The 56,998-nt window shown below is 65.8% G+C and carries 48 protein-coding genes (2 of these 48 only partly in view); 29 read left to right on the top strand and 19 right to left on the bottom strand.

Annotated elements, in window-relative coordinates:
• The 6 genes in view from C1O66_RS14635 to C1O66_RS14610 are tightly spaced (at most 32 nt apart) and all read left to right on the top strand, a layout consistent with a single transcriptional unit that may run on beyond the window.
• Window positions 1–297: the 3' portion of a hypothetical protein gene (locus C1O66_RS14635; protein WP_102768557.1), read on the top strand. The gene continues 276 nt to the left of window position 1, outside the view; 297 of the gene's 573 nt are visible here — the last part of the coding sequence; its start codon lies off the left edge, out of view; it ends in the stop codon at window positions 295–297.
• Complete coding sequence (locus tag C1O66_RS14630; RefSeq protein ID WP_102768556.1) at window positions 294–884, top strand: hypothetical protein; 591 nt, start codon at window positions 294–296, stop codon at window positions 882–884. The genes C1O66_RS14635 and C1O66_RS14630 overlap by 4 nt, the downstream gene beginning before the upstream one ends.
• Window positions 881–3,127 carry a secretin N-terminal domain-containing protein gene (locus C1O66_RS14625; protein ID WP_102768555.1) on the top strand — a complete coding sequence of 749 codons (2,247 nt, stop codon included), beginning with the start codon at window positions 881–883 and terminating at the stop codon, window positions 3,125–3,127. Before C1O66_RS14630 ends, C1O66_RS14625 begins: the two co-directional genes overlap by 4 nt.
• A gap of 32 nt (window positions 3,128–3,159) precedes the next feature.
• Window positions 3,160–3,648 carry a type II secretion system protein gene (locus C1O66_RS14620; protein ID WP_271007970.1) on the top strand — a complete coding sequence of 163 codons (489 nt, stop codon included), beginning with the start codon at window positions 3,160–3,162 and terminating at the stop codon, window positions 3,646–3,648.
• A gap of 12 nt (window positions 3,649–3,660) precedes the next feature.
• Entirely contained in the window at window positions 3,661–4,068 is a 408-nt protein-coding gene (locus C1O66_RS14615) for a type II secretion system protein (RefSeq protein ID WP_102768553.1), read from the top strand.
• Window positions 4,069–4,099: 31 nt separating this feature from the next.
• The gene (locus C1O66_RS14610) at window positions 4,100–4,636 is read left to right on the top strand and encodes a type II secretion system protein (RefSeq protein WP_207795956.1); all 537 of its coding nucleotides are present in this window, start codon (window positions 4,100–4,102) and stop codon (window positions 4,634–4,636) included.
• Between the two features lie 25 nt (window positions 4,637–4,661).
• Here C1O66_RS14610 and C1O66_RS14605 read toward each other — a convergent pair whose 3' ends face one another.
• A complete protein-coding gene (locus tag C1O66_RS14605) occupies window positions 4,662–5,114 on the bottom strand; it encodes a hypothetical protein (protein WP_223696687.1) in 453 nt (150 codons plus the stop codon).
• 75 nt (window positions 5,115–5,189) lie between these two features.
• Between C1O66_RS14605 and C1O66_RS14600 the strand changes: the two genes are divergently transcribed.
• Complete coding sequence (locus tag C1O66_RS14600) at window positions 5,190–5,756, top strand: CAP domain-containing protein (RefSeq protein ID WP_165794621.1); 567 nt, start codon at window positions 5,190–5,192, stop codon at window positions 5,754–5,756.
• 16 nt (window positions 5,757–5,772) lie between these two features.
• Here C1O66_RS14600 and C1O66_RS14595 read toward each other — a convergent pair whose 3' ends face one another.
• The 3 genes from C1O66_RS14595 to mnmA form a co-directional block, all read right to left on the bottom strand.
• Window positions 5,773–6,492: a response regulator gene (locus C1O66_RS14595; protein WP_102768551.1), complete on the bottom strand. Its 720-nt coding sequence runs from the start codon at window positions 6,490–6,492 to the stop codon at window positions 5,773–5,775.
• Window positions 6,489–7,799, bottom strand: coding sequence for a sensor histidine kinase (locus C1O66_RS14590; RefSeq protein ID WP_102768550.1), 1,311 nt, complete (start codon window positions 7,797–7,799; stop codon window positions 6,489–6,491). The genes C1O66_RS14595 and C1O66_RS14590 overlap by 4 nt, the downstream gene beginning before the upstream one ends.
• A gap of 113 nt (window positions 7,800–7,912) precedes the next feature.
• Window positions 7,913–9,040 (bottom strand): tRNA 2-thiouridine(34) synthase MnmA, encoded by a 1,128-nt coding sequence (gene mnmA / locus C1O66_RS14585; RefSeq protein ID WP_102768549.1) that lies wholly within the window; start codon window positions 9,038–9,040, stop codon window positions 7,913–7,915.
• Between the two features lie 189 nt (window positions 9,041–9,229).
• Here mnmA and C1O66_RS14580 point away from each other — a divergent pair, with 189 nt between their 5' ends.
• A complete protein-coding gene (locus C1O66_RS14580; protein ID WP_165794620.1) occupies window positions 9,230–10,105 on the top strand; it encodes a DUF535 family protein in 876 nt (291 codons plus the stop codon).
• A gap of 35 nt (window positions 10,106–10,140) precedes the next feature.
• Here C1O66_RS14580 and C1O66_RS14575 read toward each other — a convergent pair whose 3' ends face one another.
• The gene (locus C1O66_RS14575) at window positions 10,141–10,545 is read right to left on the bottom strand and encodes a hypothetical protein (protein WP_102768547.1); all 405 of its coding nucleotides are present in this window, start codon (window positions 10,543–10,545) and stop codon (window positions 10,141–10,143) included.
• A gap of 16 nt (window positions 10,546–10,561) precedes the next feature.
• Window positions 10,562–11,059: an NUDIX hydrolase gene (locus C1O66_RS14570; RefSeq protein WP_102768546.1), complete on the bottom strand. Its 498-nt coding sequence runs from the start codon at window positions 11,057–11,059 to the stop codon at window positions 10,562–10,564.
• A gap of 115 nt (window positions 11,060–11,174) precedes the next feature.
• Here C1O66_RS14570 and C1O66_RS14565 point away from each other — a divergent pair, with 115 nt between their 5' ends.
• The 16 genes from C1O66_RS14565 (at window position 11,175) to C1O66_RS14490 (ending at window position 35,073) form a co-directional block, all read left to right on the top strand.
• Complete coding sequence (locus tag C1O66_RS14565) at window positions 11,175–12,305, top strand: Re/Si-specific NAD(P)(+) transhydrogenase subunit alpha (protein ID WP_102768545.1); 1,131 nt, start codon at window positions 11,175–11,177, stop codon at window positions 12,303–12,305.
• Window positions 12,306–12,584: 279 nt separating this feature from the next.
• Window positions 12,585–12,920 carry an NAD(P) transhydrogenase subunit alpha part 2 gene (locus C1O66_RS14560; protein WP_102768544.1) on the top strand — a complete coding sequence of 112 codons (336 nt, stop codon included), beginning with the start codon at window positions 12,585–12,587 and terminating at the stop codon, window positions 12,918–12,920.
• Window positions 12,917–14,341, top strand: a complete 1,425-nt coding sequence (locus tag C1O66_RS14555; RefSeq protein WP_102768543.1) for an NAD(P)(+) transhydrogenase (Re/Si-specific) subunit beta — start codon at window positions 12,917–12,919, stop codon at window positions 14,339–14,341. Before C1O66_RS14560 ends, C1O66_RS14555 begins: the two co-directional genes overlap by 4 nt.
• A 300-nt stretch (window positions 14,342–14,641) precedes the next feature.
• Complete coding sequence (locus C1O66_RS14550; RefSeq protein ID WP_133155231.1) at window positions 14,642–15,232, top strand: PEP-CTERM sorting domain-containing protein; 591 nt, start codon at window positions 14,642–14,644, stop codon at window positions 15,230–15,232.
• 24 nt (window positions 15,233–15,256) lie between these two features.
• Window positions 15,257–19,327 (top strand): PKD domain-containing protein, encoded by a 4,071-nt coding sequence (locus C1O66_RS14545; RefSeq protein ID WP_102768541.1) that lies wholly within the window; start codon window positions 15,257–15,259, stop codon window positions 19,325–19,327.
• 15 nt (window positions 19,328–19,342) lie between these two features.
• Complete coding sequence (locus C1O66_RS14540) at window positions 19,343–19,816, top strand: hypothetical protein (RefSeq protein ID WP_165794619.1); 474 nt, start codon at window positions 19,343–19,345, stop codon at window positions 19,814–19,816.
• Window positions 19,813–20,373 carry a hypothetical protein gene (locus tag C1O66_RS14535; protein WP_102768539.1) on the top strand — a complete coding sequence of 187 codons (561 nt, stop codon included), beginning with the start codon at window positions 19,813–19,815 and terminating at the stop codon, window positions 20,371–20,373. The genes C1O66_RS14540 and C1O66_RS14535 overlap by 4 nt, the downstream gene beginning before the upstream one ends.
• A gap of 61 nt (window positions 20,374–20,434) precedes the next feature.
• Window positions 20,435–26,110 carry a carboxypeptidase-like regulatory domain-containing protein gene (locus C1O66_RS14530; RefSeq protein ID WP_133155230.1) on the top strand — a complete coding sequence of 1,892 codons (5,676 nt, stop codon included), beginning with the start codon at window positions 20,435–20,437 and terminating at the stop codon, window positions 26,108–26,110.
• A 2-nt stretch (window positions 26,111–26,112) separates the two neighbouring features.
• A complete protein-coding gene (locus C1O66_RS14525) occupies window positions 26,113–26,640 on the top strand; it encodes a hypothetical protein (RefSeq protein WP_102768537.1) in 528 nt (175 codons plus the stop codon).
• A 116-nt stretch (window positions 26,641–26,756) separates the two neighbouring features.
• Complete coding sequence (locus tag C1O66_RS14520; RefSeq protein WP_165794618.1) at window positions 26,757–27,224, top strand: ankyrin repeat domain-containing protein; 468 nt, start codon at window positions 26,757–26,759, stop codon at window positions 27,222–27,224.
• Entirely contained in the window at window positions 27,221–28,528 is a 1,308-nt protein-coding gene (locus tag C1O66_RS14515; protein WP_102768535.1) for a vanadium-dependent haloperoxidase, read from the top strand. The genes C1O66_RS14520 and C1O66_RS14515 overlap by 4 nt, the downstream gene beginning before the upstream one ends.
• 109 nt (window positions 28,529–28,637) lie before the next feature.
• Entirely contained in the window at window positions 28,638–30,320 is a 1,683-nt protein-coding gene (locus C1O66_RS14510) for a long-chain-fatty-acid--CoA ligase (protein WP_102769658.1), read from the top strand.
• A 75-nt stretch (window positions 30,321–30,395) separates the two neighbouring features.
• Complete coding sequence (locus C1O66_RS14505; RefSeq protein ID WP_394341030.1) at window positions 30,396–30,869, top strand: hypothetical protein; 474 nt, start codon at window positions 30,396–30,398, stop codon at window positions 30,867–30,869.
• 155 nt (window positions 30,870–31,024) lie between these two features.
• Window positions 31,025–33,355 (top strand): M1 family metallopeptidase, encoded by a 2,331-nt coding sequence (locus C1O66_RS14500; protein WP_207795955.1) that lies wholly within the window; start codon window positions 31,025–31,027, stop codon window positions 33,353–33,355.
• A complete protein-coding gene (locus C1O66_RS14495; RefSeq protein WP_102768532.1) occupies window positions 33,352–34,233 on the top strand; it encodes a hypothetical protein in 882 nt (293 codons plus the stop codon). Before C1O66_RS14500 ends, C1O66_RS14495 begins: the two co-directional genes overlap by 4 nt.
• Window positions 34,234–34,302: 69 nt before the next feature.
• Window positions 34,303–35,073, top strand: a complete 771-nt coding sequence (locus C1O66_RS14490) for a 16S rRNA (uracil(1498)-N(3))-methyltransferase (RefSeq protein ID WP_102768531.1) — start codon at window positions 34,303–34,305, stop codon at window positions 35,071–35,073.
• A 31-nt stretch (window positions 35,074–35,104) separates the two neighbouring features.
• On the opposite strand, the gene C1O66_RS14485 is transcribed toward C1O66_RS14490, so the two are convergent.
• Both C1O66_RS14485 and C1O66_RS14480 read right to left on the bottom strand, forming a co-directional pair.
• Window positions 35,105–36,628, bottom strand: coding sequence for a hypothetical protein (locus C1O66_RS14485; RefSeq protein WP_133155229.1), 1,524 nt, complete (start codon window positions 36,626–36,628; stop codon window positions 35,105–35,107).
• A complete protein-coding gene (locus C1O66_RS14480; RefSeq protein WP_133155228.1) occupies window positions 36,625–37,128 on the bottom strand; it encodes a hypothetical protein in 504 nt (167 codons plus the stop codon). The genes C1O66_RS14485 and C1O66_RS14480 overlap by 4 nt, the downstream gene beginning before the upstream one ends.
• A gap of 161 nt (window positions 37,129–37,289) precedes the next feature.
• Here C1O66_RS14480 and C1O66_RS14475 point away from each other — a divergent pair, with 161 nt between their 5' ends.
• On the top strand, window positions 37,290–38,423 hold the full coding sequence (locus C1O66_RS14475) for a helix-turn-helix domain-containing protein (protein WP_133155227.1): 1,134 nt from the start codon (window positions 37,290–37,292) through the stop codon (window positions 38,421–38,423).
• Here C1O66_RS14475 and C1O66_RS14470 read toward each other — a convergent pair whose 3' ends face one another.
• On the bottom strand, window positions 38,424–39,707 hold the full coding sequence (locus C1O66_RS14470; RefSeq protein ID WP_102768527.1) for a THUMP domain-containing class I SAM-dependent RNA methyltransferase: 1,284 nt from the start codon (window positions 39,705–39,707) through the stop codon (window positions 38,424–38,426).
• A gap of 393 nt (window positions 39,708–40,100) precedes the next feature.
• On the opposite strand from C1O66_RS14470, the gene C1O66_RS14465 reads away from it, so the two are divergent.
• Window positions 40,101–41,177: a pre-peptidase C-terminal domain-containing protein gene (locus C1O66_RS14465; protein WP_165794617.1), complete on the top strand. Its 1,077-nt coding sequence runs from the start codon at window positions 40,101–40,103 to the stop codon at window positions 41,175–41,177.
• A 62-nt stretch (window positions 41,178–41,239) separates the two neighbouring features.
• Here the strand turns inward: C1O66_RS14465 and C1O66_RS14460 are convergent, their stop codons facing one another.
• The 8 genes from C1O66_RS14460 to argS all read right to left on the bottom strand — a co-directional run bounded on the left by C1O66_RS14460 (window position 41,240) and on the right by argS (window position 49,664).
• Window positions 41,240–42,253: an SGNH/GDSL hydrolase family protein gene (locus tag C1O66_RS14460; RefSeq protein ID WP_102768525.1), complete on the bottom strand. Its 1,014-nt coding sequence runs from the start codon at window positions 42,251–42,253 to the stop codon at window positions 41,240–41,242.
• Between the two features lie 203 nt (window positions 42,254–42,456).
• On the bottom strand, window positions 42,457–43,986 hold the full coding sequence (locus tag C1O66_RS14455) for an RNA polymerase factor sigma-54 (protein ID WP_102768524.1): 1,530 nt from the start codon (window positions 43,984–43,986) through the stop codon (window positions 42,457–42,459).
• 98 nt (window positions 43,987–44,084) lie between these two features.
• Window positions 44,085–44,894 (bottom strand): LPS export ABC transporter ATP-binding protein, encoded by an 810-nt coding sequence (gene lptB, locus C1O66_RS14450; protein ID WP_102768523.1) that lies wholly within the window; start codon window positions 44,892–44,894, stop codon window positions 44,085–44,087.
• Complete coding sequence (lptA, locus tag C1O66_RS14445) at window positions 44,891–45,529, bottom strand: lipopolysaccharide transport periplasmic protein LptA (protein ID WP_102768522.1); 639 nt, start codon at window positions 45,527–45,529, stop codon at window positions 44,891–44,893. Before lptA ends, lptB begins: the two co-directional genes overlap by 4 nt.
• A 188-nt stretch (window positions 45,530–45,717) precedes the next feature.
• Complete coding sequence (locus C1O66_RS14440) at window positions 45,718–46,392, bottom strand: thiol:disulfide interchange protein DsbA/DsbL (protein ID WP_243392804.1); 675 nt, start codon at window positions 46,390–46,392, stop codon at window positions 45,718–45,720.
• Window positions 46,393–46,457: 65 nt separating this feature from the next.
• Complete coding sequence (locus tag C1O66_RS14435) at window positions 46,458–47,141, bottom strand: thiol:disulfide interchange protein DsbA/DsbL (RefSeq protein ID WP_243392803.1); 684 nt, start codon at window positions 47,139–47,141, stop codon at window positions 46,458–46,460.
• Window positions 47,142–47,202: 61 nt separating this feature from the next.
• Window positions 47,203–47,949 (bottom strand): SPOR domain-containing protein, encoded by a 747-nt coding sequence (locus C1O66_RS14430; RefSeq protein ID WP_102768521.1) that lies wholly within the window; start codon window positions 47,947–47,949, stop codon window positions 47,203–47,205.
• On the bottom strand, window positions 47,946–49,664 hold the full coding sequence (gene argS, locus C1O66_RS14425) for an arginine--tRNA ligase (protein ID WP_102768520.1): 1,719 nt from the start codon (window positions 49,662–49,664) through the stop codon (window positions 47,946–47,948). Before argS ends, C1O66_RS14430 begins: the two co-directional genes overlap by 4 nt.
• Window positions 49,665–49,704: 40 nt before the next feature.
• Here argS and C1O66_RS14420 point away from each other — a divergent pair, with 40 nt between their 5' ends.
• Together C1O66_RS14420 and C1O66_RS14415 are read left to right on the top strand one after the other, a co-directional pair.
• Entirely contained in the window at window positions 49,705–51,066 is a 1,362-nt protein-coding gene (locus C1O66_RS14420; RefSeq protein WP_102769655.1) for a serine/threonine-protein kinase, read from the top strand.
• Between the two features lie 114 nt (window positions 51,067–51,180).
• A complete protein-coding gene (locus C1O66_RS14415) occupies window positions 51,181–51,582 on the top strand; it encodes a hypothetical protein (protein ID WP_165794616.1) in 402 nt (133 codons plus the stop codon).
• A gap of 85 nt (window positions 51,583–51,667) precedes the next feature.
• Here C1O66_RS14415 and C1O66_RS14410 read toward each other — a convergent pair whose 3' ends face one another.
• Window positions 51,668–52,579 carry a LysR family transcriptional regulator gene (locus C1O66_RS14410; RefSeq protein WP_102768519.1) on the bottom strand — a complete coding sequence of 304 codons (912 nt, stop codon included), beginning with the start codon at window positions 52,577–52,579 and terminating at the stop codon, window positions 51,668–51,670.
• A 190-nt stretch (window positions 52,580–52,769) separates the two neighbouring features.
• Between C1O66_RS14410 and C1O66_RS14405 the strand changes: the two genes are divergently transcribed.
• Window positions 52,770–54,983, top strand: coding sequence for a malate synthase G (locus tag C1O66_RS14405; RefSeq protein ID WP_102768518.1), 2,214 nt, complete (start codon window positions 52,770–52,772; stop codon window positions 54,981–54,983).
• A gap of 434 nt (window positions 54,984–55,417) precedes the next feature.
• On the opposite strand, the gene C1O66_RS14400 is transcribed toward C1O66_RS14405, so the two are convergent.
• Window positions 55,418–56,998 carry the 3' portion of a TonB-dependent receptor gene (locus C1O66_RS14400; RefSeq protein WP_165794615.1) on the bottom strand. The gene runs 1,386 nt beyond the window's last position, so the window shows 1,581 of its 2,967 coding nt (coding positions 1,387–2,967); its start codon lies off the right edge, out of view; the stop codon is at window positions 55,418–55,420.

Below are 56,998 nucleotides of genomic sequence, written 5' to 3'. Positions count from 1 at the left end.
CTGGCCGATCTGCTGGAGATGGGTTTGCGCCTGGGCCTGGTCAGCACCCGCACCGAGCACCGCCTGACGGTGGACGCGGCCAGCGGCCTGGAGCGCCTGCGCATCACCATGCCCTTGAGCGGCGGCTATGCCCAGCTGCGCCAGTACATCGAAGCGGCGCTGCGCCACGACCCGGCGCTGAGCCTGGACAGCCTCAAGCTGCGCCGCGCCAACTCGCAAGCGGCCGAGCTGGAGGCGGAACTGCAGTGGTCGCTGCACGGCCGTATGGAAACCAGCCCGGGAGGGGCCACCCGATGAGCCGCAGCCCTGTTGTCAGCGCAGCCAGCAAACCGGCGCTGAGCCCGCGCCACTATGTCCTGGCCGCGGGCCTGGCGCTGAGCATCGCGGCCGCCCTCTGGGCCGCACAGATCGAGCCCGAAGGGGGCGATCTGGCCCAGCCGGTGGCGTCGCAGCGCCGCGCGCCCGTCGCCTTGGGTACGGTCGCCTCGGCCGCCAAGCCGGGCATGGCTGCTGCGCCGCTGCCTGCGCCTCTCCCCGTCCCCAACTGGGCCCCGGCCGAACGCGGGGCCTGGGCCCCGGCGGTCGAGAGCCAGTTCGCCGCCTGGGCGCCGCCCGCCCCGCCGCCTCCACCGCCCGCGCCGCCGCCATCGCCCCCGGCCGAGCCGGTGGCGCCACCGTTTCCTTACCAATTGATTGGCCGCCTGGTCGAGGCCGAGGGCGCCGTGGCCCTGCTGTCCAGCCCGGCCAAGACCCTGGCCGTCAAGACCGGCGAGGTGATCGATGGCCAGTGGCGCGTCGATCAAATCCATGAACGCGGGCTGAACCTGACCTGGCTGCCCGCCAAGCTCACGCAGAGCGTCAACTTCCGAGCCGCAACCCCATGAAGCTGCAAGTCTCCACCTCTTCTCTGCCGTTCACGCGCCGCGCGTGGCCGCAGCCGGCGCTCCTGGCCTTGGGCGTGGCCCTGCTGCTCGCGGGCTGCGCCCACCCGGCTCTGCGCGAGGCCGATGAGCTCAGCCGCGCCAACCAGCTGACCCAGGCTTATGCCGTGCTCGACGCCGCCGCGCAGAAGGAGCCGAGGGACCACGCCCTGCGTGCGGCCCAGATCCGCGTCCGTACCCAGCTGAGCAACCGGCTGCTGATGCAGATCGAGGGCCTGCGTGCCAGCAGCCGCTGGGCCGAGGCGCAGACGGCCATGCAGAGCCTGCGCGAGATCGACCCCAAGCACCCGCGTCTGGCCTTTTTCGAAAGCGAGCTGCAACGCGGCCAGAAGCAGGAAGCCACCTTGCTGACCGCGCGCAGCCTGCTGCGCGAGGGCAAGCTGGAGCGGGTGGAAGCGATGGCGCGCGAGATCCTGTCTGAATCACCCCAGCACCCCGGCGCTCGCCTGCTGCTCAGCCAGGTCGCGCAGGCGCGGCCGCTGGAGCAGGGCAGCCTGGAACTGGGGCCGGGCTTTCAGAAGCCCGTCACGCTGGAGTTCCGCGATGCGCCCCTGCGCCAGGTCTTCGAAGCGCTGTCGCGCAGCTCCAATATCAATTTCGTGTTCGACAAGGATGTGCGCTCGGACAGCCGCATCACCATCTTCCTGCGCAATGTGACCCTGGACGAGGCCATGCGCGTGGTGCTCAACACCCAGCAGCTGGATCGCAAGCTGCTCAACGACAGTTCGGTGCTGATCTTCCCCAACACCAGCGCCAAGCAGCGTGAGCACCAGGAGCTGATCACCCGCACGCTCTACCTCGCGAACGCCGATGTCAAGCAGGTGCAGGCCATGGTGCGCACCATCGCCAAGGTGCGTGATATCCATGTCGACGAGCGCCTGAACCTGATGGTGGTGCGTGACACGCCCGAGGTGTTGCGCCTGGTGGAGCGACTGATTGCCTCGGTCGATCTGCCCGAGCCCGAGGTCATGCTCGATGTCGAGGTGATGGAACTGGCCACCGACCGTGTCGATGAGCTGGGCCTCAAATGGCCCGAGCAGCTCAGCTTCGGCCTGCCGGGCGCGACCGGCGGCCTGGCCACCGGCCAGGTGCCGATCGGCCAGCACAACGAGTTCCGCGGCTTCGTCGCCAACCCCGGCGTGGTGGCCAATCTGCGCGGCAGCAGCGGCAATGTGAACCTGCTGGCCAATCCGAAGATCCGTGTGCGCAACCGCGAGAAGGCCAAGGTCCACATCGGCCAGAAGCTGCCGGTCTTCACCACCACCACCAACTTCACCGGACAGACCTCGGTGGCGGCCTCGGTGTCCTATCTGGACATCGGCCTGAAGCTGGATGTCGAGCCCACCATCCAGCTCGACAACGATGTGGTCATCAAGGTCGGCCTGGAGGTCAGCAACTTGATCCGTCAGGTCACCGGCCCGGGTGGCACCACGGCCTACGAGATCGGCCAGCGCACCACCTCCACCACCTTGCGCCTGAACGATGGCGAGACCCAGGTGCTGGCCGGTCTGATCAATGACGAAGACCGGCGCACGGCCAGCGGCATTCCGGGTCTTTCGGGCATCCCGGTGCTGGGCAGCCTGTTCGGCTCGCGCAATGACACACGTGCCAAGACCGAGGTCGTGCTCCTGATCACGCCGCGCATCGTGCGCAATCTGGCCCTGCCCGAGGCCAGCCTGACCCGCACGCCCGGCGGCACCGATGCCTCGCCGGGTGCCTTCAGCGGCCTGTTGCGCTCCAGCGCCAAGGTCGGGGTCGGCCCCAGCGGTGGTGGCGGTGCCGCGCCCGCCTTGGCCGCACCGCGCGATGTCCAGGCCGCGGCAGCGGCGCCGGCGGCAGCTCCTTCGGCCGAAGCCACGGTGCGACTGGAGGTCACGCCCCAGGTCACGCCCGGCGGCACCATCTCGGTGACGCTGCGCAATGAGTCGGGCTTCAGCATCCGTGGCGAGATCGAGTACGACGCCAATCTGCTGCAGTCCATGCAGGGTGGCATGACGCCGGGTCGGGTGCCGGTGGAGCTGCCCGCGCGCGGCGACAAGGTGCTGGTGATGCGCGCGCTGCCCGCCTCGACCGGCAAGGTCGTCTCCATCGAACTGGGCAGCGTGCAAGCCACCGGCCCGAATGGCGAGAGCAGCTCGGTGCGCCTGGAAGGCTCGGGCCTGGTGACGGTGGAGGCCGCGCGCTGAGCGTGCGAGCCTCGTTGACTCGAGTCCCTGCGGTGAACACTTTGCGCACATGCCCAAACGCTCGCGGCTTCACGCTGATCGAGATGCTGGTGGTGCTGGCCATGCTGGCCGTGCTGGCCACGGCGGCGCGGCCTCTGCTGGAGATGTCGGTGCAGCGCGCACGCGAGCATGAGTTGCGTTCCGGCCTGCGCCAGCTGCGCGGCGCGCTCGATGCCTACAAGAAGGCAGTCGAAGGCGGGCAGATCCGCAGCAGCCCTGAGGACAGCGGCTATCCGCCTGACCTGGAGTCCTTGGTCAAGGGCGTGGTGGATGTCAAAACCCCGGACAGCCGCAAGCTCTACTTTTTGCGCCGTCTGCCGCGTGATCCCTTTGCCGACCCAGCCCTGCCTGCCGCCGACACCTGGGGCTTGCGCGCCGCCGACAGCCCGCCCGACGAACCGCGCTCGGGCAAGGATGTGTTCGATGTCTATTCCCGCTCCGACCGTCGCGCACTCGACGGCACGCGCTTGCGTGATTGGTGAGGAGCCGCCGAGATGAACGCCCCCCGTCACACCTCCGCCCGAGGCCGCCCCCGTGGCTTCACCCTGATCGAGCTGATCGTGGTCATGGCCATCGTCGCCCTGCTGGCTTCCATCGCAGCACCGCGTTACTTCAACAGCTTGCAGAAGTCGCGCGAGACGGCGCTGCGCAGCTCGCTCCATGTGATGCGCGATGCCATCGACCAGTTTGCCGCCGACAAAGGGCGTTATCCCGATTCGCTGGAAGAGCTGGCCACGGCCCGCTACATCCGCGAGATCCCCGAAGACCCGCTGACCGGCAGCCGCGATGCCTGGGTCACCCTGCCGCCGCCCGGCGATATGCAGGCCAATGGCCAACTCTACGATGTGCGCAGCGGTGCCGCCGGCCGAGCCAGCGATGGCCGGCTGTTTGCGGATTGGTGAACCGGGTGGCTGGCTGGGAAGGATCTTGCTGATGCGTCGCCTCGCTCGCCTGCGCGCTTCGTGCGGCTTCACCTACCTGGGGCTGCTGTTCTTTGTTGCTCTGACAGCGGCGGCCCTGGCCGCTTTGGGTCAGGCCTGGAGCACGGCGGCACAGCGCGAACGCGAGCGCGAGCTTCAGTTCCGCGGCGAGGAGATTGCGCGCGCCATCCAGAGCTACCTCAAGGTCACGGGCGGCAACTCGCCGCAGTACCCGCGCACGATCGAGGATCTGCTGGTCGACCGGCGCGGCGTCAAACCTCTCCATCATCTGCGTCGCGCCTATGCGGACCCCTTCACCGGCAAGCCCGATTGGGTGCTGGTGCCCGAGCCCAGCCAGCCCGAGCGCTTCCATGCGGTGCACAGCCGTTCGGAGCGCGCCTTGTTGAAGGAGAGTCGGCCCGACGGCATGCCTCTGGACAAGGCCAGCGATTGGCTCTTTGTGGGGCGCCCACAAGGGGCGGCAGCGTCCAGTCCGGATCCGGCGGCCAGCGAGCCCCCGGTGGATCGCAACGGCCTGCCTTTGCGCTGACTGCCTGCGGGCCGGCCGGGTGCGTTTACCGGGCGCTTGCTCCGGCCGCCGCGCGCGGGCGCAGGGTGCAGCGCCCGGCCTGGCAGCGCGCGCCCGGGTCAGCTTCGAGGGCGCAGTTGGACATCATGCCGCTCTGACTTTGTTCGGCCCGGCGCGCCGCGGCCTGTTGATCGGCCAGGGCCTGGAGCTTCTTGCCGTCGCCGCTGTGCTGGCTGGACCAGGCGAGGTAGCCCTCGGGCCCGCCGCAGGCCTTGGCGCCCACGGCCAGGCTGTGGCATTGGGCATCGCTGCTGCAGCGCGCCTCGCCGATCTCGGCCTCCAGCGATTTCAGCAGGCGCTGGCTTTCAGGCGTGTTGCTGGCGGGCGCGCTGCTGCAGGCGCCGGCCAGCAGCGCCAGGGGCAGGGCGATCAGCAGGGCCAGCGGCCGGGCGCGCGGCCAGCTGGGGGTGAGGGGGGCGAACGACCGAGGGTGTTTCATCGCGGGCTCCGAGCTGAGGAGCTTCCAGCTTAGTCCTTCGAGGCGGCCCTGGGATTGGGTAGGATGCGCTCGCCCATGAAACGCCCGCATTTTTTCTTTTCCCGCGCACGCAGCGCCTGGCGCTTGCTGGGGCGATGGAGCTTGGTCTTGCCAATGGCAGGCCTGGGCTTGGCCTTGGCCCAGGCGGCCGAAGCGGGGGCGGCGAAATCCTGCCCCAGCGAGGCCGAGCTTCGCGCCGAGCTGGCGCGGCTCAATGCCTTCCGTGCCCTGCCTCAGTCTTGCGGCGCCCACCGCCTGCCGGCTGCGCCGGCCCTGCGTTGGGATGCCCGGCTGGAGGCTTCGGCCCTGGCCTTTGCCAGCGAGCTCTCGCACGGCGACCAGATCAGCCATCGCGGGCTCAAGGGCAGCAGCCTGCGCCAGCGCTTTCATCAAAGCGGTTATGTGATGCGCCGCGCCGGTGAAAACCTGGCCGCCGGCCAGGAAAGCTTGGACGAGGTGCTGGCCACCTGGACCCTGAGCGCCAGCCACTGCGAGAACCTGATGCAGGCCGAGTTCATTGACGCCGGCCTGGCCTGTGTGGTCGGCCCGGGGCGGTATGACCGCTACTGGGTCCTCCATCTCGGCCGGCCTGTCGAGCCTTAGCGGCAGGCCCGGCGCTTCAGATCCAACCCAGGTCGATCGCCCGCAACACCGCCTGCGTGCGGTCGCGCACGCCCATCTTGGAGAAGATGGCCGAGCAGTGGTTCTTGATCACGCCCTCGCTATTGCCCAGCAGGGCGGCGATCTCGGTGTTGCTGCGGCCGCTGGCGACCAGGCGCAGCACCTGCAGCTCCTTGGGCGAGAGCGGGTCGGGCTGTTCGGTGGCCAGGAAGGCGCGTTCGGCCGTGCTGGCCGGGCGCTCCATGCGGGTGGTCAGCGAGGGGCGCAGGGCGGTGCCGCCTTCGGCCACATCGCGCAGGGCCTGCACCAGGGTGTCGGTGCTGATGGCCTTGAGCAGAAAACCGCGGGCGCCGGCGCGCACGGCCTCGTCGAACACGGCCGCGTCGTCAAAAGTGGTGAGCAACACCACGGGGATGCTGAGCGCCCGCGCGGCCAGGGCGCGGATCAGGCCCAGGCCGTCCAGGCGCGGCATGCGCATGTCGGAGAGGATCAGGTCCGGCGGCTCGCCGCCCAGGCGGGCGATCTGTTCCAAGGCATCGGCGCCGTCGTTGGCTTCACCGACGATCTGGATGTCCTCATGCAGGGCCAGCAGGCCTTTGAGGCCATCGCGCACCAGTTGCTGGTCTTCCACCAGCAAGAGGCGAATGCTGCCCTTGGCCGCGGCTTGGGCGGCGCTGCTGGGCTTGAGTTGAGGAAGAGGGGGGATGGGGTTGTTCATGCTGTCCTTGGACACCGCAATTCAATTCGGAAACCGGGCTGGCTGCGCTGCACCTCCATGCGCCCGCCCAGCTCGCTCATGCGCTCGGCCATGCCTTGCAGACCGTTGCCCGGCTTGAGGTGGGTGGCACCCAGGCCGTTGTCGTCAATGCTGACGCGGACTTCACCTTGTGGCAAGACGTCCGTGCCAAGACTCGTTTCGTGGGACTCAATGGCCACTTCGATGCTCACCCGCGAGGCGCGGGCGTGACGAACACTGTTGGTCACCGCCTCCTGCACGCAGCGCAGCAGGGCATGGGCCACGCGCGGGCTCAGGTCGCGAGCGGTGGGGGCGATGGTCAGTTCGATATGGGTACTGGCAATGCCGTCGACCAGAGCCTGCAAGGCGGTGCTGAGGTCGATGCGCTGCGAGCTGCGCTGCTGGCTGACGGCCTGGCGCACATCGGCCAGCAGATTGGCCGCACTCTGCCTCGCCTTGTCCACGGCCAGGGCTGCGCCTTCGCCATCGGCGCGCTGCAGCAGGGCGCTGCTCAGCTGCAGCTGCAGGTTCAGCGCGGTCAGGTGGTGGCCGACCACATCGTGCAGCTCGCGTGCCATCAGGGTGCGCTCGTTGTAGCGCAGCTGCTCGGCCTGCAACTGCTCGGCACTCAGGCGCTCGGCCAGCATGGCTTGCAGCCAGCGGCGTTTCTCGGATTCGGCGGCGGCCATGCGGCCCAGCCCGAAGGCCATGCCATGCAGGGCCACCATGGCCATCAGCAAGCCCATATTGTCCAGCCAGTTGGGCACGCCGCTGCTGCCCGGCGTCACCACCTCGGCCAGGGGCAGCAGCCAGTTCATGGCCAGGTTGATGCCGATCTGGGCCAGAGCGAAGAGGAAGGCGGTGCGCGCGCGCAGCAAGACAGCGGCCAGGGCCGTGACCAAAAAGGGCAGGCCCGGCGTCACGGCGATGGCCAGCAGATCGATCAGCACCAGGCGCAGCAGGGTGTTCGGGGGCGGCTGGTCGGCGCGGCCTTCACGGGCCAATCGCCAATAACCCCAGGCGAACAGCAGCACCAGGCTGAAGCAGCCGATCAGGAGGATGGGGTCGTTGCTGCTGCCGCCCCAACGCAGGTAGAGGGCCGGCACGGCGCCGTCGTAGGCGTCGGTGCGGTAGCCCAGCAGGCCGGCGATGGCCGCAGCCAGCTCCAGCAGGCAGATCGACAGGGCGGCCACCCGCAGCACCACATTGGGTTGCGCCACGCGGGCCAGGATGCGGTCCAGTTGCTGGTCCAGCAAGCGCAGCGGAGAGGTGTTCAGCGGATTCTGCAAGGGGGCACTTTGTTCAGCGAGTCGGCAGGGTGCCACAGCGGGGTCGCTTCTGGCATGTGTGTTTGGTCATGCAGCCGCCCCCGGGCACCGAAGCAGGGGGCGGGAGGGGCGGCTCAGCCTGCGGCCGGCGCGGCGATGGCCTCGGCAATCACGCCGCCGCCCAGGCAGACCTCGCCGTCGTAGAGCACCAGGCTCTGGCCCGGGGTGACGGCCCATTGCGGCTGGGCAAAGTCCACGCGGCAGTGGCCTGCGGCCGGCGTATCGGGGTGGAAGGCGCAGGCGGCATCAGCCTGCCGATAGCGGGTCTTGGCGCCGAAGCCGCCAAAAGCGGGCTGGGTATCGGTCCAGGACAGGTCGTCGGCGACCAGGGCCTGGCTTAGCAGCAGCGGGTGCTGGTGGCCTTGAACGACGATCAAGGTGTTCTTCTCCATGTCCTTGCGCGCCACGAACCAGGGCTCGTGTTCGCCGCCGCCGCGCGGCGTCCCTTTTTCCTTCACGCCGCCGATGCCCAGGCCCTGGCGCTGGCCCAGGGTGTAGAAGGACAGGCCGACATGCTCGCCCAGCTTGCGGCCGCGCTCGTCCTTGATCGGGCCGGGCTGGTGCGCCAGATAGCGGTTCAGGAACTCACGGAAGGGCCGTTCGCCGATGAAGCAGATGCCGGTCGAATCCTTCTTCTTGGCGTTCGGCAGGCCGATTTCCTCGGCGATGCGGCGCACCTCGGTCTTGTGCAGCTCGCCGACCGGGAACAGGGTCTTGGCCAGCTGGGCCTGGTTCAGGCGGTGCAGGAAGTAGCTCTGGTCCTTGCTGTTGTCCACGCCCTTGAGCAATTCCGTCCGGCCGTCGCGTTGGCGCACGCGAGCGTAATGGCCGGTGGCGATTTTCTCGGCGCCCAGGCGCATGGCGTGGTCGAGAAAGGCCTTGAACTTGATCTCGGCATTGCACAGCACATCGGGGTTGGGCGTGCGGCCGGCCTGGTACTCGCGCAGGAAGGCGGCGAAGACGCGATCCTTGTAGTCGGCGGCGAAGTTGACATGCTCGATCTCGATGCCGATCACATCGGCCACCGCGGCCGCGTCGACGAAGTCGATGTTGGAGGAACAGTACTCGCTGTCGTCATCGTCCTCCCAGTTCTTCATGAAGATGCCCACGACTTCGTGGCCGGCTTTTTTCAGCAGGTAGGCGGTGACGGCGGAATCGACGCCGCCGGACAGGCCGACGACGATGCGTTGCTTGGAGTTCATGGCCGCGATTGTCCCGCAAGGTCCGCGCACCCCGCCCCGGTGCCGGCTTTCGCACCGGCTTGGGGCGGTGCTTGACACCCGCAAATGCGGGGCAAATCGTCATTAACAGAACTTTACAATCCGCGCCGATCTGTGGTCTCCCTGTTTTTCCTTGAATCGGCGGCGTTCTGCGCCCCGCGAGCGCCGGCCATGAAGCTGCATCCTTTTCGAATCACCCCTCATTGCGAACGCATCAGCGCCAAAGATCGCTTCAAGATCTATCTGGGCGCTCTGCTGCATCCGACCCCGACCCAACGCTGGCTGAACTTTGTCAGCGCCCACCCGGTGCTGATGGGGGCAGTGCGCGAGCACCCCAAGCTGCTGAGCAAGATCTACCGCCCGTATTTTTCGCGTCGCCTCGGTTGCGCACGCCGGGTGGAGCTGCTGATGGATCACTACGGTTTCATGCTCGAGCAGGGCCTGGAGCCGGTTCTGGCCCGGGCGGCACGCGAGAACCTGGTGCTCTGTGAGCTGAGTGGCAAGTCGGGCGCGACCTTCCAGGTCGAGCTCTCGGCCGTTCACGAAGGCCATCGCGAAGGGGATCTCTGCCTGCGTCTGATGCTGGACGGCGAGATGGTGTTCAGCGCCTCCTTTGTCTTCATGCACCGCCAGGGCAAGCCTTGCGTGGCCATCGGCCGCCTGCAGGGCGGGCGCTGCGAGGGCTCGCGTGAGCTGGTGCGCCGCGCCACCAAGGACTTCTACGGCTGCCGCCCCGGCGTGGTGCTGGTGCAGGCGGTGCGGCAGATCGGCGCCTCGCTCGGCTGCGAGCGCCTGATCCTGATCAGCAACCGCGATCGTGTGGCGCTCAACCCCTGGCGCCGCCGCAAGATCAGCTCCAACTACGACGCCTTGTGGGGCGAGATCGGTGCGCGACCCAGCGAGTGCGGCAGTTTCGAGCTGCGCTGCGACGAGGTGCCTCAGCCGGCTCTGGAAGAGGTGCCTTCGCGCAAGCGTACCGAGGTCAAGCGCAAGTTCGCCATGCTGGATGCCATGTACGCGGGCTTGCGGCTGCAGCCGCCGGCCTGAGCTGGTACACCGCCTTGCTCGGAGCCGAAGGTCTCTCAGGCGAGGTTCAGTTGCTGGTGCAGCCAGGCGCGCGCCTCAGCGTCCTGTTTGTGCAAGGACAGCGGCAAGCCGGTGGAGGCGAACACACGGCGAAATTGCGCCTCCACGATCCACAGCGAGCTCGGGTCTGGCCCACTCAGGGCCAGAGCGCACAGGCCGCTTTGCAGCAGGCCCGGCGCAGCGGCCTGCAAGGCCAGCTCGGCCTCCGGCGTCATCAAGGCGTCGTCGCGAGCCAGTTGCACCAGGGCGGTCCAGGATCGGCCCTGGAGTGGGGCCACATGCCCGGCCAGTTCGCGCATCACCCGGTTGATCTCCTCGACATTGGCCGTGGCTTGCGGCGCAAAAACAAGCAAGCGGTCGTCGCGGCTGATGCGGGTGTCGCCGTGGGGCTTGAAGTGCATGGCGGAAGGGTCCAGCTCAGAGTTTCTGCAAGGGTGCAAACAGTGAGGCATCGTTGTACACCGCTTCCAGCGGCAGGCGCCGGCCCGCGGCATGGTCCTCGCAGCAGCGCAGCACCAGGGGGCTGCGGTGGCGCGCGGCGGTGGCGCGCAGCTCGTCCAGGCTGAGCCAGAGCGTGCGCACGATGCCCTGGTCGAGGGCGTGGCCCGCGATCTCTTCCCCGACGCTGCCACTGAAGGCCAGGCGCAGATAGGTGACATCCTCCTGCCGCGCCGGCCGCTGGAAGCGGGCCAGATAGCAGCCCAGGAAGGACTCGGGTGTGAAGGCTCGCGCCGTTTCCTCCAGGGCCTCGCGCACCACCGCCTGAAGCGGCGTCTCGCCTGGGTCGAGATGGCCGGCCGGGTTGTTCAGCATCAGGCCCTCGGGCGTCTCTTCCTCGACCAGCAGGTAGCGGCCATCGCGCTCAACCACGGCTGCGACCGTGACCGAAGGCTTCCAGCGTTCGTGATTTGTCATCTGTCGTTTGCTCCGCGCTTCCAGGGGTGTCTACGGGGGTGGAGTGTCACCTCGATTGTGTAAGCTCGACGCAAGCTGAACAGTCATATGGTTTGTTTGACCCGAGGAGGGACTCATGCAGATAGGTGTTCCGCGCGAGCGCGCGGCCGGAGAGACGCGGGTGGCTGCCACCCCGGAGACGGTCAAGAAGCTGAAGGCGCAAGGCCACAGCGTGCAGGTCGAGCGCGAGGCCGGCCTGGCCGCCAGCATCACCGATGAGGCTTACCTGGCCGCCGGCGCCGACATCGTCGAGCATGCCGCCGCTCTGGGCGCCGATCTGGTGCTCAAGGTGCGCCGGCCCGAGGCCGAGGAATTGGCCTTGATGAAATCGGGCGCCACCCTGGTCGGAATGCTGGACCCCTTCGACCGCGCCGGCCTGCAGGCCCTGGCCGCGGCCGGCCTGACCAGCTTTGCGCTGGAAGCCGCACCGCGCACCTCACGTGCCCAGAGCATGGACGTGCTCTCCAGCCAGGCCAATATCGCCGGCTACAAGGCGGTGATGATGGCGGCCGAGCGCTACCAGCGCTTCTTCCCCATGCTGATGACGGCGGCCGGCACGGTCAAGGCGGCGCGCGTGGTTATCCTCGGCGTCGGCGTGGCCGGCCTGCAGGCGATTGCCACGGCCAAGCGACTGGGCGCGGTGATCGAGGCCTCAGATGTGCGGCCTGCCGTCAAGGAACAGGTCGAGTCGCTCGGCGCCAAGTTCATCGACGTGCCCTACGAAACCCAGGAAGAGCGTGAAGCGGCCGAGGGCGTGGGCGGTTATGCCCGGCCCATGCCGCCGAGCTGGCTGGACCGCCAGCGCGCCGAGGTGGCCAAGCGCGTGGCCCAGGCCGATGTGGTGATCAGCACCGCCCTGATCCCGGGCCGCGCCGCGCCGCAGTTGATCAGCGAGGACATGGTGCGCAGCATGAAGCCGGGCTCGGTCATCGTCGACCTGGCCGCTGGCCGTGGCGCCGATGGCGTGGGCGGCAACTGCCCGCTGACCGAAGCCGGCCGCACGGTGGTCAAACATGGCGTCACCCTGGTTGGCGAAACCAATCTGCCGGCCCTGGTGGCGGCCGATGCCTCGGCCCTGTATGCCCGCAATGTGCTGGACTTCCTCAAGCTCGTCCTCGCCAAGGACGGCACGCTCAGCGTGCCCCTCGATGACGACATCGTCGCCGCCTGCCTGGTCAGCCAGGGTGGCGAGGTCAAGCGCAGCTAGGGCCTATTCACACTACGGATACCTGATGCGTTGCCTCACAAATCACCGTGCGCTAGGCGCAAAACGAAGCCGGGGTCACCCCCCGGCGAGGCTTTGCAACAACGTGCACGGTGATTTGTGCGGCAACCCTTCGGGAGAGGGGCAGAAAGGGCCCCATTCGTCGTTGAACTCCTCGCCCAGGCGGCTAGCCTGGGCTTCGTCGTCCGCCTAGCTTGGGGCCCTTTCTGCCCCTCTCGCACAAGTATCCGTAGTGTGAATAGGCCCTAACCCGAGATTGCCATGGAACTCGTCAGCCCCACCCTCACCAATCTGATCATCTTCGTGCTGGCCATCTACGTGGGCTACCACGTGGTCTGGACGGTCACGCCTGCCTTGCACACGCCGCTGATGGCGGTGACTAACGCCATCTCGGCCATCGTCATCGTCGGCGCCATGCTGGCCGCGGCCCTGACCGAGACCGACGCCGGCAAGCTCATGGGCACCCTGGCCGTGGCCCTGGCGGCGGTCAATGTCTTCGGCGGCTTCCTGGTCACGCGCCGGATGCTGGAGATGTTCAAGAAGAAGGCGCCCAAGCCCGCCGACAAGAACACCAAGGCCGCGGAGGTCCGGTCATGAGCCTGAATCTCGTCACCTTCCTGTATCTGGTCGCCAGCGTCTGCTTCATTCAGGCGCTCAAGGGGCTTTCGCACCCGACCACCTCGATTCGCGGCAATCTCTTCGGCATGGTCGGCATGGCCATCGCTGCCCTGACCACGGTGGCCCTGATCCTCAAGCTGGCCGGTGGCCAGAGCCTGGGCCTGGCCTATGTGCTGGCCGGCCTGGTGGTCGGCGGCGGCATCGGCGCCTACATGGCGCAGAAGGTCGAGATGACCAAGATGCCCGAGTTGGTCGCCTTCATGCACAGCATGATCGGCCTGGCCGCGGTCTTCATCGCCGCCACTGCGGTGCTGGAGCCCTGGGCTTTTGCCATCACGGCCAAGGGCGAGCCGATCCCGGGCGGCAACCGCATCGAGCTGGCGCTGGGCGCCTTCATCGGCGCCATCACCTTCAGCGGTTCGGTGATCGCCTTCGGCAAGCTCTCGGGCAAGTACAAGTTCCGCCTCTTCCAGGGCGCGCCGGTGTCCTTCCCGGGTCAGCACAAGCTCAACCTGGCCCTGGGCCTGGCGGCGCTGTTCTTCTGCTTCGGCTTCTGGCATTCGCAGAGCTGGCTGGACTTCGGCCTGATCCTGGCCCTGGGCTTTGCGCTGGGCGTGCTGCTCATCATCCCGATCGGCGGTGCCGACATGCCGGTGGTGGTGTCCATGCTGAACAGCTACTCGGGTTGGGCGGCCGCCGGCATCGGCTTCAGCCTGAACAACAGCATGCTGATCATCGCGGGCTCGCTGGTGGGCAGCTCGGGGGCCATCCTGAGCTACATCATGTGCAAGGCCATGAACCGCAGCTTCTTCAATGTGATCCTGGGCGGGTTTGGTGGTGACACCTCCAGCGCATCGGCCGGTGCCGCCGTACAGCGCACGGTCAAGAGCGGCAGCGCCGATGACGCCGCCTTCATCCTTGGCAATGCCGAGACGGTGGTGATCGTGCCCGGCTACGGCCTGGCGGTGGCGCGCGCCCAGCATGCGGTCAAGGAGCTGGCCGAGAAGCTCACGCACAAAGGCATCACGGTCAAGTACGCCATCCACCCGGTGGCCGGCCGCATGCCCGGCCATATGAACGTGCTGCTGGCCGAGGCCGAAGTGCCTTACGACCAGGTCTTCGAGATGGAAGACATCAACGGCGAGTTCGGCCAGGTCGATGTCGCCATCGTGCTGGGTGCCAACGATGTGGTGAACCCGGCCGCGCTGACCAAGGGCAGCCCCATCTACGGCATGCCCATCCTCGAGGCCTACAAGGCCAAGACCATCATCGTCAACAAGCGCTCGATGGCGGCCGGTTATGCCGGTCTGGACAACGAGCTCTTCTATATGGACAAGACCATGATGGTCTTCGGAGACGCCAAGAAGGTGGTGGAGGACATGGTCAAGGCGGTGGAATAGCCCTTTAGCCATGCGCTGGGCCGGCCGCGATCGAATATCGCTCTGCAGGCCCAAAGCCTTGTATCCGCGTGAGATTCGTGCGTGCGTCTGCTTGCTGAAGATGGTTGACGCTGTTGTGCCATCGAATTTCGTCGTCAGCAGGCAACACCTGCCCCCCCCTCATATGCATGGTGGCGTGAACGTCCGCTCAGAGGGCGTGCATTCATTCACTTGCATTTAGATACATCCGTTCGGGTTTTAGGTTACGGACTTATTCACATTCGGGCTCTAGACTCCGCGCAGTTTTGAAGGAGTCAGTCGATGAATGGTCTGGGATCTCGTGTGGCGGAGTCAGGGCTCCGCTTGATGATTGGCGCTTGGCTTGCTGTGTCGGCCGCGCTGGCCTGGTCTTCTCCCGTGGTCTTGCGCTACGAAACGATGGCCCTGGCAGCTCCGTCTCGCTACGCCTACAGCTATCAGGTTGAAAACCTGAGCTTTGATGACGGGGTCGCTTGGGTTTCGATCGACTTTGAAACGCATCTGTACGACGCATCGAGTTTGGTGATTCGTCAGCTGAGTGCGGGCTGGGATGGCCAGGTTCTGGCTCCAACCCTTGGTGATCCAGCTCAGTTCGACGTGTTTACGACGACTGGGGTTCTGGGTCGGGGCGGCATTGCCACCAGTTTCATGATTGAGTTCACCTGGCTGGGCTCCGGTCAGCCCGGAGCTCAGGACTTCAAGATCTGGGACCCGCAGTCTTTTGACCTGCAGTACCAGGGCCGAAGCGTGCCTGCCGGGGCGACCGTCCCCGAGCCCGAGACGTGGCAGCTGCTGGCTTTGGCCTTGCTCGCTGCCGCCGGCATGCGTGCGCGATTGCATCGCAAATCAAGCAAAACACCGGCAGCAGCCTGAGCTGCTGACAGGGAGGGAGGACTCATGAGAATTCGGGCCTTTGGCGCGGGCATCCTGCTCGCGCTGTTTTCCGTGCTGTCTCAAGCGGCGGAGCCGCGTGTGGGGACCTACACCCAGGTTTCCAGCAAGCGAGTGTCGGCGACGATCTGGGAATACGTGCTGAAGGCGCGCCTGAGCAATCCGGGCGAGGCGCTGTCCGACGTCAAGGCCAAGGTCAAGAGCGCAGATGTGTCAATCCTGGTGGTCGAGGATCAACTGGAGTTTGGTGAAGTAGCTGCAGGTGCCACACTGACGAGCCGCGATACCTTCACGATCCGTATTGACCGCAGCAAGCCCTTGGACGAGTCCAAGCTGGTCTGGACGGTGACGTCGAAGCCGCTGATGCAGGCCGCATTCACGCCCGCTCCCAATGGAGGCCCGGCGGGAATTGCGATCACGTTTTCACCCACTGTCGCGACGGCCATCGCTCGCTACGAGTGGGACTTTGACGGGGACGGCGTGGTCGATGCGGCAGATGCCGCAGGAGTGGCGCAGCGCTGGACCTATGCATCTGCAGGCAGCTACGAGGCCAAACTGACGGTTCGGGACAGCACTGGCTATGCGGTTCGCAGCAGCAAAACAGTCGTCATCGTTAGTGCTGCTCCGGTGTTGGGTGGTCTCACGCCCAAGGATGCCGTGCTGCCGGCCGGGGCGCAGCCGCGCATTGCGGCCACCTTCAGCGACCCTGCGGGTATCGATACAAGCTCGGTCCGTCTGCTGCTTGACGGCAACGATGTCACGGCTCAGGCCAGCATCAGCGCGCAAGGCGTCAGTTACACGCCGACCCAGGCCTTGTCGGCGGGTGCCCATACGGCGTATGTTTCCGTCCGCAATCGGGCCGGGACGGTTGGCGAGTCGGTCTGGGGCTTTGATGTCGCGGCACCACGTGCCTACAAGGTCGCGATCGTCAGCCCGGCAGGTGGTCAGACGTCCGTCGAGCCTCGCATTGCCGTGGAGGTGGACGCGAGTTCCGACGCGGGCTACCCACGTCTCGCCTTGCTCAATGACAAACCGATGACGGCCAGTAGCGCCACGGCGGATGGTGTCTACCGTTTTGCTGGAGAAGCTGATCTCGTCGACGGGCGCAACACGGTGACAGCCACCGTCGAGTTCTCTGACGGCCAACGTCGTTCGACGATCACCGAAGTGGATTACAACGCGCCAGTCAAAATCACGGTGACAAGTCCGGCCGATAAGGCCGTGCTAGGGCGAGTGCAGGCCAGCAGCCCAGGCAATCTGACGGGATCGGTCGAGCGTCCAACCTTGGTCACAGGCCGTTTGAGCAAACCGGTCGCAGCCGTCGCCATCAATCAGCAAGCGGCCGAACTCGATGCGAGCGGCCTCGGCTTCAGTTTTCCGCGGTTTTTCCTCCACGAGGGCGCCAATCTTCTGAACGTGGTCGCCACTGACTTGCAGGGGCGGGTCAGTACGGCATCGATCAGCGTGTCGGTCGATCAGACTGCGCCGATCTTGAATGTGGAGTCGCCGCGCGCGGGGACGATCACTCGTGCCGCGTGGGTTGACGTCCGCGGCATGGTCAACGATGCGGTTGAGGCAATTTTTGGCGCGCCGGAACCCCAGGTCTTCATCTCCGTCAACGATCAAGCTGAACAAGCGGCGACTGTCGCGGACCGCTATTTCTTGCTGAGCCGCTTGGCCTTGAGCGAGGGCTTGAATCGGATCAAGGTCCGCGCGCTTGATCATCTGGGCAACGAGCGCGTGCAGACCCTGGATGTGCATCGGGCCGACACCGGCCTTGCCGGATTGTTGATTGTTGATGGTCATGACCAGACCGGCCCGGGGCGCACGGAACTGCCGAAGCCCTTGACTGTGCTTGCGCTGGACAAGGACGGCGAGCCCGTCAAGGATCTGGCGGTGGAGTTCTTGGTCGAACGCGGTACCGGCTCGCTGAGCCCCAATCAGGGCCGTACTGCAAGTGGCGATGCCCACTACAGCGCGCGCGCCGTTTCGGTCCGTACCGATGCGCAAGGCCGGGCTGCCGTTTGGTTCAGAAGCGGCAAGCAGGCCGGTCCGGGCGCCAATCTTGTTCGAGCGACATCCCCCTTGTTGGGCGGCGAAGGCGTGCTGTTCACCGCCAACTCGCAGCGGGGAACACCGGCGATCCTGCGCGCCGATCTGGGCTTGAACCAGATCAGCGAGACTGATGCGCCTGTGATGGAGATCCTCAGCGCGGTGGTGCGTGACAACGCTGACAACCACCTGCCCAACGTCAAGGTCGAGTTCCGTGTCATAGAAGGCAAGGCCTTCTTTGTCGACCAGCCGGGCGCGTTCGCCAGCGCCGACGGGCAGAGCATCGTGCTGAGCACCGACAAGAACGGTCTCGTGGGTGTCCGTCCGTATCTTGGCAGCGAGCCGGGCATCGTGCGCATTGCTGCGCGCGCGGCCTTGGGTGAGGACTTCAACGACCCGAACGGCACCGTGGGTGGTGCGAGCTTCGTGATCCGTGCCAAGAAGGCCAGCGACGGACCGGCCAGCTTTGGCGGCTTCGTCTACAGCGACAAGGGTGTGCCACTGGAAGGCGTCAAGGTCAGCATCGGCCGCACGCCCCTGCTCGCGACCAGTGACGACAAGGGCTATTTCGAAATCGGTAACGTGCCGCCGGGGCGCATCGACCTGTTCGTTGACGGCCGTGCGGTCAACCCCAGCAACGACCCCAGCAAGCCGCAATGGCCGAGCCTGCATTTCGAGGCCTATGTGGTGCGAGGGCAGAAGAATGAGCTGCCGCATGCGATCTACCTGCCGGCGCTGCTGGTGGGCGAGGCCAAGGTGGTTGGCGGTAACGAGGATGTTGTGCTGACCATCCCCGGCCTTGAAGGCTTCTCGATGAAGGTCAAGGCCAATAGCGTGACCTTCCCGGACGGTTCGCGCACCGGCACGCTGGTGGTCAGCCCGGTGACGGCCGACAAGCTGCCGATGGCGCCGCCGGCGGGCGGCGCACAGTTCGGCGTGCCGGCCTGGACCATTCAGCCGGCGGGCACGCGCTTCGATCCGCCCATTGAGGTGCAGATGCCCAACAGCACGCTCGAAGAGCCTGGCGACAATCTGCCGGTCGTGCAGTGGGACCATGATCTTGGTCAGTATGTGCCCATGGGTCGTGCGACCGTGTCGGCCGATGGCGCCTGGTTGGTGACCGATGCCGGTTCGGGTGTCACCAAGGCCGGTTGGGGCGGTTTGTGTCGTTACGACGACTGCAAGACCGCAGCGACCAAATGCTCGGAATGCGAAAAGATTGAGAACCGAGGATCGCCGTCGTGCCCGACCTGCGTGGCCGACTCCGCCAAAGCAGGCAAAGAATGTGGTGGCAACAAATGCAAACGTTGCAAGGGCGGCAAGTGCGACAAGGCGCCCGAGGCAGATGGTGACAAGATTGGCAGCATGGGCGGACAGCTCGCCGTTGCGGGCGAACTCAGCACCAAGGCCAAGGTGATCACCCGTTCGCTCGGTGTCGTGTTCGATCTGGGCGGAAATTTTGGCGTCCAGTACTCCGGAGAAGAGCGCTGCTGCGTTCGCAAGGCGAGTGGTGTCGCTACCAAGGTCGAACTCACTGGCGGAGGCCAGTTGGAAGGTGCGGTCGGCGTTCCGCTGCTCCCCATCCTCAAAAAGGTCTCCACCCTCTTGTTCATGGATGCACTGGCTGGTCCCTCGGTGGTCCTGCGCGGCAATATCGGCGGCTCAGTCGCTGGCAACTATGACGAATGCCCGGACAAAGGTGAAGTGCTGGGCAAGGTGTCTGGCGCCGTGGAGTTCCTGCCCCTGACCTTCTCTAGCGATTTCAGAGTCAAGCAGAAAAACTTGGATGGCTCGGTCGGTGATGTTGATGGCAATTTGCGGCCATTGGATGTCGGGCTGTCCGGCAATTTCGGTTGGAATGTGCGCGGCACCGTGGGACGCTCGCTGCCCTTCGAAGGCGATGACGCCTTCATCCAGGTTTTCGTCAAATCTTCGATTCAGTATGGCCTTTTGAATTGGACGGTCCTTGACCTGCAGATCCCTGTATATCAAGGCAAGACGCCATCCTTTTCCATCGGATTCTGAGAGATGCGCGGTTTCTTGATCCAATTCCTGGCCGCCGCGCTTTGTTTCGGCGCCGCTTCGGTATTCCTGACCTGGTTGCTGCGCGACCAACTCTTCCATCCTGTGCCGGCACGCTGCCTGGAGGGCAACTGGGAGGCGGGAGCCGCTTCGCGCCGCGGCTTCGCTTACCTGCGCATGCAGTACGAATGGCAAGGCCAGATTCACGAGGTTCTCCGCACCTTTGGCCCACTTGATGACTCGCCCCGCAAGCGTGAGTGGCCCGAGGATGTTGAGCGCGGTCGAGCCTGGATTGCCGCCAACTGCCGTGACCAGCCAGCCCTGGTGATGCGCGGGCTGCCCGGCATCGCCTGGTTTGGCGACCAGCGGGGCTGGAACTCCGTGATCGTCGCCGTCGCCCTGCGGGCCATCGCCCTGGCCGCCTTGGTTGCCGTGGCATGGACTTTCATACGGCGGGCCTGGCCTGCCTCTCAACGAAGTCGTAAATCATGAAACCCGTCGCCCTTCTGAGCCTGCTGCTCACCTTCGTGCCCGCCTGCATGGCGCAGGGCTTTCCAACCAGCGCGCCAAGCCAGATCAACGTGATCGAGGAACTGGTGCACCCGGTCAAGATTTACCAATACCAGCCGCCGGTGGACGTGGGCCGGGCGCAGCTGCCGGCCGCACCTACGCCCGAGGCGGCGGTGATCCGCTACCTCAGGGCCATGGCGTCCGGCGACGAGGAGGCCGCGTTTGCCGGCTGGGACTCGGAGTCGGTGCGCATGATCGAAGAGAACGAGAAGCGCATGGGTCGGAACAAGGCCGAACGCCTGACGCAGTGGGCCGCGCTGTTTAAGGGCCGGGCGATGCAGCTGCAACGCAAGGCCGAGTACCGCGATCTGACTTTCGTCGAATTCACACTGACCGAGAACGGCAAGGTCGCACTGACTGATTCCGTGGCGGTGACGAAGACGCCAAACGGCTATCAACTCACCATGAAGCCCGTCGAATCGGCTGTTATGCAGGGCTGGCGCAACGAGACGAAGCGCGTGCAGAGGCTGGTCAAGTAAGTCGACCGAAGCTGAAAAGCGCCGAGCTGCTCAGTCACCGATACGGATCGGGAGGAGAAACATGAGAACGAGTTTGGTCAATATGTTTGCAAGGCTGTCCGGCAGCATGCGCCCTTGGGGCAAGTTGCTGCCGAGTGGCGTTGCGACGGCGATGCTGGTACTGACGGGGCCGGCCGCAGCCGGGCCCGCGCCCGGCGTCAGCTGCATTGCCAGTGCCCAGAACCGCAGCACGCCGCTCACCGCCAGTGGCGACTACGTGCTCGAGAACCTGCCCGGCAGCGGCATTGCCCCGTTTGGCGTTGGGGCCCATGCGCAGCCCTTCCGCGTCCGCGTGACATGCGACGACGGGACTGTTGGTGAAACCCCGCTGACCTTCCCGGCCTTCGAGCAACAGCTGATCACCCCCGACCCCATCGTCTGGGGACAGAAGACGCCGGTTCCCAGCTCGCTCCGGCTTGAATTCTCAAAAAGCGTGATCGGCCCGGATGCGCAGCTTCGCGGCTCGACCACGGCCCGCTACCCGGATGGCAGTGAGAAGAGTGTTACAGCGCGTGCCAGCGGCACCGGCTACCGCTCTTCTGCCGCCGGTTTCGTTGGCGTCGATGATGAGGGCAAGGTCTTCCTGCAGAGCAGTTCCTTCCAGACTTTTGCGTCCATGATGCCCATTCCGGCTTTCGTGACCATCACGGCCGAGAATGATGGCGTCACCACCAGCCGCATGCTCAAGCTGGTCGGCCCGGCGCAGTTGATCGGCCGCGTGTCTCAGGCTGATGGCAGCTCTGCGGGCAATCTTGAAGTTCGCCTGAGCATCCCGGGCCATGAAGACAAGCTGGTTCGAACCGAGGCTTCAGGAAACTTTCGTTTCACTGATCTGCCTTTCCTCGCCTCCCGTTCGGGGCAGGTGACGGTGGTCGATCGGGTCAAGCGGCGCGCCGCCAGTTCGGCGTTCTATTTCGATCACCAGGGCGGCGTAGCGCCTGGGCAGCTGCAGTTGCAGCTCAATGGGGGGACTGGCTTGGTGCGCGTCCGGGTTGTGGATGCGGCCGGTGCTGCTCAACCCGGTGTCGAGGTCGGCGTCAGCGATGCCTATGCGCGCGCTGTAGAGGGCGGTTCACTGCCGTTGCAGCGCACCGATTCGAATGGCGACGCCTTCTTCGACCAGGTCAACGCCGGTCAGGTCTCGGTGCTGAGCGGTAGCGCAGGCTATGTCGCTGAGCCGGGCGTTGCTTATCTCAGCGCCGGCTCCTTCCTGCCCTTTGTTCTGCGTGGCGGTGGAGCCAGCCCGGCCCTGGCGGCAACCCTGGTCGGCGACGTGCAGCAACTACCGAACCGTGCTCCCGCTGTTGGTGTCAGCGTGGAGCTGATGCGCGACGGCACGGGCGCGCCTTTGCGCCAAATTGTTGATGGAAGCGGCAGCTACGCCTTCCGCGGCCTGGCAGCCAACAGCTCATACCGGCTCCTACTCAAGCTTGGGACCGAGCTCGTGCGCGAGACCTGGATCTACACCTCGGGCCCTGGTGGCGAGCGCCGGCAGGACTTCCTGCTCGACCCGCAACTGGGCATGCTCGGCCAGGTCTTCGCCAAAGACGGCGTGACCGCAGTCGCCGGCGCCACGCTGCAACTCAGCTGGTACGACGAGAGCTTGCGGACCTGGCGCATTGCAGCTACGGGCAGCAGTCGCGCAGACGGCGCCTTCGGCTGGCGCTATCTGGGCGCACGTGCCTACCGTCTGGAGGCAGTGACCAGCGACGGCGCCAGCGGGCGGATCGATGTCGACCTGAGTGCTGCTGCACCTGGAACCCTGCAGAACGTCCGAATCCAGCTCAACGACAAGATCGTCCAAACCCGTCTCGGCCTGCGCGCCACGGTGATGGGTGCAGCCAACTTCGGCGCACTCGATGCCCAGCTCTTTGTCAAGAACTCGGTCTGCCCCTCGGCTTGTGCCGTCGGTCTGCTGCGTTCCACCGGCGACCGTCTCGAGACCGATTTGCTGCCGCAGGGAAGCAATGAATTCGAGCTGCGCTGGAAGGGTCGCGTCCAAGCCTTCACCATTGAGGTGAACAGCGCGAGCGACGGTCAGACGCTGGAGCGTCTGGTCGACTTCCCCGCCGAAGCCAGCGGGACTCAGCGCATCACGCAGCAGCGCTCTCTGTTCTCCTTCGAGGCTGCAGCCGGTGAAGCCATGGACGCCACCGTGCTGGGCATGGAATCCGAGGGCACGCCTGCCGCGCGTGCCGTCAAGCTGGAGCTTTACGGACCCGATGGCGCCAAGCTGGGCGAGGGCCGCGGCTTTGATCCCGCCTACAACGCGGCGCCGGCCGCGCAAGCCTTGCGTGGCCTGTTCGCGCGGGCCAGCGGCCGTCACACCCTGATCGTGTCGCCGCTGACGCCCGATGCAGTCAATCTGGGAAGTTACGGCATGCTGATCACCGTGGCGGGCCGTGCCACCCTGGCGCAAGCTTGGACGGCCGTGGCGCCGGCCCGTTTTGGGGCCCAGGCCGCCGGTCGTGTCTTCCAGCGCAATGGTGCACCCGCAGCGGGCCGGCCCGTGCTGGTGCGCGCCGGCGTGGCAGACCAGATCCAGCTGGTCGAACAGATCGTGGCTGATGTGGACGGCAACTTTGAGCACCAGAACTTGCCGCTCGGACCTGTGCATCTGAGCGTTCATGACGAAGCCGGGCTGACCCTTGCCAAAGCGCAAGGCAGTTTGGATGCGGACGGCGAGCGGTTGCTTCGTGATCTGCAGCTGTCTGCCCGCACGACGCTGGCCTTGAATCTGCGTCTGTCCGACGCCTTGCTGGGCGATGGGCCCATCGGCGCAGTGCCGCTGGAGCTTGTTGACGAACTGAATCAGCGTCGTGTTGATCTCTTGTTCGAACCCGCTGCAGTGACTGCGACCGTCGAGACGGCAGTCATTGGCGACCGGGGCACGGTCAAGCTCGTCCACCCACGCAATGCCCGTATCGTGGCGGAGCGTGAGATCGTCGGCGACGACGGCGCTCGCATCGAGCTGGACCTCGCACTGCCGACTGGCGGTGTTACGGGCCGTGTGATGTCGGCCACTGGGGACCCGGTGCCCGCCAGCGAAGTGGCTGCCTTCGATACCGAAGGGCGTCTGCTGGATCAGGCCGTGGTCGATGCCGAAGCTCGCTTCCTGTTCAAGGTCTTGCCCGCTGATGCCAATGTCAGATTGCTGGCACGCGACAGAGCGCTCGAGATCGAGGTGGCCAGTGAGCTGATCGTGCGCGAGGGCGTTCAGCTGACAGCCGTTGATCTGGTGCTGCCTACCGCAGCAATCGGCGGCGAGGTGCTGTTCCAGAATGGCAGCCCGGTGGCGGGCGCCAATGTGGAAGCATCGTTTGGTACGGCAAGTTCGTTCCAGGCGATGACCGATGCTCAGGGCCGCTATGAGTTCCGTCGAGTTCCGGCCGAACGTCCGGTGACGATCCGAGCCTTGCACCCCGCGAACGGTCAGCCCGTCGCAGTGCAGGCGCAAGGTCAGCGTGGCGAGTTCGTCGAGGCACCTCAAATCTACTTCGAAATTGTCGGCGCCTCGGTTCAGGGCCGTGTGCGCAATCTCAGCGGTCGCGCTCTGGAGGGGATTCAGATCGTCGTGGCCAACAATGGCGAACGCGCCAGCTGCACGAACTGGGACGATGGTTCATGGCCCATTCCCAGCCGGGCGCGAGCTCGCACTGCAAAGGTGGGCGGTGCACTGACGGACGGCGGTGAATTCAGCACCCGTGGCGTCACGGATGCGGAAGGTCGATTCCTGATTCCCAATGTGCAGTCCGGCCCCATGGTGGTCTCGGCAGCCATGGGTCTGATCTGTCAGGTCCAGGAGCGCGAGATCGAAGTGGGTGCGGCTGGCAGCAGTGCTCAGGCAGGTGAGTTCGTCTTCCCTGACATGGGCAGTGTGTTGCTGCGCATCGTGGATCCAGCAGGCCAACCGATCGATGTGCCCAACCGCTACGGTGGTGAATGCCCGGTTCGCTTGACCGTGTCCGGCCCGGGCATTGACCAGGTGAGCCTACCGGTGCCGCCGCTGGGTGGTGTGCGTGTGGAAGGTGTTCCGTTCGGAACCTACACGGCGGAACTGCACGAGTGCAGCGATTTCCTGGGCCGTGGTCAGATCGAAGTCAAGGATTCCAATCCGAGCAATTTCGACATCGTCATCCCTATCCTCAAGGGCCGGGTCAGCTACGCTGATGGCTCGACATTGAGCTATGGATACGTGAGCTTGAGGCAGCGAGACGCCCAAGGTGTGTGGCGTGAAGTGTCGAGCAGCCTGGATGGTTATGACCCCTTCGGCAATCCAAAGGAACCGGGTACCTACTATTTGTTCGGTGGTTTCACGACGGGTGCTTACGAGCTCTGGCTGCGCGATCACGACAGTGGTGTGCAGCGACGTTGGACGGGCGTGTTTTCACAACTGCCGACCGAGGCGCTCAATCTGTCCTTGCCCAATATGGCGCAGTTGCAGGGCTGCGTGACGCAGGCGGACGGTATCCCGGCTGCACCGACCCATGTGCGCATCTTCAATGAGGACCTGGTGGGCGGTTACAGCGTGATTGGCTCACGTGAAGTGACCGCCAATGGGGGCTGCTACCGCTTTGACCGCGCGCCAGCGGGCGACACCGTGTTGCACGTGTTCCAGGGAGAGGAGCTGAAGGCCGTGCAGACGTTCAGCCTCGCACCGCTGTCTGACAAGGCGCTGGTACAGCGCAATGTCCAGTATCCGACCCAGGGTCGTGCCGTCGTGCAGGCGGTCAATGCACAGGGACAGGCGATGTACAACCAGCGTCTGATCCTGCAGCCCCAGCAAATCGAGCAGGCACTGAGCTACAACGACAAGGAGGCGCGCTCGGCTGGCAATGGCTATGCGACCTTCAATCTTATGCCAGGGCCTTACACGGCCAATCAGCTCGGCAGCTGGTGGAATGACCCCAGCCTTGGCCGTAGCAGCTTGCGTGTGAGTGCTGGCAGCACGGTCGAGGCCGCGGTGCCGAATGCCAACAGCTACAAGTTCGGTGGCACGCATGATGCTCCGACAGTGCCTGAAGCCACGGCTGGTTTCATGTTCGACGAAGCGGGTCGTCTGGTCTCTGCAGGTCAGGTGGGCCACTTCAACAGCTGGAACGGGCCGCAACTGCTGATCAACGGATTGCCCATGCCGCGCAGCCTTGGCATGGACTACCAAATCGGTGCACGTGAGATGGCCATGGGTCCCTTCGAGTACGGCAATCGTCTGAGCATCAAGCGCCGTCTCTTTGTGCCCGCCGTGGGTGGGTATGCTCGCCAAATTGAAACTTTGACCAACGGCTCGGCGCAGACGGTGACCGTACGTGTCGAGATCGCTGCACAAGGCGACAGCTATTGCGATGCCGATCGCATCACGGAACCCCAGAACAGTCCGGAACGGGGCTACGTGGCTTACGAGGATTGCCAAGTCGCCGGCGCCCATGTGTACAACGGCATTGCCTCGGCTGCGGCCGTGGTGAAGCCGAGCCGGGTTGACCTTCGTTCGGTGCGCGGCCGCGTGACGCAGTGGATGCTGACCTTGGCCCCGGGTCAATCGGCGGCCATCATGCATTTCCATGTCTTGACGCCGACCGCCGATGCCGCCGCGCTGGCCCTCCGCGCCGACGGCCTGGCACGTTTGGCGGAGCCGGGCATGCTCGAGGGCTTGAGCGCCGAAGATCGCCAGAACATTCGTAACTTCGCCATCGGGCAGTGACCATGAAACGCAGAAACTTCGTATCGATGGCGCTGGTGGCAGCGGGTGGGGCCGGTCTCGTGCCCTTGAGCGCGGCTGCGCCGCGCTTGTCCACGGCACAGCAACTTGACATCCAGATTAGCAGCGTTGGCGGTACCGACGTCTTACGCCTGCCCGATGTGCTGCAGCGACGCTGCATGCTCTTGGTGATCGAGAGCCACAGCCGCGCTGCAGCGGCATGGCTGGAGTTGGAACTGTTACGCCTGTCGCCCGAGCAGTTGGACGAGCTGAGGGTATTGTTGGTCGCCCCGGTTGCGGTCGAGACAGAGCAGGCGCCGCTGCTCGATCCGGGTCGCTACCCGACATTGCAGCTGTACCAAACGACGGCCGCTCAATGGCGACACCTGGCATTGGGGTCCGTCCTGCCGCAGCTGTTCGGCTTTACTGACGGTGGCCGCTTGAAAGCCCATGCCATAGGGGCCAAGTCCAACCAGACCGGTTTGGCTCAGTTTCACAACACCCTGCGCAAAGAGTCGGGAGTGCGTCCTTGATGATGAGGTTGACGACAGTGCTGCTCGCAGCCTGGCTTGCCGGTGCGGCCCATGCGCAAAGCGCTGCGGAACAAGCCCGGGCTCGGTTGGCGCGGGCGGAGGTGCCCATTGCTGCGATGAGCCTGGTGCAGTACGCGGCGCAGGGTGATGTCCGCACGGTCGGCTCCCTTTTGGCGACTGGGCTCTCCGCTTCGGCGCCCGACCCGCTGCGCAAGGCCACGGCTTTGCACAGCGCCGCCGCCCTGGGTCAGCTGCAGATGGTCGATCTGCTCTTGAGTCATCAGGCCGAGGTCAATGCGCAGGACTGGCGCGGGCTGACGCCGCTCATCAACGCTGTTCATGGCGGGCACGGCCAGGTGGTGGAGCGTCTGCTCAAGGCCGGTGCCCTCGTGGACATTCGGCCCGCCGAGGGGCCCACAGCACTTTTGGCTGCGGTGCATGCGGGCCGCATCGCCATCGTCCGCATGCTGCTGGACGCTGGCGCTAGCCCGACCCAGCCGGATGCTTTCGGGACCCGTCCGCTCGATGCCGCCCGTCAAACCCAGCGAGATGCGATCACCCAACTTCTCGCGGAACGAACATGATTTTCAGACTCTGTCTCGGCGCCCTGCTGCTGTGCGTCGGCCATATCGCTTCGGCTCGGCCCTTGCTTGAACATCAAGCTTCGGCTGCCGCTCTGCCGCCCGCCGTGCTGGCGATTCCACATTCGGCGTTCCACGACTGGCCTTCAGTCCATCGGCAGGCGGCGAGTGTGGTGGAGCAGTGGCGAGCAGAGCCGCCGACACTCGCCTGGACTCGCATCCAGCTCGACCTGTTCGTCAAGCACAAGATGATGCCGACCCGAGGGGCACGTGGACTCGCGTTGTTGCATGTGGCCATGCATGACGCTCAGGCACTGGCCTTGGCGCGCGGGCAAGACAGCCGGCTGGCGCTTTCGATGGCGGCTGCCCAGGTCTTGGGCTATCTGTTTGCGGCCGAAGAACGGGCTTTTGACCGGCTCGGCTTCGCAATCGCAGCGAAGTTGTCGGGTCAGGCCCTGGGCGAACTCAACGATGCCGACCGGCAAGCCATGCTGCTCGGTTATCAAGTGGGACGCACCGTGGTGCAATATGCCGAGCAGGACGGCGCCCAGCGTGGCTGGAATGGCTTGCGGCTCCAGTATTACGGGGAGCAGCGCTACTACGGCCCTGGCGCCTGGGAACCGACGCCGCCCTACTTTTACTACCCCCCCGATGAGCCGTTTGCGCCTGGCTGGACGCCCTGGATGCTCACATCCAATGCCGAGTTTCGCCCGGTACCACCGGCCTATGGCTCGCCGCGCTATCTGCAGGATCTGAAAGAGGTCCAGGAGGTCTCGCGTAGCTTGTCACCCGCCCAGCTTGAGATTGCGAAGTTCTGGGTGGATGGGCATGGCTCCGTGACGCCGCCCGGACACTGGAACCAGATCGCTCTGGAAGAGGTCAAACGGGCCGGCCTGGGTGCGGCCGCGACGGCGCGGCTGTTTGCTCAGCTCAACGTGGCCTTGGCCGACACTTTTCTGGCGGTCTGGGATTGCAAGTACCACTACTGGACGGCGCGGCCGGTCACGGTGGCAGCCCCTTTGACCGGGCAGCCGCTCAAACCTGCGCTGCTTACGCCGCCCTTTCCCTCCTATGTTTCTGGTCACGCCGCGTTCAGTGGCGCTGCAGCGCGGGTTCTCGCGCGTGCATTTCCGGCTCGCGCCGCGCATCTGGATGCTTTGGCCGAGCAGGCGGCTATTTCCCGGCTGTTCGCGGGCATCCATTTTCGCCATGACAACGAAGACGGCTTGAAGCTCGGGCGGCAGGTGGCCGACAAGATCTTGTCTTCGCCGATCTGGGAATCGCAAGGAGCCGTTCGCCAACCCTGAGCGGGCAAGGGGCCTGCGCGCGTCGCTCTAGAGTCTCGTATCGAATCCCCTGATGAGCCGGGGTGTCGCCATCGGTCAGAATCCGGGGCATCGAATGGAGACAAAGAAGATGGACAAGACCTGGCTCAAGAGCTACCCCGAGGGAGTTCCTGCCGAGATCCATGCCGAGCAATATCCGTCCCTGGTGGACCTGATGGACTCGGCCTTCAAGAAGTACCCGCAGCTGGCGGCCTACACCATGATGGGCCGCACCATGAAGTTCGGCCAGGTGGACGAGGCCTCGCGCGCCCTGGCCGCCTATCTGCAGAGCCTGGGTCTGGAAAAAGGCGACCGGGTCGCCGTGATGATGCCCAATGTGCTGCAGTACCCGGTGGCCGTGGCCGCCATCCTGCGCGCCGGCTATGTGGTGGTGAACGTCAACCCGCTCTACACCCCGCGTGAACTGGAACATCAGCTCAAGGATGCCGGCGCCAAGGCCATCGTCATCCTCGAGAACTTCGCGGCCACCTTGCAGCAGGTGATCAAGCAGGTGCCGACCCAGCATGTGATTCTTGCGTCCATGGGCGAGATGCTGGGCTTCCCCAAGAGCCTGATCGTCAACTACGTGGTGCGCCGGGTGAAGAAGATGGTGCCGGCCTTTGAGCTGCCCGGCGCGGTCGAGTTTGGCGAGGCGCTGGCGCGCGGCCGCGGCCTGGCGTACAAGGCGCCCAAGGTCGGCCCCAACGACATCGCCGTGCTGCAGTACACCGGCGGCACCACCGGCGTGTCCAAGGGCGCTGTGCTCTTGCACCGCAATCTGGTCGCCAATGTGATGCAGGCCGAGGCCTGGTACATGCCTGCGCTGAAGAAGGTGCCGGCCGGCGAGCAGGTGGTGGGCATCGCCGCCCTGCCGCTGTATCACATCTTCGGTTTCACTACCAATATGATGCTGGCCATGCACATGGGCGGCTGCAATGTGCTGATCCCCAACCCGCGTGACTTGCCGGCCATGTTCAAGGAACTGGCCAAGCACCGTTTCCATTGCTTCCCGGCCGTCAATACCTTGTTCATGGCTATGGCCAACCACAAGGACTTCAATACCGTGGACTGGAGCCATCTGGTCATCTCGGTCGGTGGCGGCATGGCGGTGCAGCAGGCCACGGCCAAGCTCTGGCTGGAGAAAACCGGCTGTTCCATCTGCGAGGGCTATGGCCTGAGCGAGACCTCGCCCGTGGCCAGCTGCAACCCGACCGACAGCACGCAGTACACCGGCTCCATCGGCCTGCCCCTGCCCAGCACCGAGCTGCGTCTGCTCGATGACGCCGGCAACCCGGCCGCGCCCGGCGCCACCGGCGAAATCGCCATCCGCGGCCCGCAAGTCATGGCGGGTTACTGGCAGCGCCCGGACGAAACCGCCCAGGTCATGACGGCCGACGGCTTCTTCCGCACCGGCGACATCGGCACCGTGGACGAAAAAGGTTACTTCCGCGTCGTCGATCGCAAGAAAGACATGATTCTGGTCAGCGGCTTCAACGTCTACCCCAACGAGGTGGAAGACGTGATCACGATGATGGACGGCGTGCTCGAATGCGCGGCCGTCGGCATCGCCGATGCGAAAGCGGGCGAGGCGGTCAAGGTGGCCATCGTGCGCAAACCCGGCGCCGCCAAGGAAGTCAGCGAAGCCGATGTGCGCGCCTACTGCGAGGCGCACCTGACCGGCTACAAGCGCCCCAAGGTCATCGAGTTCCGCAATGAACTGCCCAAGACTCCGGTCGGCAAGATCCTGCGGCGTGAACTGCGCGACAAAACCTGAGCGTGTTGCGGGCGGGGTTTCTGCCTCTCGAGGCCCACTCTCCACTAGAGTCGGGCCCCTGAGGAAGGAAAAACCGTGATGCTGGAACAGGCCTACACCAAGACCGAACAAGGCCGCGCCGAGATCAAGAACCGGGCGCTGCCGCTGTCGCGCAGCCTGCGCAACCTCCTGCTGGTCATCGATGACAGCAAGAGTGCCCAGCAATGGCTGGGCCTGGTGCAGGGCATCACGGCGGCGGACATCGCCTTTCTGATCGACCAGGGCTTGATTGCGCCCACGGCCCGGGCCGGATCCGCAGCCGGGCTGGCGCCTGCCGCCCCGCAAGCCCCTGCGCTGCCGAGCCTGGACTACCAGGCCCTGTACGCCTACCTCACCGGTGCCGCGCGTGAGCACCTGGGCCTGATCAAGGGCTACCGCTGGGTGCTGGATGTGGAGCGCTGTGGCGACCTCCCGGCCCTGCAGCAACTGGCCCTGCGCTTTGTGGACGAAGTGCGCCAGGCTCAGGGCGATGCGGTGGCGTTCAAGGTCCGCCAGTCTCTGGGCCTGTAGCGGCCATGCAGCGAGCGGGCGATGTTCGCCCGTCTGGATGGCCGGGCTGTCCCTGGCTGGCACGCCGCCCGGCGGCCTGACTCGGTGATTCCACGGGCTGGCGCCGCGCCAGCACCCGCCTACCATCGCGCGTTCGCCACTTTTGAGCGCCAGCCATGCTTGCACGTCTTTCGCGCCGATCCGGCTCTTCGGTCGCCTTGTGGGCCGGGGTCCTGGCTTCATTGCTGGCATTGAGTGCCTGCCAGAAGGGCGGGGCCAGCGACGGCGCTGCCGCGTCGGCGAGCGGGGCTTCTTCGGCCGCGTCCAGCCCTGCCGTGGCGGCTGCCGCCTCGGCCGTACCACCCTCGCTGGACGGCATCGCCCTGGCCGCGCCCGACGCCGCCGCCGTGCGCCAGCCCAGCAGCCCGCAGGCCTGGGGCGGCCCGCGCAGCGGCCAGGAGCCGACACTGTCCGACCGGGTGGTGGACTACCAAATCGAAGCCCGGCTCGACCCCGAGGCCCACACCATCGAGGGCAAGCAGCGCCTGAGCTGGCGCAACCGCAGCGCCGTGCCGGTGCGTTCCGTCTATCTGCACCTCTACCTCAATGCCTTTGAAGGCGAGGGCAGCACCTTCATGAGCGAGCAGCGCCGCCTGGGCTTTGCCTTCCGCAGCGATGTGCCGATCAAGAAGGGCGACTGGGGCTATATCGAGCTGAAGAAGGTGCAGCAGGCCGGTGTGGCCGTGCCCTGGTATTTTGTGCAGCCCGATGGCGGCCCGGCCACCGACCGCACCGTGGTGCGCCTGGACCTGCCGCAGGCGGTGGCACCCGGTGGCAGCACCACGCTGGACATCGATTTCTTCGACCAGCTGCCGCGCGTGCTGGCCCGCACCGGCTACTTCGGCAGCTTCCATCTGGTGGGCCAGTGGTTCCCCAAGATGGCCGTGCTGGAGCTGCCCGGCGAGCGGGGCGCGACAGCGCCGCGCTGGAACGCGCATGAGTTCCATCTGCACAGCGAGTTCTACGCCGATTTCGGGCGTTATGAGGTGCGCATCGACGTGCCCGAGGGCTACACGGTCGGCGCCACTGGCGAGCTGCAGGGCGAGCCCAAGAAGCAGGGGGGCCGTGTCATCCACCACTACGTGCAAGGCGATGTGCATGACTTCGCCTGGACGGCCGACAAGCGCTTTGCCCCGCCGCTGAAAGCGGTCTACGAGGGCGAGGGCAGCCCCAAGGTGCAGGTCCAGGTGCTGTACCCGCCCGAGTACGCCCACAACGCGCCGGTGGTGCTCAAGGCCACGCTGGATGCGCTGGCCTGGTTCTCCAAGACCTTGGGGCCTTACCCCTACCGCACGGTCACGGCCGTGGTGCCGCCCTTCAATGCCAAGGAAGCAGGCGGCATGGAGTACCCGACCTTCTTCACGGCCGACAGCTATGCCGACCAGACCCCAGGCACCCTGGCCCATTTCGGCCAGGAGTTCGTCACCATCCACGAGTTCGGCCATGGCTACTTCTACGGCATCCTGGCCTCCAATGAGTTCGAGGAGCCCTTTCTCGACGAGGGCCTGAATGAGTTCTGGGATCAGCGCATGATTCAGGCCCGCGGCCAGCGGGCGCCCATGACCACGGCTGCGCTCAAGCGTCTGGGCGTGGGCACCACGGTCGATGTGTTCGAGGGCGAGCGCCTGGGCGCCGGTCTCAAGGACCCGCCGGACGGCCTGGGCCAGAACAGCTGGCACCGCCATTCCAGCGGCAGCTATGGCACGGTGTACTCCCGCACCGCTACCGCCATGCGCGACCTGGAGGCGCAGATCGGCCGCGAGAAGCTGGAGCTGGCCTTCAAGACCTACTACCAGCGCTGGAAGTTCCGCCACCCGAGCACGGCCGATTTGCGCGAGGTGCTGGCCGAGGTCAGCGGCCAGCCGGCCCTGGTGCAGCGCCTGTTCGAGCAACACATCTACGCCAGCCGCTCGGTCGATGACCGGGTGGAGAGCTTCAAGAGCGTGGAAGAGCTGCCCCTGCTGGGACGGCATATCAGCCCCGATGGCCGGCGCAGCGAGCTGGACAAGGACGCACAGGAAGACCTGGTCGAGAAGCTGCGCAAGCAGTGGAAGAAGGACCACCCGGCCTCGTCGTCCAAGGCCGAGGCCAAGAAGGACCCGCAGACCGGCGAAGTGCTGGCCGAGCCCGGACCTTTCCCCTACCGCACCACGGTCGTCTTGCGCCGGCGCGGCGCGGCGGTGCCGCAAACCCTGCGCGTGCGTTTTGCCGATGGCAGCGTCGAGATGGTGCGCTGGGACGACCAGCAATCCTGGGCCCGCTTCAGCTGGGTCAAGCCGGTCAAGGCCGTGTCCGCCGAGCTGGACCCCGAACGCCTGCATTACCTGGATCAGAACCAGCTCGACAACAGCCGCGCCCTCAAGAGCGACGGCCGGGCCGCCCGCCGCATCGCCAGCGATGCCGGCAGCCTGTTGCAAACCCTTCTCGCCCTGGTGGCCACGCTATGAACATGCCGGCGCTCTTGACCCCCGCTCCCGATCTGCGCGGCCAGCTGCGCACCGGTGCCCGCCTGGCCTCGCAATGGCGCTTGCTGCTGCTCTGGCTGCTGGCCCTGGCCTTGCCCTGGTTGCTGGCCCTGCTGCCGCTCTGGCGCGCCCTGGCGGCGCAGCTGGACCAATCGCTGGCTGCAAAGCGCCTGGTGGATGGCTTTGAGCTGCCGGTGCTGGCCGAGGCCGTGATGGGCCTGGGCCCCAACGGCTTTGGCGCCTCGGCCCTGCTCAGCAGCGTGCTGCTCTTGGCCTTGCTGTTGCCCTGGCTCAGCGGCTGCCTGATTGCCGTGGTTCGCTCGCCCCAGCCGCTGGGCTTCATGGCCTTGCTGCAGGGCGGCCTGCGCGAGTACGGCCGCATGACGCGGCTCTGGCTTTGGGCGCTGTGCCTGCTGGGCGCGGTGGCGGCGCTGGGCGGCGGGTTGATGCATTGGGTGGGCGAGAAAACGGCGCTGATGCAGCTGGAGGCCGAGGCCGATCGCTGGAGCCAGGCGGTGATGCTGTTCACCGGCCTGCTGTTCCTGCTGGTGCATGCCAGCCTGGATGCGGCGCGCGCCCGCCTGGCCCTGGAGCCGCAGCGCCGCTCGGTGTTCAAGGCTTGGCGCCTGGCCACGCGCGACCTCTGGCGCCAGCCGCGCCGCATCGGCGTCTATCTGCTGATCACGGCCCTGGGCTTGCTGGCGGCGGCGCTGATCGGGCTCCTGCGGGTGCAGCTGGCGCCGGTGGGGGCGGGCAGCCAGCTGCTGGCCTTGGCGATGGGGCAGCTGCTGGTGCTGTCCCTGGTGTGGATGCGCTGCGCGCGCGTCTTTGCGCTGGCGGCCGCCGGACGCCTGGACTGAATGAATGAATGAAAAAGGGCGGGCCTGAAGGCTGGCACACTGGCGACTTCTTGTCCGTCTTTGCCTGCCATGCCGCCGCGTTTTTTTGTCGACCAGCCCCTGGGCACCTCGTCCAGTGAGCCCAGCGAGCTCAGCTTGCCGCCCAGCGCGGCCCGCCATGTGCAGGTGCTGCGCCTGCAGCCGGGTAGCCCGCTGACCCTGTTCGATGGCAGCGGCGCCGAGTGGCAGGCGGAAGTGCTGGCCATGGGCCGCAGCGAGGTGCGTGTGCATTTGCAGGCTCGCCAGCTGGTGCAGCGCGAGCTGCGTCAGCACATCACCCTGGCCCTGGCCATGCCGGCCAATGACCGCATGGACGGCGTCGTCGAGAAGGCCACCGAGCTCGGCGGCAGCGCCATCCAGCCCTTGATGAGCGAGCGCTCGGTGCTGCGCCTCAGCGGCGAGCGCGCCGAGAAAAAGCAGGCGCATTGGCGCGGTGTGGCCATTGCCGCGGCCGAGCAATGCGGCCGCACCCGCATCCCCGAGATCGGCGCGGTGCAGTCCCTGGCTTCATGGTTGGCCCAGCTGGGCCCGCAGCCAGCCACGCAGCGCCGCTGGCTGCTCAGCCCCACGGCCGCCCAGCCCCTGCAAGCCCTGGCGGCCGCGCAGGCGGAGGCCAGTCACACCCTGGTGCTCAGCGGCCCGGAGGGCGGCCTCAGCCCCGCTGAAGAAGAGGCGGCCCGCGCCCAGGGTTTCGTCGCCGTTCAGCTGGGCCCGCGCATCCTGCGCGCCGACACGGCGCCGTTGGCGGTGCTGGGCTGGCTGGCCTTGTCGGAAGCCGGATGTCACGCTCCCCATGGCTGAAGCTCAGTTGCGGTAAGCGGTCTGCCTGTGCTTATTTCCCGCACAGCTGCCGCATAGCCGGAAGCACCGCTTCCTCGTTGAGCTTGGGGGCTTTTTCTATGCTCAGCTTGAGCTGGGCGGCTGTCTCTGCTTTCTTGTCCTCGACAGCCTTGGCGAAGAGGAATTGCCAGGCTGCTACGGCGCTGTCGACCCGGCGCTGGAAGCCCCAGGCAAGGGTGGTGGCGGCTTGTGCCAGATCTGCTCCCTGACGGTCGGCCTTGTCTGCCTCTGCATTCAGACTGCTCTGCTCGACGGCATCGGTTTCGGCGGCGGCTCGCGCGCGCTTGACCTGTGCGTCGCTTTCAAAGCCGGCAGCGCGGTCCTCGCAGGCTTTCGACAAGCCTGCCTCCAGACCATGGGATTTGAAGTTGCTCGTCAGGCCCAGGTTCTCCGCGTCCAGTCCGGGCGGCAGCTTCTTCTGCAGGCTGTCGAGTTGCCCTTCCATGGCCTTGACGGCCTCGGTGATCTGTTTCAGTGCACGGTCGAGGCGCACCAGCGGGCGCGGCTCGGGTGGTTTGGTTCCGGTCGTATTCAAGCGTGATCCGGCCATCAGGGGCAGGGTGGCATTGAGATCCGAGATCTGCTTCAGCAGTGTTTCGTTTGACACTTCGCCGCTTTTCATCAGCGTGTTGGCCACTTTCAGCCGCGCAATCCAGTTGGTCGCCTTGCTGACGCCGGGATCGTCGTACAAGCGAATCGCGTCAGCGGCCTCTTCAAAGCCGGCAATCACCGAGCACTGGCCATGGAAGGTCATTGCGTCCTTGATCGCGGCTTCGACCGGGTATTGGTCGTAGGACTTGCTCTGGCCCTCCCGCTGGATTTGCTCGTAGACATCGCGACGCCGCTTGTCCACCCCTTGAATCACAACATGGGCAGCCAGATTGGCCAGGAAGGCTTGGTTGTACTCGGCCCGCACGCCGCTGCTCACCGCTGCCGTGCCCGCCCAGTTCTTGGCCGCCGAAGCCGAGTTGACCAAGGCGCCGGCGGTGGCGGCAATGGTGCCCAGCACGCCCAGATTGAAGTTGGTGCGTGAGAACTCGCGTTGCAGGCCGATCTTGAAGGCCGCGCAGCGCTGGGCCGAAGACACCATCAGACGCTCCTGCAGCGCGTTGCGCGCCAGGCGACGCTCGTCCTCGACGGCTTGGGCCGCTCTGCAGGCAAAGAACTGCACCGAGCGGTCCAGGCGCGTGCGATCCTGGCTGGCGAAGGCGCCGCCGTCCTTGTCTTCACCATTGGCTACGCCGCCCTTGGCCCAGACCGGCGTGTTCAGGGCCAAAGTTGCGCAATCCTGGCTGTTGGCGCGCGCCATCGGGGCGTAGCGGACCAGCAAAAAGCCCAGGTCCACCGGTTCGACCACGTCCCGGTCGGTGATCTGGAAGGCACCGGTGGCATCGTAGCTCGAAGTTTCGCGCCAGTATTGGCCGGCGGTCTGGCATCCACACAAGACGGCCACGCAGCCTCCCAGCAGACTCAGATGCAGGACAGATCGGATTGCGGCTGATGCAGAGGGTTTCATTTGGAGGCACTCCATGTTTGATAGGGCTGACCTTGGAGCGAACGAGCTGCCAGGACCTGGATGTCGATGGAGTCCACTACGCACAGCGCTTCGCTGTTGGCCTCGGTCGGGTCACGCTGGGCCAGCAGGGTCAGGTGCAGTTGCAAGTCCTTGCCGCCCTCGATGCGCACGAGAGCGGAACTGCACAAAGGTGCGTCCGACCGGTCCGGCAGCAGATGCAAGGGACTGTCGTCGGCCCAGGCCAGGGCGTGGGCGAACGATGCAGGGCCGCTGCTCAGGCAGGCTCCACGCATGTCGAGCTTGACCCAGCCCGAGCCGATGCAGCGAACCCGGCCTTTGGCGCGCAGGACCTGAGGTGCCAGGTCTTTGCTGGCGGGCGAACTGCTCACCGCAAGATGTTTGAACAGGATGCTCAGGGCGCTGCCATCCCCGGCCCGCGTTCCGTTGACGCCCAGGCCGGCATCCTCGAAGGCGGCAGACTCCAAACTCAGGACTTGCATGGTGAGCTCCAATGGTCCCTTTTGTTGGGCCGGTTGCTGAGTCTTCAGTCTGATCTCCCGCAGCGGATCAAACACCCCCATGGCTGGGGGCAGATGAGCAGGGGCGCCTGCTCAGCAGGGCTGTGGATGTGGCCGCCCCGAGCGCTGCCCAGAATCCGCCCATGAAGAACATGTCCGTTTCCAAGAGAAAGCTGGCCCAGCTGCGCACGCTTTGCCATGCGGGTTTAACACCCGAAGCCTTTGTTCCCGCCTTGCTGGAGGCCCTGCATGCGGTGATCCCCAGTTACCGCAATCTGTTTGATTGGACCGACGGATGCGGCCGGCTTCTTCGTTATGACATCGAGGGCCCGGTCGATACCGGCATCGCACGCATCTATTTCGAGCACTTCCACAACCGACAAGAGATCGACTGCATGCCTGCCTTCGAATCTCTGCGGAATGAGCCCTCCGGTGTGCGCGGTGCCCGGGCCTTGATGAGCCCCCGCTTCTTCAACTCGGCCCTGTACAGCGAAATCTGGAAGCCGCAGCAGCTGCACAGTCGCATCGAGGCCGTGGTGCGCGGCTCCATGGGCCAGTTGCTGGGCAGTCTTGTCCTGTACCGGGGGCCAAAGGACCCGGACTTCAGCCGCGAGGACGAACAGGCCTTGGCCACCTTGCTGCCCTGGGTGGCCCGCGGCCTGCAGGCCGCGGGCCAGGCCCCTGGCGACGAGCCCATGCTGCCGTCGCCGGACGGCGCGGAGGTCCTCTTGCTGGGCCCGGACGGCGAGCTGCGCCATGCCTCAGCGGGTGCATTGCGGCTGCTGCTGCTCGCGGACCAAGGTTTGACGCCTGCCGCAGTCACACGCCCCGCACCAGGGCTGCGAACCCAGCTGCAGCGCCTGTTAGGTCCTCTGCTGGAGGACGGGCAAGGACCAGGCGGAGCGACGTCGATGAGCAAGTCAATGACCTTGATCAACGCTTCGGGCTGCGTGACGGCCGAGTCGCAGCGACTCGTGCCAATCGAGGGCCAAGGAAGCGAGCCCTTGATGCAGATCAGCCTGCGCCGCATGGAGCCGCTGTCGGTCGCCCTGTACCGCACGCTGCGTCGGCTGCCCCTGAGCGCGGCACAGATTCGGGTCTGTGCCGGCCTGTATCGAGGTTTGAGCAGCGCAGAGATGGCGCAGGAGCTGGACGTCGCACCGAGCACCGTCGTTGACCATGTGCGCAAGGCCTACCGGGCCCTGGACGTTCGCGATGCCCAAGCAATGCGGCGTGAGCTGGATGCTCGGATGCAGCCCTGGTGCAGCGGGCGCTGATCAGCTGCCTTCGCCGCCTTTGTCCTTGCGCGCCGAACCCTTGATCAGATCGAAGCGGAACAGCCGGCATTCGATCGGGCCGTTCCACATCGGGAACTTGCGCGATTCCTTCAGGCGCATCTTGCTGGGCAGCTTCATGTCGGGGCAGAGCAGCCAGGCGGTCCAGCCGGCCGGGTTCTGGGTGTAGGCGCGCTTCCAGTGGGCAGCCAGGCGGGGGAAGAAGTCGTCGCCGGCGTCGCGCGCCTCGGAGCCGCCGGCATCGCGGCTCATCTGCACATTGCCGGCCTTGCCGCGCACTTCGATGCGCTCGCCGTAGGGCGGGTTCATCAGGATGGTGCCGGGCATGCCCTCGGGCAGCTCGGGCGCGGGGCGCTCGAGCGCATCACCGCCGTTGAACTGGATGTACTGGGCGACACCGGCGCGCTCGGCATTGCGGCGCGCGAAATCAACCATGCGGAAGGCCACATCGCTGCAGAAGATGGGCACGGCGGGCGCGTGCTCGCGGTCCTTGGCGGCCTGCTTGATGGCCTGCCAGCGGCCGCGCAAGGGCACGAAGGGCAGCTGGCGTTCGAAGGCAAAGCGGCGCTGCATGCCGGCGGCCATGCCGCAGGCGATCTGCGCGGCCTCGACGGCGATGGTGCCCGAGCCGCAGCAGGGGTCGTGCAGGGCGCCGCCGGTCTCGGGCGTGCCCCTCCAGCCAGCCGCGGCCAGCATGGCGGCGGCCAGGGTTTCCTTCAGCGGCGCATCGCCCTTGTCCTCGCGCCAGCCGCGCTTGAAGAGCGGTTCGCCCGAGGTGTCGATGTAGAGCGTGGCGTCAGTTTCGCTGAGGTGCAGCATCACCGGCAGGTCGGGGAAGCGGGTGTCGACGCTAGGGCGCTCGCCGGTGGCATCGCGCAGCACATCGCAGATCGCGTCTTTCACGCGCAGGGTGGCGAAGTTGAGGCTGCGCAGCGGTGAGCGCTGGGCCACGGTGTCGACGCGGATGGTCTCGGCCGGGGTGATCCACTCGTTCCAGTCGACCCGGCGGGCCAGGGCGTAGATGTCGTCCTCGTGGCGGTAGCCGCCCGAGACCAATTCGATCAGCACGCGCTGGGCCAGCCGGCATTCGAGGTTGAGCTTCATCACGCCCTCGAGATCGCTCTTCAGCGCGATGCCGCCGCGCAGCACCTCGATATGGGTCTTGGGCAGGATGGCCCGCACTTCCTCGTCGAGCAGACGCTCCACGCCCGAGGGGCAGGAGACGAAGAGGTAGTGAAGGTATTTGGGGGTTTCTTTGGCGGCCATGGGCCGATTGTCCCAGGAATGGCGAGGGAGGGCCGCGGCCCTCGGCTGCAGCGCTCGGGCGGAATCCGGCGCGAACTCTGTCGCCAAGTCACCCTGTCAACTCTGACAGCTCCGCCCAGAAATTCGAGATAACCCTGTATTCAGGCGGCGCGGCTGCGGTCAATCTTGTGCTGCGGGCGCTGAATAACGTGCATCTCCGACGTCAAGGACCGAAGCTGGCCCTGGTCGCGGCGCATGAAGGACGTGGCCCGCGGGCGGCCGGGATCGATCTGCCGGCTCGCCTTCGGCGTTCTCCATCCACCACCCCGGCTCTCAGCGTCGGTGCGGCGCCGCACTTCACAAGAGTCCGCGCCGCTCGGCCGGAGTCACTCTGTGAAAGAAAGCCTCCTCACCATGTCTCAGCACACACCCTCTCCGCGCCGCCAGGCGCTCAAGCTCATGGGCGTGGCCTCGGTGGCCGCGCTCGGCAGCAAGGAATCCAGCAGCCAGTCGCAGACGCCCTACGGTGCCGCCGCGGCCGCCTGCAAGGCGGACACTGAATCGACCGCCGGCCCCTATCCCAATATCAGCGCCGCCGAGCGCCGCGATCTGCGCGCCAACACCAGCGGCAACACCACGCCCAAGTCCGGCGCACCGCTGACCCTGCGCCTGCGCGTGCTCGATCTGGAGAACAACTGCGCGCCGATTCCGGGTGCCGTGGTCGACATCTGGAGCTGCGAGGCCACGGGCCTCTATTCCAGCTACGCCCCCTTCGGCACCCAGGGGCAGAACTTCTGCCGCGGCTACCAGAAGACCGGTGCCGACGGCGTGGCCGAGTTCCTGACCCTGTTTCCAGGCAGCTACAGCGGCCGGGCCCTGCACATCCATTTCTCCATCCAGAGCGCGGCGCGCAACATCCGGCCCAATGACGATGGCCGCAATCTGCCCGATGTCTTCGTGGCCCAGCTCTACTTCAACGCCGCCACGGCGGATGAGGTGTTCCGCAGCTTTCCCATCTACCAGCAAGGCGCGCCACGCACCCGCAACGAGGCCGACAGCATCTACGCCAGCGATGGCGGCGCCGGCTATATCGTGCAGGTCAGCAAGAGTGGCAATGCCTACACCGGCACCATCGATGTGGGGGTGAGGCGCTCAGCCATTGGCATGGGCAACAGCCAGAACGTCACGCCCCTGGTCAGCGGCCAGGCTCAGACTGTCAGCCTGGGCCTGCGTCAGTCGCGGCTGTACAGCATCCAAGTGCCGCCGGGCCGTCGGCAGCTCAAGTTCCAGCTTTCCGGGGGCACGGGCGATGGCGATCTCTACGCCCGCCTGGCATCGGCGCCGAGCACCACGGTGTATGACAAGAAATCCGATGGCTCGAGCAATGCCGAAACCATCACTTTCGCCTCACCCGTGGCGGGCACCTACTATCTGCTGCTCAATGCCTACGCCCCGGTCCACAACGCGCGCCTGCTGGCGACCTTGAGCTGAAGCCAGGCGGCGCTGGCCGCCAGCTTCGGGGCCGGTGCTCCAGGCGACCGGCCCTTGTCTTTTCAGCTGCGGCGCTGGCGACCGGCGCGCAGGCCCAGGGCTGCCAGGCCCAGGCCCATCAGCAGCCAAGTCTGCGGTTCCGGCACGGCAGCCAGCATGCCCTGGCCGAGGTAGCTGTGGGTCAGCGTGGTCGGGTGGATGCGGTCCCAGTACATATAACTCTCGGGGCTGCTGCAGATGCTGCCGTCGGGCTGGCCGACATAGCCGGTGAAGCAGGCTTGGGTGACATTGCTGAAGCCGTAGAGCGCCGCGTTGTCGACCAGGGCTTGCTGCGTGCCCAGGGTGTCGAAATAACGGATGTCAATGCCGGGCAAGGTGCGCAGCTGGCCGATGGCCTGATTCAGGCCAAAGTTGAAGCCCAGGGAGAGCTGGTGGAGCTGGCCCGACAGGCCGGACGACAGGCCGGCCGGTGTCTGGCCCAGGTCGGGCAGGCCTGGCATCAGGAAGCTGCGCGCACCCAGGCCGTAGAGGGTCTGCACCGCGCTGCTGAGGTTCTGGATGGCCGCTTGCGCCGTGGCCTGCGAGAAACCCAGGTACTGGAAATCATTGGCCCCGCCCCAGAGCACGTAAAGGGCCTGGCTGTCGGCGGCCGAGCCAGCCAGGCCGGACTGGAAGGCGCCCACTTGCGAGAGCATGCCCGTGTTCTGCAAGGCGGCCGGGGCGCCTGCGGCCACCGCCGCGCCGTTGAGCCAGCCGGTTTGGGCACCGCCCCAGGCGTAGTCCTGCAGGCTCACGCCCAGGCCTTGGGCGAGGTGCTCGACGGCCACCTGGCCGTTGGAAAAACGACCCTGGAAATAGTTGCCCGGCTGGGGCACGGCGCCGCTGGTGGCGCGGTAGAAATTGCCGTTGTCCGAGAGGCTGTCGCCGAAGGCGATCACGCGGCTGTAGCTGGTGGCGGCACTGCTGCTTGTGGCCTGAGCCTGAGCTTGGGAGGGGGCGGCCCAGGCCAGGTTGGCGGCGAGTATCAGCAGCGCGGGCAGGCGGGCGCCGGCCGGGGAGCGGAGGGTGGTGTTCACGGCAGACCTTTCAAGTAACGATCCAAGTCAGCGGCATGATGGCATGTCTCGAAATGGGATTCACCTGAAATCGGTGTGCGTGTTCACGTTTGGGGGTGAACGGGTGAACGGGTGAACAGGTGAACAGGTGAACAGGTGAATGGTGAATCGTGGGGTGTGGTTCACCAGTTTACTGATTCACCCGTTCACTCAAGCTTCAACCTTCAAACCACCCGCCGCATCGTCGTCGTCCCGATGTGCATGCCTTCGCGGTATTTGGCGACGGTGCGGCGCGCGACCTGGATGCCTTGCTCTTCCAGCATGCTGGCCAGGGCGCTGTCGGAAAGGGGTTTGGCCGGGTTCTCGGCGGCGATGAACTGCTTGATCAGCTCGCGTACGGCGGTGCTGGAGGCCTCGCCGCCGGCCTCGGTGGACAGGCCCGAGCCGAAGAAATACTTGAGCTCGAAGGTGCCGAAGGGCGTGGCCATGTACTTGGCCGTGGTCACGCGCGAGATGGTCGATTCGTGCAGGCCCAGCTCATCGGCGATCTCGCGCAGCACCAGGGGCTTCATGGCCACGGCGCCGTGGCTGAAGAAACCTTTTTGCCGCTCGACGATGGCGGTGGAGACGCGCAGGATGGTGTCGAAGCGCTGTTGGATGTTCTTGATGAACCAGCGTGCCTCCTGCAGCTGGCCGCCCAGGGCGCTGTTGCTGATGCCGCCGCGCGTCTGGCGCAGGGCGTTGGCGTAGAGCTCGTTGATGCGCAGCTTGGGCGCGACCTCGGGGTTGATGATGACGCGCAGCTCGCGGCCGACCTTGCGCACGATCACGTCCGGGATCACCGCCGGCGCCTGGCCGCGGGCAAAGCGCCGGCCGGGCTTGGGCTCCAGGGCCACGATCAGGGCTTGCGCTTCACGCAGCAAGGCATCGTCGGCGCCGGTCAGCAGCATCAGGCGGCGGCTGTCGCGCTTGGCCAGCAGGTCCAAGTGCTTTTTGCAGATCATGATGGCGATCACCTGCGGCGCGCTGCGCGGCAGCTGGCGCAGCTGCAGCTCCAGGCATTCCGTCAGCTCGCGGGCACCGACGCCGGGCGGGTCCATGTGGTGCAGCCATTTGAGGGCGATGCGCAGGTGGTCGAGCAGCTCCTCGCGCTCGGCGGCGCTGTCCTCGTCACCGTCCGGCACCAGGGCCTCGGCGATGGCTTCCAGGCTGTCCTCGAGATAGCCGTCCTCGTTGAGAGAGTCGATCAGCAGGCGTAGCGCAAGCTGGTCGGTATCGCTGAGGTGCATGCCGGCCATCTGCTGGACCAGATGCTCTTGCAGGCTGATCTCGGCCGATTCCTGGTCGCTGCGTTCGCCGTCTTCATCGTTGCTGCCCGAGCCGCTGCCGCTGTTGCTGGGCAGTTCGCGGATGCCGTCGAAATCGTCGCCCTCGGTGCCGTTCTCCCAGTCCTCGCGTTCGGTGCTGCCGAAGTCTTCGGCCTGCAGCTCGGGTGTGGCCTCGGCCTCGGCGCCGCCGCCCAGCTCACGGTCGGCGCCGCTGTCCTCGGCGGCGCTGGCCGGGCGCAGCTCGGGCAGCTCGGGCGTGGCGACGGAGAAGTCTTCTTCGGTTTCGAGCAGCGGGTTCTGCGCCAGCATCTGCTCGACTTCCTGATTCAGCTCCAGCGTGGACAGTTGCAGCAGGCGGATCGATTGCTGCAGCTGCGGCGTCAAGGCCAGATGCTGGCTCAGTCGAACCTGGAGTGACTGCTTCATGGCGCGGGCTCAGGGGCAGTCGTGAGATGCAGGAATCCCTGCATCAGCCCCGCGCGGGGCTGCCGTGGCAGCGGGCGTGTAGGCATCCATGGCCGGCTCTACATGCGGAAATGTTCGCCGAGATAGACCTTGCGCACATCGGCGTTGGCCACGATCTCGTCCGGCGTGCCCTCGGCCAGCACCGAGCCCTCGCTGATGATGTAGGCCCGGTCGCAGATGCCCAGGGTCTCGCGCACATTGTGGTCGGTGATCAGCACGCCGATCTGGCGCGCTTTCAGGAAACCGATGATGCGCTGGATCTCCAGCACCGCGATCGGGTCCACGCCGGCGAAGGGTTCGTCCAGCAGGATGAAGCGCGGTTGCGTGGCCAGGGCGCGGGCGATCTCGACGCGGCGGCGTTCGCCGCCCGAGAGCGCCGGCGCCGGGCTGTCGCGCAGCTTCTCGATGCTGAGGTCGTGCAGCAGCGCTTCCAGCAGCTCCTTGATGCGCGGCTCTTTCAGCGCGCGGCCCTGCTCGTCGCGCTGCAGCTCCAGCACGGCGCGGATGTTCTGTTCCACCGTGAGCTTGCGGAAGATCGAGGCCTCCTGCGGCAGATAGCTCAGTCCCAGGCGGGCGCGCTGGTGGATGGGCAGGTGCTCGACCGATTGGCCGTCGATGTGGATCTCGCCGGCGTCGGCGCGCACCAGGCCCACGATCATGTAGAAGCTGGTGGTCTTGCCGGCGCCGTTGGGGCCCAGCAGGCCAACCACCTCGCCGCTGTTGACGCCCAGATGCACGTTCTTGACCACGCGGCGCACGCCGTAGCTCTTGGCCAGGCCCTCGGCTTCCAGGCGGCTGCGCGGGCCGGATTCGAGGGCGGCCACGGGCGCGTGATGGGGGCTGGCGACGCTGCTGTTGCTGCTGCTCATGGCGCTTTGCGGGGGCTCAGGCTGGTGCTGGGCTTGAGTTGCACGCCGGAGGCCGCGGCCGCGGGTGCCGAGGCGGCCTCGGGCGCGCCGCCGCGCGGCATCATCACCACACGGACCCGGCCGCTCGGGTGGGGCGAGGTCTGGCCGCCCTCGAGGGTGAAGACCTCGCTGCGGTTGTCGAACAGGATGACTGCGCCGGTCACCTCGTCGGCCACCGTCGTGCCCTGCAGGCGGCGCACCACGGCATTGCCGATGAAGCGCACGGTGTCGCTGCGGGTGTCGTATTCAAGCTGGTCGGCCAGGCCTTCGATGGCCTCGCCCGGCACATCGCGCGCCTGGCGGAAGCTGACCTGCTTGCCGGTCTGGCCATTGGCATAGACCTGGTAGTAGCCGTCGCCGGTTTCGCGCACATCGAGCTTCTCGGCGCGCAGCACCAGGCTGCCCTTGCTCAGCACCACATCACCGTTGAACTCGGTGCGCTGCTTGGCGATCTCGACGCTGCCGCCGTTCTTGGAGCTGATGTTCAGCGGCTTGGCGCGGTCGCCTTTTTCCGCCCAGCCCGAAGTCGAGGCCCCGCCCAGCAGCAAGGCTGCCAGCAAGCCGGGCAAGACGGAAAAGCGCGGTGACAGCTTCATGGGCAGCAGCAGGAGGGATGGAGGAGGGGGCAGGCCGGGCAATCGAATCAAGCGAGCACGCGTTCGCCGCCCGTGAAGGCGGCACAAAACTTGCAGGCCATTCTAGTACGGGCCTGGGTCAGCCCGGAGCGCCCGCCGTGCGTGAAGCGTGAGCATCACGCCGCGGTGCGTCCGGTGCCATCCATTCATCAGGCCTTGCCGCCGCGCAGCTGTTGGATCAGATGGTTGCTCAGGGCGAGGGCGGCCTGGTGGCCCACCGCGGCGCTCTGCCCCGGGCCAGCGGCCAGGCTGGGGCTGGTCAGGAAACGGCCGCCGATGCCCAGGGCTGGCACCGTCTCCGCACGGTAGGCAGCGGCCAGCTGGGCCGATTGCGCCATCCGGCTGTTGGCGGTGAAGGAGTTGAAGGCCGCCTTGAACTTGGCCTCTTCCAGGCCGAGGCTGACGGCGAATTGGGTGATGGCCTTCTCATCGCTGAGGTCCAGACGCTGGACATGGATGGCCTTGAACACGGATTCGTGGAAATCGCCCAGGCGGCCGAGACTTTCCAGCGCGAACATCAGGCGCTGGTGCAGCTTGTGCATGGCGCCCACACCCACATGGACCCGGCGGAAGCTCACATCGGCCGGCAACTGCTTGGCCCAGGCGCTGACATGAGGGTCGAAGGCGAAGCAGTGCTGGCAGGTGTAGAGGAAGAACTCGATCACCTCAATCTTGCCCGGTGTGCTCGGCAGCGGCTGAGCCAGGCGCAGATAGTGTTTGCCTTCCACCGGCGCCGCCCCCTGAGCCCGGCTCAGGGTCGGCAGGGCGGCCATGGCCAGCCCGAGGGTCGAAGAGAACTCACGGCGAGAGATCAAGGTCTTCATATCGGGGCGGGCGCTGGCGCGGTTCAGGGTTCAATGAGTTGAGGACAGCAGAGCAGGAAGAACGATCAGCCCTTGCTGGCGCGGGCCAGCTGGATCAGGTGGTCGGCCACGGCCAGGGCGCGGCGGCCGTTGGCCTGTTCGTTGTCGCCACGCAGGCCGGCGATCGAGGGCGAGGTCAGGTAGCGGCCGCCAATGCCCAGGGCGGGCACGCCGTCGATGCGGTAGGCCTCGGACAGCTTGGTGCCCTGGCCGGCCTTGGTGACCACGCCGAAGGCGTTGTAGGCGTCCTTGAACTTGGCGCCGTCCACACCCAGCTTCACCACCAGATCGGTGATGCTCTTCTCATCGTTGAGATCGAGGCGCAGCTCATGGAAGGCGTTGAAGATCTTGTCCTGCAGCTCGGCCGCTTTGCCCAGGGCTTCCAGGGCGTAGAACAGCTTCTGGTGCTGCTTGATCATGGCGTTGAAGCCCACATGCACGCGGCGGAAGGCCACATCGGCCGGCAGCTGCTTGATCCAGGGCGCGAGCACCGGCTCGAAGGCATAGCAATGCGGGCAGCCGTACCAGAAGAACTCGACCACTTCGATCTTGCCCGGCACGGCCACGGGCAGGGCCTGGGCCAGGGTCTGGTACTTGCCGGCAAAGGGGTCGGTTTGCGCCAGGGCCAGCTGCGGGGCCAGGCTCAGGCCGCCCAGAGCCAGAGGCGTCGACAACAGGGCAGAAAACTCGCGACGTTTCATCATCTTCATCTTCTCGTTCATCTCGGTGGACACAAGAGGCCTCTGCAGGCCCTGGGTGATGGACAGACGATCAGCGCTTGACGCCGACCAGATTGGCTTCGATGCCGGCGGCTTCGATCTTGCGCTGCATGCCCTCGGCTTCATCGCGGCTGTCGATGGGGCCGATACGCACGCGGAACACGGTGCGACCCGATTGTTCCTTTTCCATGACCTTGGCGCTGAAGCCCAGCAAGGCCAGGCGGGCGCGTTGCTGCTCGGCGTCCTCGTTCTTCACATAGGCGCCGGCCTGCACGAAGTAGAGGTTGGGATCGGCCGCGGCTGCGGCGGCGCTGGCGGCAGCTGCCTTGGCCTCGGCCTTTTTGTCGGCCGGGGATTTGTCGGTGGCCTTCTCGGCAGCCTTGTCGGCGGCCTTGTCAGTAGGCTTGGTGGCCGGTGCTGCCGCTGTGGAGGCAGCTGGAGCGGGCGCAGGCGTTGTCACGGCGGCAGGGGCGGCCGGAGCCACCACCGCCGGCGCGGGCGCCGGGGCGCCACTGACCACGCCGCTGGCCGCCTTGGCGCTGGCCTTGCCGGCCAGGGGGGCGTTGGGGTCCCAGTTCTTGTTGCGCTGGGCTTCGGCCGCATCCTGCTCGGCCGTGCGCTGGGGCACCTTGTCGATGAAGGGGATGGGCACCTTGGCGATGTAGAGCGCCACGCCGAGCGCCACGGCCAGACCCAGCAGCAAGCCGACGATCAGGCCGAGGACAAAACCGCCCCGTTGTTGTTTGCTCTTGTTGCCGTTCTTGCTGTTGTTGCTGCTGCCAGATTGAGCCGTGCTCATGCCTTCTCCGTCGCTTCAGGGTTCGCTTCGCGGGACATCACCTCGGGTGCGCTGACCCCCAGAACCGCCAGGGCATTGCGCAGGACCTGGCGCGTGGCGGCCAGCAGGGCCACCCGGGCTGCGCTCAGCTCGGGCGCCTGGTCCAGCACGCGCTCAGCCGCATAGTAGCTGTGATAGCTACCGGCCAAGTCGCGCAGATAGAAAGCCACATCGTGTGGGGCCAGACCGGCGGCCGCGCCTGACAGCATGGCCGGGTACTCGGCCAGCTTGAGCATCAGGGCCGCCTCGGTGGGCGCCGTCAGCAGGCTGAGGTCGGCCTGGGCCAGGGTGCTTTCGTCGCCACCGCGGGCCACCCAGTTGCGAATCACCGAACAGATGCGGGCGTGCGCATACTGGACGTAGAACACCGGGTTCTCGTCGTTTTGCTTCAGCGCCAGGTCGACGTCGAAGATGAACTCGGTGTCGGCCTTGCGGCTGATGAGGAAGAAGCGCACGGCGTCGCGGCTGGTCCAGTCGATCAGGTCGCGCAGGGTGACGTAGGAGCCGGCGCGCTTGGAGATCTTGACCTCTTCGCCGCCCTTCATCACCGTGACCATCTTGTGCAGCACGTAGTCCGGGAAGCCCTGCGGAATGCCCACATCGGCCGCATGCAGGCCGCCGCGCACCCGGGCGATGGTGCCGTGGTGGTCGGTGCCCTGGACGTTGATGCACTTGGTGTAGCCGCGCTGGAACTTGTCGATGTGGTAGGCCACATCGGGCACGAAGTAGGTGTAGCCGCCTTCGGACTTGCGCATCACGCGGTCCTTGTCGTCACCGTAGTCGGTGCTGCGCAGCCAGAGTGCGCCGCCTTCTTCAAAGGTCTTGCCGTTGGCCACCAGCTTGGCCACCGTGTCTTCGACCCGGCCTGAGCTGTAGAGGCTGGATTCCAGGAAGTAGTTGTCGAACTTGAGGCCGAAGGCCTGCAGGTCCAGGTCTTGCTCGTGGCGCAGGTAGGCGACGGCGAACTGGCGGATGCCGTCCAGGTCTTCGATATCGCCCGAGGCGGTGAACTGGCGGTCGTCGGCGACCACGGTCTTGCCAGCGCGGAAGTCGTCGGCGATGTCCTGGATGTAGTCACCGTTGTAAGCGCTCTCGGGCCAGCCGGCGTCACCGGGCTTGAGGCCCTTCAGGCGGCACTGGGTCGAGTTGGCCAGCGTGGCGATCTGCACGCCAGCGTCGTTGTAATAGAACTCGCGCGTGACCTGGCTGCCCTGGGTTTGAAACAAACTGCAAATGGCGTCACCGAGTGCAGCCTGGCGGGCATGGCCCACATGCAGGGGGCCGGTGGGGTTGGCCGAGACGAATTCGACCATCACATGCTGCGCATTGGCGGGCTGTTGACCGAAGCGATCGGCGGCGCCCAGCACCTCGGCCACCACGGCCTGCTTGGCGGCGGCGGTCAGGCGGATGTTGATGAAGCCGGGGCCGGCGATCTCCAGGGCCGAGACCCAGCGCTGGAAGGCCGGGCGGCGCTGCAAGGCCTCAATCAGGGCCTGCGCCAGCTCGCGCGGGTTCTTCTTCAGCGGTCGCGCCAGCTGCATGGCGGCCGTGCAAGCGAAGTCGCCATGGGCGGCTTGCTTGGGAGATTCGAAGGCGGCAACCAGGTCGGTGCCGGGGCTGAGTTCTTGAATGGCTTCGGCCAGGGCGGCGAGCAATTCTTGCTTGGCTTGGATCATGGGTGAATTCTACGGGGCGGGCGTCAGTATGATGTTTGGCATGTCCCTGGATTCAGTCCCCGTCCTCGAGAGCGCTTCGGACCTGCCCGCCCACATCGGCAAGTACAAGGTCTTGCGCCGCCTCGGCGAGGGCGCCACCAGCGATGTCTTCCTGGCCGTCGACGAGTTCCACCGCAGCGAGGTGGCCATCAAGCGCATGCGCGCCTGGGCCGCCGTCAGCCGCGCCGGGCAGGGCAGCGATTTCAGCCTGCGCTTCTACGCCGCCGAGGCAGCGCTGGCCGGCCGCCTGCAGCACCCGAATGTGGTGCAGATCCTCGACGCCGTGCCCGAGGAAGACGCGCCCTATCTGGTGATGGAGTATGTGCCGGGCGTCACGCTCAAGCATTTCTGCCGCAGCGACCGCCTGCTGCCGCTGGACCAGATTGTCGAGCTCGGCTTCAAGTGCGCCATGGCCTTGAGTTATGTCTTCCGCCAGGGCTTGATCCACCGCGATGTGAAGCCGGCCAATCTGCTGGCCGTGCTCGATGCCCAAGGCCAGGTCACCGATGTCAAGGTCAGTGATTTCGGCAGCGCGCTGAATCTGCATTCCGACTCGACCCAGGTACACCGGGTCGGTTCGCTCGCCTACATGCCGCCCGAGCAGATCGAGGGGGGTGATGTCGATTGCCGCGCCGACATCTACGCCCTGGGCGCCGTGCTCTACCACCTGGTCGCCGGGCGCGCGCCCTTCGATGCGCCGAGCCAGATGGCCTTGATGCACCAGATCTACCACCAGGCGCCACCGCCGCTGCAAGGCCTGCGGGGTGGGGTGACGCCGGAGCTGGAGGCGGTCATCCTCAAGGCCCTGGCCAAGCATCCGCAAGAGCGCTATGCCGATTGGGAGGCTTTTGCCAAGGCACTGTCGGAGCTGGTGTCCAAGCAGTTGGTGCCTCTGGCGCGGCTTTACGAGGTCAAGGATTCGGAGCGCTTCAATATGTTGCGCGAACTGGAGTTCTTCTCCGACTTTGGCGACGTGGAGCTCTGGGAGGTGGTGCACCGGGCGCGCTGGCGGCGTTTTCCGCTCGACCATGCGCTCTACAAGCGCGGCCAGGAAGGCAATACCTTTCACATCATTGCCCAGGGGGCGGTCGATGTCTTCCGCGATGGCAACAAGGTGGCGACCCTGGGTCAGGGCACCTCGGTCGGCGAGATGGCCTATCTGGCGCCCAACCCGGACTTGCGCCGCCACAGCACCGATGTGCGGGTCAGCGAAGTCTGCATCACCATCTCGTTCACTCCTGAATCGCTAGGCCTGCTCAGCCCGGAATGCCAGCACCGATTCGACCGCGCCTTCATCCAGGTGTTGGTGCGCCGCCTGCATGCCGCGCACGAGGCTTTGGCGCATCCGCGCCGCATCATGTAAACCCGTCTTGAGGCTGTCGCGTTGCCGTGCTGGAATCAAGTTCGAGCGGATGCCACGCGATCTTGCCTCTGACCCTGCCTCCCTTTCTTTGACGCCTTTGAAGGACATTTGCACATGAAGACGACGACGCTGAAATCCCTGCTGGCCCTGACGCTCTGCGCGGTGGCTGGTTTCGCCCAGGCTGCGGCCAGCTGCGATGTCCAGGCGACCGAGAAGAAGCTCGCCGGTGCTGCGAAGACCAGCTTCCTGAAGAAGTGCAATGCCGACAACCCGGCCGCCGCTGCAGGCAATGCCGCTTGTGACGCTGCCGCCGCCGAGAAGAAGCTGGCCGGCGCGGCCAAGAACAGCTTTCTGAAGAAGTGCAATGCCGACGGCGGCCCAGGCGCTGCGGCCGCACCGGCGGCCAACGACGCGCAAGCCAGCTGTGAGGCCAAGGCGGCCGAGAAGAAGCTGGCCGGTGCCGCCAAGACCAGCTTCACCAAGAAGTGTGTGGCGGACGCTGCGGCTGCCAAGTAAGCTGACTCGCCTGCCCAACCCCGGGTGGCGCCCTTGCCTCCCGGGGTTTTCTTTTGGCCCGGTGTGGCGTGATGGGTGATGGGCCTCAGGCCTGCCGGCCCCAATAGTCCGGCCGACCGTAGTTCGCCTTGAGGAAATCGATCCACAAGCGCACCCGCAGCGGCAGGTGCTTGGCCTGCGGAAACAGGGCGTAGATGCCGTTGGGCGGCGCGGCGAAATCGTCGAGCACGCTGACCAGGCGGCCGGCGGCGATGTCGCCCTCGACCTCCCAGGTGCTGCGCCAGGCCAGGCCCAGGCCAGCCAGGCACCAGTCGTGCAGGACCTGGCCATCGCTGCAATCGAGGCGGCCATTGGGCCGCAGGTGCTGCACCGCGCCGTCAATGGCAAAGGCCCAGCCGCGCGTCTGGCTGGCATCCGAGCTCAAGGTCAGGCAGGCATGCCGGCCCAGCTCCGAGGGGTGTTGGGGCACGCCGGCGCGCTTCAGATAGGCCGGGGTTGCGACGCAAAGGCGCCGGTTGTCGGCCAGACGCACGCTGATCAGGCTGGAATCGGGCAGATCGCCGACCCGCACGGCGCAGTCAAACCCTTCGGCCGCGATGTCCACCACCCGGTCGCTGAGGTTGAGCGACACGCTCACGTCTGGGTGACTGGCCAGGAACTCCGGCAGCAGCGGCGCCACATGGCGGCGGCCAAAGCCGGCCGGCGCCGTGATGCGCAAGTGCCCGCTGGCCTTGACCCCGCCCGCGCTGACACTGGCTTCAGCACTGTTGAACTCGGCCAGCAGGCGCTGGCAGTCCTCCAAAAACGCGCTGCCCTCATGCGTCAGGCTCAGCCGCCGCGTGGTGCGCAGCAGCAGCTTCACCCCCAGCCGGGCCTCCAGCGCATCAATGCGACGCCCCATCACGGCCGGCGCCACCCCCTCCAGCTGCGCCGCTGCCGTCAGGCTTCCCTTGGTGGCGACGGAAACGAAGGATTCGATCTGTTTGAGGCGGTCCATGGCCGGATTGTGTTGCACGATCAGTGTAAAAAGAGAAAGTGAGCATTTATTCGTGCAAATTTCGCAGGTATTAACGTGCGTTCCATGCAGGAATAGTCGCTTTGATTTGCTCTAAATTGCAGTCAAAGCTGTTTCGCTGAATGTCTTCTTCTTTCTTCTATTCATTAACTCATCCAGCAAGGGTTTGCTCATGACTGCTACCGCCCGCACTGCCATGCATGGCCTTCAGGTTGCGACCGAGTTGTTTCGATTCATCGAAGACCGGGTCTTGCCCGGCACGGGTCTCAGCAGCGAGCGCTTCTGGACGGGTTTCGACGCCATCGTCCGGGACCTCGCCCCCAAGAACCTGGTCTTGCTGGCCGAGCGGGACCGCTTGCAGGCGGCGTTGGACGATTGGCACCGCAAGCATCCGGGGCCGATCCGCGACATGGCGGCCTACCGGGCATTTTTGGAAGAGATCGGCTACCTGGTGTCGCCGCCCGGCGCGGTGCAGGTGAGCACCGCAAATGTGGACGCCGAGCTGGCGCTGCAGGCCGGGCCGCAGCTGGTGGTGCCGATCCTGAATGCGCGTTATGCCCTCAATGCCGCCAATGCGCGTTGGGGCTCTTTGTATGACGCGCTCTATGGCACCGATGCTATTCCTGAAACCGGCGGTGCCGAGCGCGCGGGGGCTTACAACCCGGTGCGCGGTGCCCAGGTGATTGCCTATGCGCGCCGTGTGCTGGACCAGGCCGCACCCCTGGCCGGGGCTTCGCACACGCAGGCGAACAGCTACCGCGTGGAAGCTGGCCGTCTGGTGGTCGGCTTGATCGGTGGTGCCAGCACCGGCTTGGTCGACCCCGCGCAGTTCGTGGGTTATCAAGGTGAGGCCGTGGCGCCCAGTTCGGTGCTGCTGCGTCACAACGGCCTGCATCTGGATGTGCAGATCGATCGCAGCACGGCCATCGGAGCCAGCGATGCGGCCGGCATCAGCGATGTGGTGCTGGAGGCGGCGTTGTCCACCATCCTCGACCTGGAGGACTCGGTGGCCGTGGTCGACGCCGAGGACAAGGTGCTGGCCTACGGCAACTGGCTGGGCATCTTGCAAGGCACGCTGACCGAAACGCTGAGCAAGGGCGGCAGGACCCTCACCCGCCGTCTCAACCCCGACCGTGTCTACACCGCGCCCGAAGGCGGCGCGCTGAGCCTGCACGGCCGCTCGCTGATGTTTGTGCGCAATGTTGGCCACCTGATGAGCAACCCGGCGATTCTCTACACCGACGCTCAGGGTCAAACCCGCGAGATTCCTGAAGGCATCATGGATGCCGTCGTCACGACCACGATCGCTCTGCACGATTTGAAGGGCGAGGCGGGCCGCGCCATCCGCAACTCGCGCGCTGGCTCCATCTACATCGTCAAACCCAAGATGCACGGCCCGGCCGAGGTGGCTTTTGCGGCCGAGCTCTTCGCCCGCGTCGAGCAGATGCTGGGCCTGCCGGACAGCACGGTGAAGCTGGGCATCATGGACGAAGAGCGCCGCACCAGCGTCAACCTCAAGGCCTGCATCGCCGCAGCGGCCAGCCGTGTGGCCTTCATCAACACCGGCTTCCTCGACCGCACCGGCGACGAGATGCACACCGCCATGCTGGCCGGACCCATGTTCCGCAAGGGTGACATGAAGACCAGCGCCTGGATCCAGGCCTACGAGCGCAGCAATGTGCTGACCGGCCTGGGTTGCGGCCTGCGCGGCCGGGCCCAGATCGGCAAGGGCATGTGGGCCATGCCCGACCTGATGGCCGCCATGCTGGAGCAAAAAATCGCCCACCCCAAGGCCGGCGCCAACACCGCTTGGGTGCCGTCGCCGACCGCCGCCACCTTGCATGCCCTGCATTACCTCCAGGTTCATGTGCAGGCGGTGCAGCAGGAGTTGGAGCAGATCGACGCCGACGCCGAGCGTGACGCCATCCTGGACCGCCTGCTGCAGATCCCGGTGGTCGAGCAGGCGAGCTGGAGCGCGGCCGAGATTCAGCTGGAGCTGGACAACAACGCCCAGGGCATCCTGGGTTATGTGGTGCGCTGGGTGGACCAGGGTGTGGGTTGCTCCAAGGTGCCGGATATCCACAACATCGGCCTGATGGAAGACCGCGCCACCCTGCGCATCTCCAGCCAGCACATCGCCAACTGGCTGCACCACGGCGTGACCCATGCCGCCCAGGTGCACGAGACCTTCCAGCGCATGGCCGCGGTGGTGGACGGCCAGAACGCGGGCGATGCGGCCTACCAGCCCATGGCCGGCCATTTCGAAACCTCGGCGGCCTACCGCGCTGCGCTTGACCTGGTGTTCAAGGGTCAGGAGCAGCCGAGCGGCTATACCGAGCCCCTGCTCCATGCCTGGCGTTTGAAGGTCAAGGCGGGTTCAGTCTGACGGACCGCCGGCCCCTCCTGAGGCCGTGAACGAATAGAGCGGGCCTGTGGGCCCGTTTTTTGTTGCTCACCTGGTGTGGGGGCGCAATGTCACAGCGTCGCGGATGTGTGCCTTGAGCTGGCTTGGCCGTCGAGAGTCCGGCGTACATGTGCCCACATCAGCGCCGACAAAGTGGCCTGGTATTGGCCCGCTTGTTCTGCGGAAGCAACACCTGCTGATGGCCCAGGTCAGGCCTCGATGGCTTTGTTGGACGGCAAGGCTGGCGTCTTGATGGGCAGGGCGAGGTCGGCGGCAGGAATGACGCCTGACTGCTGCTTGGGCCGCTGGGCTGATTTCGCCTGAGGCGGGCGCAAAAATAGCCCGCAAGCTTTCACTTGCGGGCTTGTTCGACTGCTTTCGAATCCAATGGGCCGGGTAGACCGGCCCGGCATGGATTAGAAGTCGATGCGGGCGCTCAGGCGCACCGAACGCGGCGACTGGAATGCACTGGCGTTGCCGTAGTTCAGGCTGGCCCGGGTGTCATTGCGAGCGTAGTCACCCACCTCGTTGGTTTCAGTCACGCCTTGCGAGTTGAAGATGTTGAAGACATCGGCTTGCAGGGTCAGCTTGGTCTTCCCTTCCAACTTGGGCGTGTAGGCCAGCTGAAGATCGAAGGTTGACGTCCACGGCGTGCGGCCGGCACTTCCGCGATTGCTCAGTTTGCCGCCGCAGTAGTAGCTCGATGCCGAGGTGTAGTTTTTCGATTCAGCATAGTCAGCCACGGTGTCGGGCACGAAGCCGATGCAGCTCTTGGGTCGGCCCGAAGCCACGACCGCATTCATGCCAACTCGAAGCGTGTCGCTCAGGGCGTAGTTGCCGTAGACCTTGACCACGTGGCGACGGTCATTGGGCAAGGGGCCAAAAGCACCGTGGGTGAATGAGCCAAAGTCAAAGTCTTGGGTGATGCCCGCGTCTTCTTGGTTGAGGTTGGACTGGACATAGCCTTCTGCAGACCCCCGGCTCTTGGACAGTGTGTATGAGGCATTGATGCCCCACTTGCCGTCGAAGGGTCGGTCCAAGGTCAACTCTAGGCCGTCATAGATCCGTTCATACTTGGCCAGACCAAAGTAGCTGGCGGGGATGGTGGCTTCGATCAACTTGCCATCGCCATTGAGGTCCATCTTCAAGGTCACGTCGCGACCTGGATTAACCACGATGCACGGCGCAAGGCCCACAGTTCCAAATGCGTCTTTGTAGCCCTTGTCGGCGGCGTAGTTCTCCATGGCGTAGTGACCGCAGAAGTCATCCATGCCGTCGTTGATCTTGCGGTGGGTGTACTTCGCGCCCACGGTCCATTCCTTGTTCAAGGACTTCTGAATGCCCACCATGATTTCATCCTGATTCATGGGCTTGAGCTTGGTATCTGCAATCGTGCCAGGGTCCGGCAGATTGCCGCTCTGGATGATCTGCGGTGAACCAATGGATGCACCCAGGCCGATTGGCGCTTGCGTTTTCGGATCGCGGCTGGCGAAAGTGAAGAACTCCCGAATGAAGGACTCCGAACGGGTGGCGCGAATATTGGTGTTGGCTGCCACTGGGATGTAGTAGCGACCCACATTGGTGAACACCTTGGTCGAGCCGTCACCGGCCAGATCCCAGGACACGCCAAACCGCGGAGCCAACAAGTTGTCAGCCTTGACGAATGAGCTTCCGTCCGCGTTCTTGTTGTTGAACGACTCGCTGCGCAGACCGCCATACACCAACAATTGTTTGTTGATCTTCCAGCTGTCTTCCAGATAGACCGCGTTGTTCACCACTTCGAACTCGCCCGAGGTGGAGCTGTTCTGTTGGCGGCGAACGTACTGTGTTCCAGGCGTGAAGCCATCAACACCGTTGACGCGACCGCTGGCCGGCACAAGGAAGTAGCGGTAGTAGTAGCCGTCGCCTTGCCAAGCGGTACCGGCTTCGTAGGACGTGAACTTTTGATTGTCCAGACCGGCACGAATGGTGTGGTTGCCGAGGGTGTACTCCAGGTC

Source organism: Paucibacter aquatile (genome assembly GCF_002885975.1).
Classification (GTDB): domain Bacteria; phylum Pseudomonadota; class Gammaproteobacteria; order Burkholderiales; family Burkholderiaceae_C; genus Paucibacter_A; species Paucibacter_A aquatilis.
Note: the sequence above shows the minus strand (reverse complement) of the source record. Positions and strands in the feature narration are given on the sequence as shown.

Bases quoted from the DNA above. Each gene is read 5' to 3' on its own strand.
- C1O66_RS14560 (WP_102768544.1), top strand. From the start codon at position 12,585: ATGGAACTCGTCAGCCCCACCCTCACCAATCTGATCATCTTCGTGCTG.
- C1O66_RS14555 (WP_102768543.1), top strand. From the start codon at position 12,917: ATGAGCCTGAATCTCGTCACCTTCCTGTATCTGGTCGCCAGCGTCTGC.
- C1O66_RS14420 (WP_102769655.1), top strand. From the start codon at position 49,705: ATGTCCCTGGATTCAGTCCCCGTCCTCGAGAGCGCTTCGGACCTGCCC.
- C1O66_RS14485 (WP_133155229.1), bottom strand. From the start codon at position 36,628: ATGAAACCCTCTGCATCAGCCGCAATCCGATCTGTCCTGCATCTGAGT.
- C1O66_RS14490 (WP_102768531.1), top strand. From the start codon at position 34,303: ATGCCGCCGCGTTTTTTTGTCGACCAGCCCCTGGGCACCTCGTCCAGT.
- C1O66_RS14615 (WP_102768553.1), top strand. From the start codon at position 3,661: ATGAACGCCCCCCGTCACACCTCCGCCCGAGGCCGCCCCCGTGGCTTC.
- C1O66_RS14480 (WP_133155228.1), bottom strand. From the start codon at position 37,128: ATGCAAGTCCTGAGTTTGGAGTCTGCCGCCTTCGAGGATGCCGGCCTG.
- C1O66_RS14465 (WP_165794617.1), top strand. From the start codon at position 40,101: ATGTCTCAGCACACACCCTCTCCGCGCCGCCAGGCGCTCAAGCTCATG.
- C1O66_RS14435 (WP_243392803.1), bottom strand. From the start codon at position 47,141: ATGAAGATGATGAAACGTCGCGAGTTTTCTGCCCTGTTGTCGACGCCT.
- C1O66_RS14405 (WP_102768518.1), top strand. From the start codon at position 52,770: ATGACTGCTACCGCCCGCACTGCCATGCATGGCCTTCAGGTTGCGACC.
- mnmA (WP_102768549.1), bottom strand. From the start codon at position 9,040: ATGAACTCCAAGCAACGCATCGTCGTCGGCCTGTCCGGCGGCGTCGAT.
- C1O66_RS14415 (WP_165794616.1), top strand. From the start codon at position 51,181: ATGAAGACGACGACGCTGAAATCCCTGCTGGCCCTGACGCTCTGCGCG.
- C1O66_RS14470 (WP_102768527.1), bottom strand. From the start codon at position 39,707: ATGGCCGCCAAAGAAACCCCCAAATACCTTCACTACCTCTTCGTCTCC.
- C1O66_RS14545 (WP_102768541.1), top strand. From the start codon at position 15,257: ATGAGAATTCGGGCCTTTGGCGCGGGCATCCTGCTCGCGCTGTTTTCC.
- C1O66_RS14570 (WP_102768546.1), bottom strand. From the start codon at position 11,059: ATGACAAATCACGAACGCTGGAAGCCTTCGGTCACGGTCGCAGCCGTG.
- C1O66_RS14530 (WP_133155230.1), top strand. From the start codon at position 20,435: ATGAGAACGAGTTTGGTCAATATGTTTGCAAGGCTGTCCGGCAGCATG.
- C1O66_RS14455 (WP_102768524.1), bottom strand. From the start codon at position 43,986: ATGAAGCAGTCACTCCAGGTTCGACTGAGCCAGCATCTGGCCTTGACG.
- C1O66_RS14500 (WP_207795955.1), top strand. From the start codon at position 31,025: ATGCTTGCACGTCTTTCGCGCCGATCCGGCTCTTCGGTCGCCTTGTGG.
- C1O66_RS14600 (WP_165794621.1), top strand. From the start codon at position 5,190: ATGAAACGCCCGCATTTTTTCTTTTCCCGCGCACGCAGCGCCTGGCGC.
- C1O66_RS14535 (WP_102768539.1), top strand. From the start codon at position 19,813: ATGAAACCCGTCGCCCTTCTGAGCCTGCTGCTCACCTTCGTGCCCGCC.
- lptB (WP_102768523.1), bottom strand. From the start codon at position 44,894: ATGAGCAGCAGCAACAGCAGCGTCGCCAGCCCCCATCACGCGCCCGTG.
- argS (WP_102768520.1), bottom strand. From the start codon at position 49,664: ATGATCCAAGCCAAGCAAGAATTGCTCGCCGCCCTGGCCGAAGCCATT.
- C1O66_RS14610 (WP_207795956.1), top strand. From the start codon at position 4,100: ATGCGTCGCCTCGCTCGCCTGCGCGCTTCGTGCGGCTTCACCTACCTG.
- C1O66_RS14475 (WP_133155227.1), top strand. From the start codon at position 37,290: ATGAAGAACATGTCCGTTTCCAAGAGAAAGCTGGCCCAGCTGCGCACG.
- C1O66_RS14565 (WP_102768545.1), top strand. From the start codon at position 11,175: ATGCAGATAGGTGTTCCGCGCGAGCGCGCGGCCGGAGAGACGCGGGTG.
- lptA (WP_102768522.1), bottom strand. From the start codon at position 45,529: ATGAAGCTGTCACCGCGCTTTTCCGTCTTGCCCGGCTTGCTGGCAGCC.
- C1O66_RS14525 (WP_102768537.1), top strand. From the start codon at position 26,113: ATGAAACGCAGAAACTTCGTATCGATGGCGCTGGTGGCAGCGGGTGGG.
- C1O66_RS14410 (WP_102768519.1), bottom strand. From the start codon at position 52,579: ATGGACCGCCTCAAACAGATCGAATCCTTCGTTTCCGTCGCCACCAAG.
- C1O66_RS14515 (WP_102768535.1), top strand. From the start codon at position 27,221: ATGATTTTCAGACTCTGTCTCGGCGCCCTGCTGCTGTGCGTCGGCCAT.
- C1O66_RS14630 (WP_102768556.1), top strand. From the start codon at position 294: ATGAGCCGCAGCCCTGTTGTCAGCGCAGCCAGCAAACCGGCGCTGAGC.
- C1O66_RS14495 (WP_102768532.1), top strand. From the start codon at position 33,352: ATGAACATGCCGGCGCTCTTGACCCCCGCTCCCGATCTGCGCGGCCAG.
- C1O66_RS14605 (WP_223696687.1), bottom strand. From the start codon at position 5,114: ATGAAACACCCTCGGTCGTTCGCCCCCCTCACCCCCAGCTGGCCGCGC.
- C1O66_RS14580 (WP_165794620.1), top strand. From the start codon at position 9,230: ATGAAGCTGCATCCTTTTCGAATCACCCCTCATTGCGAACGCATCAGC.
- C1O66_RS14595 (WP_102768551.1), bottom strand. From the start codon at position 6,492: ATGAACAACCCCATCCCCCCTCTTCCTCAACTCAAGCCCAGCAGCGCC.
- C1O66_RS14575 (WP_102768547.1), bottom strand. From the start codon at position 10,545: ATGCACTTCAAGCCCCACGGCGACACCCGCATCAGCCGCGACGACCGC.
- C1O66_RS14430 (WP_102768521.1), bottom strand. From the start codon at position 47,949: ATGAGCACGGCTCAATCTGGCAGCAGCAACAACAGCAAGAACGGCAAC.
- C1O66_RS14520 (WP_165794618.1), top strand. From the start codon at position 26,757: ATGAGCCTGGTGCAGTACGCGGCGCAGGGTGATGTCCGCACGGTCGGC.
- C1O66_RS14440 (WP_243392804.1), bottom strand. From the start codon at position 46,392: ATGAAGACCTTGATCTCTCGCCGTGAGTTCTCTTCGACCCTCGGGCTG.
- C1O66_RS14510 (WP_102769658.1), top strand. From the start codon at position 28,638: ATGGACAAGACCTGGCTCAAGAGCTACCCCGAGGGAGTTCCTGCCGAG.
- C1O66_RS14625 (WP_102768555.1), top strand. From the start codon at position 881: ATGAAGCTGCAAGTCTCCACCTCTTCTCTGCCGTTCACGCGCCGCGCG.
- C1O66_RS14550 (WP_133155231.1), top strand. From the start codon at position 14,642: ATGAATGGTCTGGGATCTCGTGTGGCGGAGTCAGGGCTCCGCTTGATG.